Here is a 55678-nt window from a genome sequence, read left to right as displayed (position 1 = left end):
TTCCACGCCGTCACGACCTACGGGCGTGAGCAGGCCCACCTGGCCGAGGCGCTGGCGGGCGGGCACCTGCGCTCGGGCGGCCCCTTCACGCGCCGGGCCTCCGCGGTCCTGCGCGAGGAGACCGGAGCGGTCGAGGCGCTGCTGACGACGAGCTGCACCACGGCTCTCGAGCTCTCGGCGCTCCTGCTCGACCTCGGTCCCGGTGACACGGTGATCGTGCCGTCGTTCACGTTCTCCACCACCGCGCTCGCGTTCGCCCGCACTGGTGCGAAGCTGCTGTTCTGCGACATCGAGCGCGAGACGCTGGGCGTCGATCCCGCCAGCGTCGCGGCGCTGCTCGACGACACGGTGCGGGCGGTCGTGGTCGTGCACTACGCCGGGATCGCCTGCGACGTCGCCGGGCTGCGCGAGGTGCTGCGCGACCGGCCCGACGTCGCCGTGGTCGAGGACAACGCGCACGGGCTCTTCGGCCGCTGGCGCGGCGAGCCGCTCGGCAGCCTGGGCCGGATGGCGACGCTGAGCTTCCACGACACCAAGAACATCGTCTGCGGCGAGGGCGGGGCGCTGCTGCTCAACGACCCGGCGGACGTGGCGCGGGCCTGGGTGCTCTACGAGAAGGGCACCGACCGCAAGGCCTTCCTCGAGGGCCAGGTCGACAAGTACAGCTGGCGCGACACCGGCTCGTCGTTCGCGCTGAGCGACCTGCTGGCGGCCTTCCTGCTCGGTCAGCTCGAGGAGCGCGCCCGCATCCAGGCCACCCGCCGCCAGGTCTTCGAGGCGTACGCCGCGGGGCTGGCGCCGTACGCCGAGGAGCTGGGGCTGACACTCCCCACCGTGCCCGCCGACCGCGAGCCGGCGTGGCACCTGTTCCACGTGCTGCTGCCGACCGCCGGGACCCGGCCCGTCGTCGTGGAGCGGCTGCGCGAGCACGGGGTGCAGGCGACCTTCCACTACGTGCCGCTGCACGACTCCGAGGGTGGGCGCCGGTTCGCCGCCCGCGAGACGGACTGCCCGGTGACCAGCGACGTGAGCGCGCGGCTCCTGCGCCTGCCCTTCCACCAGCAGCTCACCCCCGCCGACACGACGCGTGTCGTCGACACGCTGGTCGCGGTGCTCCGGGAGGGTGCGCGGTGAGCCAGCGCACGGGTCGTCCGGTCAAGCAGCAGGGCTCCTCGTCGATCGAGCAGCCGGAGTACTGGTGGTACCGCGCCCGCACCGCCCTGCTCCACTCCGCGCTCGCCGCCCACCTCGGTGAGCCGGCCCGCGTGCTCGACGTCGGCAGCGCCGACGGCCCGAGCGTGGGCTGGCTGCGCGCGACGGCCCTGCACGTCCCGACCGACCTCGACCCGCGGGGGCTGCCGGCGGGGCGCGGGGTCTGCGCCAGCGCGCTGGCCCTGCCGTTCGCGGACGCGTCGTTCGACGTGGTCGGCGCCTTCGACGTCGTCGAGCACTGCGAGCCCGAGGGGCGCGCCCTCGGCGAGCTCGCCCGGGTGCTGGTGCCCGGCGGGCGGCTGCTGCTGTCGGTGCCGGCCTACCAGTGGGCGTGGAGCGACCACGACGTGCAGGCCGGGCACCACCGCCGCTACACGCGGCCGCGGATCGTGTCCGCCGTCGAGCGGGTCGGGCTCGAGGTGCAGCGCGCGACGTACGGCTTCGCGGGCGTCTTCCCGGCGTTCGCCGCAGAGCGTCTCGTGCGTCGGGTGCGGCCCGGCCGTCCCGGCGACGCCGCCCGGCTGCCCCAGCCCTCCCCCGTCGTCGACCGCCTGCTGACCGGGGTGAGCCGGCGCGAGGCGCGCTGGCTGGAGAAGCACGACCTACCGTTCGGGTCCTCGGTCTTCGTGGCGGCGCGGAAGCCCTGACCGCTACCCGGCGACCCGGCGGGCGGAGCGCACCGCGGTCGTGAGCAGCATCGCGGCCGCGACCGTCTCGACGACCACGAACCAGCCGACGGTGCCCGGCAGCGGCCCGGGCCGCACGGCCACCCACCAGGCGGACCCCACGGCGATCGCCCCCACCCAGAAGGCCACGAGGTGGACCGCCCGTCCGGCGGCGAGGAGGGTCGTGGTGGCGACGAGACCGGCCACCGCGAGCACGTTGCCGACGGCGACGAGCGTGGTGAGCCCGCGCGAGAGGTCGATGCCCTCGCCGAAGACGACCTCCAGGAGCGCCGGCCCGAACGTCCACGCGAACGCCGCCGCGAGCGGCAGCGTCACCGCGGTCACCCCGACCAGCTGCCAGCCGGCCCTGCGGACGAGGTCGTGGCGGCCGGCCACCAGCAAGCGGGTGAAGCGGCCGGTGAGCAGGGCGACCATGCTCGTGCCGAGGGTGTACGGCGCGCGGAAGAGCGCGAGGGCCGCGAACAGGCTCGTCACCTCGGCCGGCGAGCCGCCCGCCAGCGCCAGCAGCACCGGACCACCGGTCAGCACGCCCTGCGCGAGCAGCTGGCCGCCGGAGGCCGGGCCCAGGAAGCGCAGCAGCGGCTCGGCCGGGGGCAGCGGGCCGGTGCCCCCGCGTGCCCACAGCGCCCCGGGCCAGAACGCCAGCACGAGGTAGCCGCCGATCAGGCTCCAGCCGTAGGCCGCGGGGTCGGTCACGCCGGCGGCGAAGAGCACCGCGGCGTACACGCAGCGCAGGGCGTTCTCGCCGAACAGGCTGGCCCCCACCGTGCCGATGCGCTGCCGGCCGGTGAGCAGGCCGCGGACCAGCCCGTTGGCCACGCTGCCGAGCACCACCAGCCCCATCAGCAGCGGGAACACTCCGGAGTGGCCGGCGAAGAGCGGGTCGCGGAGCAACCACGCGACCAGCGACGAGAGCCCCGCCAGCACCACGGCCGCCACGAGGAGCCACGGCGTGGTCGCGCGGACCCGGCGCTCGTCCCCGTCCGCGGCCAGGGCACGGATGGCCCAGTGCTGCACCGGGAAGGTGAGCGCGGCGCCCGCGAACGACCACCAGGCCCACAGCACCGACACCGGCGCGGCGTCGGTGGCGCCGAGCGCGTGGGTGGTGAGGGAGAAGAAGAGGTAGGCGCCGAGGCCGCTGGCCACCGAGCCGACGGCGAGCAGGCTCGTCGAGCGCGACCTGGACCTCATCGCGGGCGATTCTGCCCCATGCCGGGTGCGGCGACGGCCCGGTGGCGGGTGTCGCCGCCGCCGGTTGTCGGTGGTCTCGTCCATGCTCGTGGACATGGAGACCCTCACGCTCGTCCTCGGCCTGGCCGCCGGCCTGGTGCTGGGCTGTCTCGTCGGCGTGCTCTGGGCGCGCTCGCGGCCCGCGGGGGCGGTGGCGGAGCCCGACGACCGCGCCGAGCTGCTCGAGGGGCTCGACCGGCTCAGCGACCAGGTCCGCCACCTCGAGGAGCAGCGGGCGACCTGGCAGGGGCGCTTCCACGAGCAGGTCGACGACCTGCGCCGCGAGACGCGCTCGCTGTCGACGGCGCTGCGCCGCCCGCAGGTGCGCGGGCGCTGGGGCGAGCTCCACCTCCGCCGGGCCGTCGAGCTGGCCGGGCTGGTCGAGCGGTGCGACTTCAGCGAGCAGGTGCGGCTCGAGGACGGGGCGCGGCGCCCCGACCTCGTCGTCCACCTCGTGGGCGGCCGCTCGGTGGTCGTCGACGCCAAGGTGCCGCTCGACGCCTACCTCGACGCCACGTCCCACGACGACGAGGCGCTGCGTCGCGACGCGCTGGTCCGCCACGCGCGCCAGGTGCGTGCGCACGTCGACGCGCTCGGCGGCAAGGCCTACTGGCGCTCGCTGCCCGAGACACCGGAGTTCGTGGTGCTCTTCGTGCCCGCCGAGTCGTGCCTGGCGGCCGCGCTCGAGGCCGACCCGGGCCTGATCGAGCACGCCGCCGACCGCCAGGTCGTGCTCGCCTCGCCCACCACCCTGATCGCGCTGCTGCGCACCGTGGCCCACGGCTGGAGCCACGAGGCGCTGGCCGACCGCGCCCGCGACATCCACCTTCTGGGGCGCGACCTCCACGACCGGCTCGGCGTGCTCACGCAGCACCTCGACGCCGTCGGGCGGTCGCTGGGCGCCGCGGTGGGCCACTACAACCAGGCCGTCGGCTCCTACGAGTCGCGGGTGCTGGTCGCGGCGCGACGGTTCACCGACCTCTCCGTGGTCTCCGACGACCTGGCCTCGCCGCGCCAGGTCGAGGCGACGACCCGCAGCGTCGGCACCGGCGAGCGGGCCCGGCTCACCAGCCTCGATCCGCCCGGACCCGCCGGGGCCGCCGAACGGCGCGCCGCCTCCGGCGAGCCGTGACGCGGCCCTACGGTGATGGCGTGACCCACGCGCGCACCCTCTGGGAGGAGGGCCGCGAGCCGGGCCGCCAGGTGGTGGCGCTCGGCGTCGCCGTCACGCTGTCGGTCGTCGTGCTCGACGTGCTCCTCGTCGGGCGGGTCAGCCTGTTCTTCGACCTCTGCTTCGTGGCGCTGTGCTTCGGGCTGGCGCTCGCGGTGCGGCCCAGCGACTTCTTCGTGGTGGGCGTCCTGCCCCCGCTGATCATGCTCGGGGTCTTCGTGCTGCTCGCCCTGACCGAGCCCGGGTCGATCGCCGACCCGGACGACTCCCCGGTGCAGGCCGTGGTCACCGGGCTCTCCCACCACAGCGCGGCCCTCGTCGCCGGCTACGTGCTGTGCCTGGGCACCCTGGCGGTGCGCCAGCGGGTCGCCCGCAGCTGAGGGCACAGGTTCGACCGGGCACGGCCGACCAGCCCGGATGAGTACGCGAGCGGATGCCGGGGCAGGCGCGCGCGGCCACCGTTGCGCTGATGGACGACCGGTTCGAGGCCTTCAGCACCAGCCACTACCTCATGCTGGCCCTGTTCGTGGCGGGCATCCCGGTGCTCATCCGGCAGGGGCGACGGGTGCGCGGCACCTCCGCAGAAGAGCGCTCGCGGCGTGTCTTCTCGATCGCGATCATCGCGACCGCGCTGCCCCTGCAGGTGCTCCAGCTCCTCCCCGGCGACTGGAGCCTCGACACGTCGTTGCCCCTGCACCTGTGCGACCTGGCCTGGGTGGTGACGGCGTACGCCCTGTGGACGCGCCGACCCTGGGCGTGCGCCCTCACCTGCTACTGGGGCCTGACGCTGACCTCCCAGGCGCTGGTCACGCCCTCGCTGTCCCAGGCGTTCCCGCACCCGCGGTTCATCGGCTACTGGACGATGCACGTGCTGGTCGTGTGGGCCGCCCTCTACCTGACCGCTGCCCTCCGCGTCCGTCCCTCGTGGCGGCTCTTCGGATCGACCATCGGACTGACCATCGGGTGGATGGTCGCGGTGATGGCGTTCAACGTCACGACGGGCACCAACTACGGCTACCTCAACGGCAAGCCCGGCAGCGGCTCGCTCCTGGACCTGCTGGGCCCCTGGCCCTGGTACGTCGTGTCGGAGGTGGTGCTGGTGAGCGCGGTCTGGGCCCTGATCACGCTGCCCTGGACTGCCGCCGGGCGCCGTGCTGCGGCCGGGGACGCAGCCCGATCGCCCGCGCTCACCTGAGACTCACTCGAAGCGGGTGGGGTCCCCCGCGCCGTACCGCAGCACCTCGGGCGCGCCCTGCGACCAGTCAACGACCGTGGTCGGCGTCGCGCTGGTCTCCCCGGCCTCGACCACGATGTCGACCACGTGGTCGAGCTCCTCCTTGATCTCCCAGCCCGACGTCCGGGCCTCCTCCTCGCCGGGGAGGATCAGGGTGCTCGACAGCAGCGGCTCGCCGAGCTCGGCGAGCAGCGCCTGGACGAACGTGTGGTCGGGGATCCGGACACCCACGGTGCGCTTCTTGGGGTGGAGCAGGCGGCGCGGCACCTCGGGGGTCGCCGGGAGGATGAACGTGTAGGGCCCCGGCGTCGCGGCGCGGATCGCCCGGAACGCCGCGTTGTCGACGTGCGCGAGCTGGCCGAGCTGGGCGAAGTCGGCGCAGACCAGCGTGAAGTGGTGCCGCTCGTCGAGGCCGCGGATGCGCAGGATCCGCTCGCGGCCCTCGCGGTTGCCCACCCGGCAGCCGAGCGCGTAGCCCGAGTCGGTCGGGTAGGCGATCAGCGCGTCGTCGCGCAGCGCGTCGACGAGCTGGGCCAGCCCGCGAGGCTGCGGGTTGTCGGGGTGGAGGTCGAGGTAGCGGGCCACGGGGTGCGTCGGCTCGGGCGGGTCAGCGACCGTCGGGGCCGGTGCCGGCGGCGGCCGCCTTGAGGTCGCGGCGCAGCTCCTTGGGGAGCGCGAAGATCAGCGACTCCTCGGCGCTGTGCACGGCCCGGGCGTCGGGGTAGCCCCGCTCGGCGAGGAACGACAGCACGCCCTGCACGAGCGCCTCGGGCACGCTCGCACCGGAGGTCACGCTCACGGTGCGGACCCCCTCGAGCCAGGCCTCGTCGATCTCGGAGGCGTCGTCCACGCGGTACGCCGCGCCGGCGCCGGCCTCGAGGGCGACCTCGACCAGGCGGACCGAGTTCGAGGAGTTCCCCGACCCGACGACGATCACGAGGTCGGCGTCGCGGGCGATCTCCTTGACCGCGAGCTGGCGGTTCTGGGTGGCGTAGCAGATGTCGTCGCTCGGGGGGTCGAGCAGCTGCGGGAAGCGTTCGCGGATCGCGGCGACCGTCTCGAGCGTCTCGTCGACCGACAGGGTGGTCTGCGAGAGCCAGGCGACCTTCGCGGGGTCGCGGACCACGATGTCCGCGACGTCCTCGGGGCCCTGCACGAGCTGGATGTGCTCGGGTGCCTCGCCGGCGGTGCCCTCGACCTCCTCGTGGCCCTCGTGGCCGATCAGCAGGATGTCGTAGTCCTCACCGGCGAACCGCTTGGCCTCGTGGTGGACCTTGGTCACCAGCGGGCAGGTCGCGTCGATGGTCTTGAGCCCGCGCTCCTCGGCCTGCGCGTGCACCGCCGGCGAGACCCCGTGGGCGGAGAACACCACGGTCTGGCCCTCCGGCACCTCGTCGAGCTCCTCGACGAAGACGGCCCCGCGGGCCTCGAGGTCGGCCACCACGTGCTTGTTGTGCACGATCTGCTTGCGCACGTAGACCGGCGCGCCGTACAGGTCGAGCGCCTGCTCCACGGTCACCACCGCCCGGTCCACCCCCGCGCAGTAGCCCCGCGGCGCGGCGAGCAGCACGGCCCGCTCCGCCTCCTCGGGCGAGAGCACCAGCGGGTTGCCCAGATCGGTCGACATGCCCGCCAGTCTAGGAGCGGAGGGGTCGTGCCTCCGAACCGGCGCGGAGCGGGCCCGGGCAGTAGTCCCCGACGAGTTGGCCCCCCTACCCGCCAGTAGGGGGGGCCAACTCGTCGGGGACTACCGGTCACACCCCGTCGGCGCGGTCCCCTAGGGTCGGCGCATGGCGATGCAGACCAGCCCCGAGGCGCCCGCGCCGGTCCGGCAGGTCGCCAACGCCATCTCGGGCTGGATCGACCGGCTGGGGGCGATCTGGGTCGAGGGCCAGGTCGCCCAGGTGAGCCGGCGGCCGGGCATGGCCACGGTGTTCCTGACCCTGCGCGACGCGGTCGCCGACATCTCGGTGCCGGTCACCTGCGCGCGCACCTACTTCGACGGGCTCAACCCGCCGCTGGTCGAGGGTGCGAGCGTCGTGGTGCACGCCAAGCCGTCCTACTACGCCAACCGCGGCACGCTGTCCCTGGCCGCGCGCGAGATCCGCATGGTCGGCCTCGGTGAGCTGCTGGCCCGCCTCGAGCGCCGCCGCCAGCTGCTGGCCGCCGAGGGGCTGTTCGCCGCCGAGCTCAAGCGACCGCTGCCGTTCCTCCCCGGCACGGTGGGGCTGGTCACCGCCCACGGCTCGGCCGCCGAGCGCGACGTCCTCGAGAACGCCCGCCGCCGCTGGCCCGCGGTGCGCTTCGAGGTGCGGTACGCCGCGATGCAGGGCACCCGGGCGGCGCTGGAGGTGATCGAGGCCGTCGAGCGCCTCGACCGCGACCCGGGCGTCGACGTCATCGTCGTGGCGCGCGGCGGCGGGTCGGTCGAGGACCTCCTCCCGTTCTCCGACGAGGGGCTGGTCCGCGCGGTGCACGCCGTGCGCACCCCGGTGGTCTCGGCGATCGGCCACGAGCCCGACACCCCGCTGCTCGACCTCGTCGCCGACGTCCGCGCCTCCACCCCGACCGACGCCGCCAAGCTCGTCGTCCCCGACGTCGCCGAGGAGCGGCAGCGCGTCTCCGCCGCCCGCGACCGCCTGCGCGCCGCTGTCGGTGGCTGGGTCGAGCGCGAGCAGCGCGCCCTCGACCAGCTCCGTTCGCGCCCGGCGCTGGCCGACCCGCGCTGGCTGGTCGACGCCCGGGCCGACGAGGTGCACGACCTGCGCCACCGCGCCCGCCGCAGCCTGCACCACCGGCTCGAGCGCGCCGCCGACGAGATCGGCCACCACCGGGCCCGCGCGCGGGCACTCTCCCCGCTCGAGACCCTGCGCCGCGGCTACGCCGTGCTGCAGGACGACGCCGGCGCCGTGCTCTCCAGCGTCGCCGACGTCCCCGCGGGCACCGACGTCCGCGTGCGCGTCGCCGACGGCCGCGTCCTGGCCACCACCACCGGCGTCGAGCGCCTCGACACCACGACCGAGACCCCCTCCCCCGACGAGGAGCCCGATGGCTGAGCAGGCACCGATCCCCTACGAGCAGGCGCGCGAGGAGCTGGTGGACGTCGTCCGCCGCCTCGAGGCCGGCGGCACCACGCTCGAGGAGTCGCTCGCGCTCTGGGAGCGCGGCGAGGAGCTCGCCGCGATCTGCCAGGGCTGGCTCGACGGCGCCCGCGAGCGGCTCGACGCCGCCATGGCGGGCGACGACGACGACGAGGAGTGACCCCGCCGCCGGCTCGTCAGTCGTTCGGCACGGGCTCGGTGGTCAGCCGCTCGACCACCGTCCGCAGGTCGTCCTCCGACGCCGAGCCGTAGACCAGCACGGTCTCGCCGTCGACCTCGGCGGCGTACGCCCGGTCGCCGCCGTCGTCGGTCCAGCCCTGCCACTCCGGCGCGATCGAGCCCTCGACCGTGATCGCCGGGGCCTCGTCGACGTGCTCCTCGTCGACGTACGTCGCGAGCAGGTCCTCGACGTCGTCCTGCTCCTGGCGGATCCCGACGAACGAGCCGGTGTCCGTGAGCATCCCGATCCCCCACGCCGGCGGTGTCTCCTGGCCGAGGGTGACGCTGGTGGCGTACCACCCCTCGGGCAGCGACGACGGGTAGACGACGTCGAGGTCGGCCTCCTGGGCGTAGCCGACCTGCTCGAGGTAGTCGATGGGGTCCGGGCCACCGTCCGGCACGTCGCGGTTGACCGCCCGGAACGCGACGAACGCGCCGATGGCCAGCAGGATCACGACCATCGCCCCGATCAGCCCGCCGAAGCTGCGCTGGTAGCGCCCCGCCTGCTCACTCACGCGCCCAGTTTTCCAGTGGGGTAGGAACGTCGCTGTGCCGACCCCGTCTCCCGCGCCGCTGGTCGCGCTCGCGCCCGCGGTCGACGGGCTGGTCCCGGCGCTCGCGCTGCTGGCCCTGCTGGTGACCGCCTACCGGCACCCGCGGGCCCGGGTCGAGGCGGCGGTCGGGCTGCTCGCGGCCGCCGTGGTGCTCGCCACGGGCGTCCTCGACACCGGCGAGGTGATCGACGTGCTGGGGGGGCTGGCACCCGTCGTCGCCTTCCTCTGCGCGATCCTCGTGGTGGCCGACGTGTGCGCCCGCGCCGGGGTCTTCACCGCGGCCGCGGACCGGGTCGTCCGCGCGAGCCGGGGCCGGCCGGTCCGCCTGCTCACCGGCGTCTTCCTGCTCGCGGCGCTGGTGACCACGGTGCTCAGCCTCGACGCGACCGTGGTGCTGCTCGCGCCGGTCGTCGTCGGGGCCGCCGTCGCCCTGGGGGTGCCCACCCGGCCCGGCGCGCAGGCCTGCGTGCGGATGGCCAACTCCGCCTCGCTGCTGCTGCCGGTCTCCAACCTGACCACGCTGCTGGCGATGCCCTACCTCGACCTGACCTTTGCCGGGTTCGCCCGGGCGATGGCGCCGGTGCTCGCCGCCGTGCTGGTCGTGGAGTACGTCGTGCTGCGCGTGCTGCACCGTGCGGACCTCGCCGTCCCGGCCAGCCGCGCACCGCGACCCACGCCCGGCCGGCTGCCCGTCGTACCCGTGACCGCGCTGGCGCTGATGCTGGTCGGCTTCGCGGCGCTCTCGCCGTTCGGCGTCGAGCCGGCATGGGTGGCCGGGGTCACCGCCGTGGTGCTGGTGCTCTGGGCGTGGCGCCGGGGGTACGGCGGGCCCCACCGGGCGCTGCACGCCGCCCACCCGGCGTTCGCGCTGTTCGTCCTGTGCCTGGGCATCGTGGTGGAGGCGGTCTCCGAGGGCGCCATGGTCGGGGAGGTGCGCGACCTGCTGCCGTCGTCCGCCACGTCGTTCGCCGCGCTGCTCGGTGTGGCGGTGCTCGCGACCGTGCTCGCCAACCTGCTGACCAACCTCTCGGCCACGCTGCTCCTCGTCCCGCTCGTCGCCCCCCTCGGCACGACAGCCGTCCTGGCCGCCCTGGTCGGGCTCAACGTCGGCGCCGGGCTCACCTACACCGGCTCGCTGGCCAACCTGCTCTGGCGCCGGTCGCTCGTGCGACAGGGGCAGGATCCCGGACTCGCCGACTTCCACCGGCTCTCGCTGGTCGCCACGCCGCTGGCGGTGGTCGCCGCGGTCGGGATGCTGGCACTGACGGCCTGACCGGACGATCGGCAGGGAACGGCTCCGTGACCGTTACCATCACCGCATGCCTCCCAGTGAGCTGAACACCCCGCCCGCCGACCGCAACCTCGCCATGGAGCTGGTCCGGGTGACCGAGGCAGCGGCCATGGCCGCGGGGCGCTGGGTCGGCCGCGGCGACAAGAACGGCGCCGACGGCGTCGCGGTCAACGCGATGCGCGTGATGATCTCCACCGTCAGCATGAACGGCACCGTGGTGATCGGCGAGGGCGAGAAGGACAACGCCCCGATGCTCTACAACGGCGAGCAGGTCGGCGACGGCACCGGCCCCGAGTGCGACGTCGCGGTCGACCCCATCGACGGCACGACGTTGACGGCCAAGGGCATGAGCAACGCGATCGCGGTGCTGGCGGTCGCCCCGCGCGGGGCGATGTTCGACCCCTCCGCGGTCTTCTACATGCGCAAGCTGGTCACGGGTCCGGAGGCGGCCAGCGTGGTCGACATCCGCTACCCGGTCGCCGAGAACATCCACCAGGTCGCCAAGGCCAAGGGCTCGCGCCCGGCGGACGTGACCGTGGTGCTGCTCGACCGGCCCCGGCACGAGCAGCTCGCCGAGGAGATCCGGGCGACCGGAGCCCGGATCAAGTTCATCACCGACGGCGACGTGGCCGGCGCGATCATGGCGGCCCGCTCCGACACCGGCATCGACCTGCTGCTCGGCACCGGCGGCACCCCCGAGGGCATCATCGCCGCCTGCGCGATGAAGTCGCTCGGCGGCACGATCCAGGGCCAGCTCGCCCCGGTCGACGACGCGGAGCGCGAGCGCGCGCTGGCGGCCGGGCACAACCTCGACCCGGACTTCGTGCTCGACACCGACGACCTGGTCTCGGGCGAGGACTGCTTCTTCGTGGCCACCGGCATCACCGACGGCGAGCTGATGCGCGGCGTGCGCTACCGCGCCGGCGGCTGCACCACCCACTCGCTGGTGATGCGGGCGCGCAGCGGCACCATCCGCTCCATCACCTCGGAGCACCAGCTGAGCAAGCTACGCGGTTTCGCTGCGATCGACTTCGACAAGTGACTGCGTGCGCTGCCGCGCCAGCGCGGTGGCGACGTGGTCGATCACGCGGGGGTCGATCGCCATCCCGACGTGCGAGGTCGTGACCTCGACCTTCTCGCCCTGGGGGTCCACGCAGGCCCGCCAGTCCACGATGCCGTCGCGCTTGCTGTAGATCGCGGTGAAGGCGACGCCCGCGGGCACCGGCTGCTGGCTCTCGTCGAAGCTCTCGCGCGCGCACACCCCGGCCACGCACTCCTCCGACATCAGGCCCGGCAGGCCGGCCCGGCTCAGTCGCACCAGCAGGTCGACGCTGCGGGTGAGTGAGACGTGGTGGGCACCCGGCGCGAGCATCGGGCTGCCCATGGTGACGATGCCCGAGATCAGGTCGGGGCGGCGTACGGCGAGCCCGCGGGCGAGCATGCCGCCGAGGCTGTGCCCCACCACCTGCACCCGGGTGCCGCGGCGCTGCGCGATCGACTCGAGCCGCATCTCGAGCTGGGCGGCGGCGTTGAGCGTGCAGCCGACGTTGGCCCGGATCAGGGAGCGGTAGGTGCGGAAGCCCTCGTCGCGCAGCGAGCGCGCCATCAGCCGCAGCGTGCCGTCGCCGGCGAGGAACCCCGGGACCAGCACCACCGGGTCGTGGTGGCGCGGGGCCACCCGCCCGGCCCAGGCCGTCTCACGGCGTTCCTTGCGCTCGTCGAGCCGCCGGACGACGTAGCGCCCCGCCTCGGGCACGAGGCTGCCCTCCCGGAGGACGGCGTGCATCCTCGGCCGTTCGAACCCGTCCGGCAACAGGAAGGAACCCAGGGTCCCGCTCATCCCCCGAAGGTACGACAGATCGGCTCGTCCCCGCCCGGCTCCCGCGCCGATCTGCCCCGAATTGATGGTGCGGTGATCTGCCGCTGATCTGCTGTGGTCCGGACCGGAGGCGCCCGGACCGGAGGTCGGGGAGCCGGCCCGGCGCCGGTCCCGGTGAGGGAGGATGGGGACATGCAGGAACCCGCCGAGCACGCCGTCGCGGCGTCCGAGGAGCTCTTCGCCCCCGTCAGCGCCGACATCGAGCTGTGCTACCAGACCTTCGGCGACCCGGGCGACGACCCGCTGCTCCTCGTGATGGGCCTCGGCGGGCCGATGACCTGGTGGGACCCCGCCTTCTGCGAACTGCTGGCCGGCCACGGGTTCTACGTCGTCCGCTACGACAACCGCGACACCGGGCGCTCCTCGCGGGGCTCGGCCCGGATCGGCCGGTCGACGCTGGTCCGGGCCTTCGCCGGCGCGCCGGTCCGCGCGGCGTACTCGATGAGCGACCTGGCCCGCGACGCCGTCGGGCTGCTCGACCACCTCGGCATCGACGCCGCGCACATCGTGGGCGTCTCCATGGGCGGGATGATCGTGCAGACCCTGGCCATCGAGCACCCCGACCGGGTCCGGTCGCTCACCAGCATCATGTCGACGACCGGGAAGCGCACGGTCGGCTGGCAGCACCCGGCGCTGCTGCCCGCACTGCTGCGGTCGCGCGGCCCGGGGCGCGACGAGTACGTCGCCGGCAGCGAGGCGGTGTGGAAGCTGATCGGCTCCCCCGGCTACCCCCAGCCCGAGGGCGCGGTCACGGCCCGGGCGGTCGAGACCTGGGAGCGCGGCGTGAGCCGCAGCGGCGTGATCCGGCAGATGGTCGCGGTGCTGACCCAGCCCGACCGTGGTGCCCGCCTGCGCGCGGTCAGGGTGCCCACGCTGGTGGTGCACGGCGCCGCGGACAAGATGGTCCACGTCTCGGGCGGGCGCGCCACCGCCCGGGCCGTCCCGGGCGCCGAGCTGCTCGTCATCGAGGGGATGGGCCACGACCTGCCACCCCAGCTCTTCGGCACTTTCGCCGACGCCATCCGGCGGACCGCCGACCGCGCGTCTGTCCACAGCCCCGGGCAGACATCACGCTGACCCGCCGTTAACTAACGGCGGGTCAGCGTGGGGGTCGCTCAGTCGCTCAGGCGCTCCCCGGTGTCGGTGTCGAACACGTGGACGTCGCGCGGATCGGTGGTCACGTACAGGGTCTCGCCCTTGTGCACGTGGTCGCGCCCGGAGACCCGGACGATGATGTTGTTGGGCGCGCCCTCGATGCCGCTGGTGCCGTAGACGAAGGCGTCGGCGCCGAGCTCCTCGACCACGGTCACGCGGACCGGCAGGCCACCCTCGGCCTCGGTGACCACGCGCCAGGCCTCGGGTCGCACCCCGACGGTGATGCGGGCGTGCTGGTCGCCGAGCTGCTTGGACGAGGTCGGGTCGACCGGCACGAGGTACTGGCCGATCTGGGCCTGGCCGTCCTTGGCGGTGGCCTCGAGCAGGTTCATCTGCGGCGAGCCGATGAAGCCGGCGACGAAGAGGTTGATCGGCTTGTCGTAGAGCTTCAGCGGGGTGTCGACCTGCTGGAGGATGCCGTCCTTCATGACCGCGACCCGGTCGCCCATCGTCATCGCCTCGATCTGGTCGTGGGTGACGTAGACCGTGGTGACGCCGAGGTCGGCCTGGAGCTTGGCGATGTCGGTGCGCGTCTGCACGCGCATCTTCGCGTCGAGGTTGGACAGCGGCTCGTCCATGCAGAAGACCTGCGGGTTGCGCACGATCGCGCGACCCATCGCCACGCGCTGGCGCTGACCACCGGACAGGGCCTTGGGCTTGCGCTCGAGGTACTCGGTCAGTCCGAGGATCTTCGCGGCCTCGGCGACGCGCTTCTTGCGCTCGTCCTCCTTGACCTTGGCCATCTTCAGCGAGAACGCCATGTTCTCGCCCACGCTCATGTGGGGGTAGAGCGCGTAGTTCTGGAAGACCATCGCGATGTCGCGGTCCTTGGGCGGGATGTGCGTGACCTCGCGGTCACCGATGAAGATCTTGCCCTCGTTGACCTCCTCCAGCCCGGCGAGCATCCGCAGGGTGGTGGACTTGCCGCAGCCGGAGGGCCCGACGAGGACCATGAACTCTCCGTCGCCGATCTCCAGGTCGATGCCGGGTACGGCGGGCTTGTCGGCCCCGGGGTACCAGCGCTGGGCCTTCTCGAACCTCACTGTTGCCATGACTGAACAGCTCCTTCACCGGCAGGTACGTGCCGGACGATCCGTCGTGAAAGGAAGGTGTGACCACGGCGTGACCGTGCTCACACCCGGGCACTCTGCCGCACTTCAGGGCCGGTTGACCAGCCCGCCGTCTCGTTACCCATTCGTGACCCCGCGCCACCTTGACGGCGCACTGACGTTTGCGTAAACGTTTGCAACACCGTGACGGCAGTCACACCGCTCGCCGTCATCAGGTAGCCACCGGGGCGGCCCCGGGTCATCTCGGGCCGCAGACACGAGAGGGAATGCGCCCATGAGATCAATTCGGACCCGACGGGGAGCCGCGGCGCTCACCGTCCTGGCGGTGGCCGGGCTCGGCCTCGCCGGCTGCGCCGACGACAGCGACGGGGGCGGCGAAGTCAGCGGCACCGCGCCGGGCGCGGGCCAGCCCGAGTGCCAGCAGCTCGAGCAGTTCGGCGACCTGACCGGCAAGGAGGTCAGCGTCTACACCTCGATCATCGCGCCCGAGGACGCCGCCCAGAAGGCCTCCTACAAGGTCTTCGAGGACTGCACCGGCGCGACGGTCAACTACGAGGGCTCCTCGGAGTTCGAGGCCCAGCTCGTCGTCCGCGTCCAGGGCGGCAACGCCCCCGACGTCGCCTACGTGCCCCAGCCCGGCCTCCTGCAGACCCTGGTCCAGGACACCGGCAAGGTCGTCGAGCCGCCGCAGGCCGTGTCGGACAACGTCGACGAGTGGTTCGGCGAGGACTGGAAGACCTACGGCACGGTCGACGACACCTTCTACGCCGCGCCGCTGGGTGCGAACGTGAAGTCGTTCGTCTGGTACTCCCCGAAGATGTTCCAGGAGAACGGCTGGGAGGTCCCGGAGACGTGGGACGACATGATCGCCCTCTCCGACAAGATCGCCCAGAGCGGCATCAAGCCGTGGTGCGCCGGCATCGAGTCCGGTGACGGCACCGGCTGGCCCACCACCGACTGGCTCGAGGACGTGATTCTCCGCAACGCCGGGCCCGACGTCTACGACCAGTGGGTCAACCACGAGATCCCGTTCAACGACCAGGTCGTCGTCGACTCGCTCGACCAGGTCGGGAACATCCTCAAGAACGAGGACTACGTGAACGGCGGCATCGGCGACGTCAAGTCGATCGCCACCACCGCATTCCAGGAGGGTGGTCTGCCGATCCTCGACGGTGACTGCGCCCTGCACCGCCAGGCCTCGTTCTACGCGGCCCAGTGGCCCGAGGGCACCGACGTCTCGGAGAACGGCGACGTCTTCGCCTTCTACCTGCCCGTCACCAGTGAGGAGTTCGGCAAGCCGGTCCTCGGCGGCGGCGAGTTCGTGGCGGCGTTCCGCGACGCTCCGGAGGTCCAGGCCTTCCAGACCTACCTGTCCAGCGACGTCTGGGCCAACGAGAAGGCCAAGGCCACGCCGAACGGCGGGTGGGTGAGCGCGAACACCGGGCTCGACATCGCCAACCTCAACAGCCCGATCGACAAGCTGTCAGCGGAGATCCTGCAGGACCCCGACGCCGTCTTCCGCTTCGACGGTTCCGACCAGATGCCGGGTGCCGTGGGCGCCGGCTCCTTCTGGACCGAGATGACCAAGTGGATCACGGGTCAGGACACGCAGACCACGCTCGACAACATCGAGAGCTCCTGGCCGAGCAACTGAGCAGCGACGACGGGGCGTCCGGAACATCTCCGGGCGCCCCGTCGTCCACCACCACCCAAGGGGTCCTCACATGATGACGACGACCGACAAGCTCATCCAGATGGTCATCGCGGTGCTGCTGTTCTTCGCCGTGGTGGCCGTCATCCTCCTGCTCACGGCGCGGCTCCGCTCGCGCAACGGGGAGCGCATCCAGGCCGTCGCCTTCGTCGGCCCCGCGATCCTCCTGATCGGGTTCGGCTTGCTCTACCCGGCCATCAAGACCGTCTACCAGTCCTTCATGGGCCCCAGTGGCTCGGGCTTCGTGGGCTTCGACAACTACCAGCAGATCTTCACCGACGAGAACCAGCTCAAGGTCCTCCGCAACACCGCGATCTGGGTCATCCTGACCCCGCTCTTCGCCACGGGTGTCGGCCTCGTGTACGCCGTGCTCGTCGACCGGGCGCGGTTCGAGAAGGTCGCCAAGGCCCTGATCTTCCTGCCGATGGCGATCTCGCTGGTGGGCGCCTCGATCATCTGGAAGTTCGTGTACGACTACAAGGGCACCGACCAGGAGCAGATCGGCATCCTCAACGCCATCCTCAAGGGCGTGGGGCTCGACACCTACCGGTTCCTGCTCACGGAGCCGTGGAACACGATCTTCCTGATCGTGATCATGATCTGGGTGCAGTCGGGCTTCGCGATGACCGTGCTCTCGGCGGCCATCAAGGCGATCCCCGACGACATCATCGAGGCCGCCCGCCTCGACGGCGTCAACGGCCTCAAGATGTTCCGGTACATCACGGTGCCGAGCATCCGGCCCTCGCTGATCGTCGTGCTCACCACGATCAGCATCACGACGCTGAAGGTCTTCGACATCGTGCGGACGGCCACCGGCGGAAACTTCGGCACCAGCGTCCTGGCCTACGAGTTCTACGTGCAGAGCTTCCGCTCGTTCAACTTCGGGCTCGGCGCTGCCCTGGCGACGCTGATCTTCGTCCTGGTGACGCCGATCGTCGTCTACAACGTCCGTCAGATGCGACGACTGGAGGCACGATGAGCAGCAGCAACACCGCGACCTGGGCTGAGGAGAAGGTCGAGGACACCAGCCGGAAGCCGCGCAAGTCGAACTCCGAGGTCGCCAAGAACGCCCTCTCCAACCGCTGGGCGTCGGTCGCCGCACTGGTGATCGCCGCGCTCTGGACGCTGCCCACCTTCGGGCTCCTCATCACGTCGTTCCGACCGGAGGAGCAGGTCAAGACGACCGGGTGGTGGACGGCGTTCGGCGACGGGCAGTGGACGCTCAACAGCTACGACCAGGTGATCAACGGGGCCGACCTCGACTTCTCGTCGTACCTGATCAACTCGATCGTGATCACCATCCCCTCGGTGCTGATCCCGATCAGCCTCGCGGTGATGGCGGCCTACGCCTTTGCCTGGATCCCGTTCCGCGGGCGCAACATCCTGTTCATCTCGGTGTTCGCCCTGCAGATCGTCCCGATCCAGATCACGATGATCCCGCTGCTGAAGTTCTACGTCTCCCCGCCGTTCAACCTGCAGCCGTTGGCGGGCAACGACGCGCCAGGTGGCGGTTTCTACACCGTGTGGCTCTCGCACACGATCTTCGCCCTGCCGCTGGCGATCTTCCTGCTCCACAACTTCATGCGGGAGATCCCCGGTGAGCTGATGGAGTCGGCGCGCGTCGACGGGGCCGGGCACGTGCAGACCTTCATGAAGATCATGCTGCCGCTGATGGCACCCGCCATCGCCGCGTTCGCGATCTTCCAGTTCCTGTGGGTCTGGAACGACCTGCTCGTGGCGCTGGTGTTCGCGGGCGGCAACCCCGAGGTGTCACCACTCACGGTGCGCCTCGCGGCCCTGGCCGGCCAGCGCGGCGAGGACTGGCACCTGCTCTCCGCCGGTGCGTTCGTCTCGCTCGTGATCCCGCTGGTCGTGTTCCTGTCCCTGCAGCGCTACTTCGTCCGCGGCCTGCTCGCGGGCAGCGTCAAGGGATGAGCAGGTGGGCGGCGCCGGCCTGTCGGGCGGGCGCCGCCCACTGCTCCCTCAGCCAGTGGTACGACGCCTTGGGCGTCCGCGTCAGGTCGGGAGAGGAGCGGTCGACGTGGACCAGGCCGAACTTCTTGGCGTAGCCCTCGGCCCACTCGAAGTTGTCGAGCAGGGTCCACACCAGGTAGCCGCGCACGTCGGCGCCGGCCGCCCGCGCGCGGTCGACGGCGACGAGGTGGTCGCGCAGGTAGTCGATGCGGTCCTGGTCGTCGACCATCCGGCCGTGCGGCCCGTCGACGACGCGCTCGTCGGCGTACGCCGCGCCGTTCTCGGTGATCAGCAGGGGGAGGCCGGTACGCCGGTGCGTGTCGACCAGCAGCTCCTCGAGGCCGCGCGCCTCGACCTCCCACCCGATGTCGGTCCGGGGCTCGCGGACCACGAGGTCGAGCCCCTCGACGCCGGGGTAGGCGCCCTGCTCGGGGTGGGGCGGTCCGTCGCCGCCGAGCCGGGGGCGGACCGGCGTGTAGTAGTTGATGCCGAGCCAGTCCGCCGAGCCGTGGATGGACGCCAGGTCGCCGTCGCGTACGACGGAGGTGTCGGCGAGCTCGGGGGCCACGGCGAGCAGGCGGTCGTCGTACGCCCCGTCGACGAGGGGGTCGAGCCAGACCCGGTTGCGGGTCGCGTCGATCCGGTCGGCGAGCTCGCGGCTGGCGTCGTCCTCGGGCCAGATCGGGGCGAGGTTGAGCACGATGCCCACGGCCTGGCCGGCGTCGCGGCCGGGCAGCGCCTCGCGCGCCCAGGCGTGGCCGAGCATCAGGTGGTGCGCGGCCTTGTGCGCCGCACCGCCCTCGCGCCGGCCCGGCGCGTGGACGCCGGCGGCGTAGCCGAGGTACGCCGCGCACCACGGCTCGTTGTGGGTCGCCCAGAGCCGCACCCGGTCGCCGAGGCGCGCGTGCACCACCCCGGCGTACTCCACGAACGCCTCGGCGGTCGCCCGCTCGGGCCAGCCGCCGGCGTCCTCGAGGGGCTGGGGCAGGTCCCAGTGGTAGAGCGTGGCCGCCGGCTCGACCCCCGCCGCGGCGAGCGCGTCGACGAGGCGGTCGTAGTAGTCGAGGCCGCGCTGCTCGACCCGGCCGCGGCCCTCGGGCAGCACCCGCGGCCAGGCGATCGAGAACCGGTAGCAGTCGGCGCCGAGCTCCCGGACGAGCCGCACGTCGTCGTCGACGCGGTGGTAGGAGTCGCAGGCGAGCGACCCGTCGTCGCCGTTCCTGACGTGGCCGGGCAGGGCGGTGAAGGTGTCCCAGACGGAGGTGCCGCGGCCGTCCTCGTCGACGGCGCCCTCGATCTGGTAAGAGGCGGTGGCCACCCCGAGGACGAGCGGCTGGTCGGTGTTGTCGCTGGCCATGGGCCCACCCTAGGCAGGCCCGGGCGAGGTGCGCGATGAACGACGTCCACGTGCCGCGTCCGCCCGTGAACATGGAGGACGTCGCCCGGCGAGCCGGGGTCTCCATCGCCACCGTGTCCCGCGCCGTACGCGGCCTGCCGGGCGTCAGCCCCGGCACCCGCGACCGGGTGCTCGGCATCGTCGAGGAGCTCGACTACGTCGTCTCGCCGGCCGCATCCGCGCTGCGCGGCGCGACCCGGCGGGTCGCCGTGGTGCTCCCCCGCCTCGACAGCTGGTTCTCCTCGACCATGCTGGCCACGGCGCAGACCACGCTCCGCGCGGCCGACCTCGACGTGCTGCTCTACCAGGTCGGCGACCGGCACGCGCGCACCCGTTTCTTCCGCGAGCTGCCGGCCCGGCGCAAGGTCGACGCGGTCTACCTCGTGGCGCTGCCGATGTCGGTCGAGGAGGAGGAGCGCCTCGACCTGATGGGCGTGGAGGTCGTGGTTGCCGGCTCCCGGCTGCGCGACTTCCCCTCGGTCGCCGTCGACGACGTGGACATCGGCCGGGTGGCGACCGAGCACCTGATCGGGCTCGGCCACACCCGGATCGGGATGATCCGCACCAGCGACACCGAGGGTGCCGGCTACGCCAGCGACCGGCACCGCCGCGAGGGCTACATCGCCGCCATGGCCGCCCACGGGCTCGGCCCCGAACCCGGCCTCATCGTCACCGGGCCGTACGGCGTGCGGGCGGGCGTCGAGGGCGTGCGCGAGCTCCTCGAGCTCGACGACCCGCCGACCGCGATCTTCTGCTACTCCGACGACATCGCGGTCAGCGCCCGCCACGCCCTGCTCGAGCGCGGGCTGCGGGTGCCCGAGGACGTCTCGCTGATCGGCGTCGACGGCCACGACCTCGGGATGCTGTTCGGCATCACCACCATCGACCAGCACGTCGTGGACCAGGCCCGCGCCGCCGGCGAGATGGTGATCGGGCTGCTCGCGGGCCAGCAGCCCGAGACCCCGCAGCTGCTGGTGGACGCCCACCTCGTCGTGCGGACCTCCACCGCCCCTCCTCCCCCGCGCCCCTGACGCCGAACCGTCTCAGTCCTCGAGGGCGAGGTCGCCGGAGGGTGGGCGGACGCGACGTCGCTGGACGGTGACGCCGGCCATCACCGCGAACCCGCGCACCCGGACCACGGGCGAGTCGGGGCGCAGGTCGGCGGCGACCTTGTCGCGGGCGTGTTCGAAGCCGCCCATGAAGCCCGACCCCTCGACGACGAGGTGCACGCCGGGGCCGACGATGACCTCGATCCCGCCCATGAAGGCGTTCGCGGTGATCACGGTCTCCGGCGCGGTCAGGCGCGCCTCGCGCAGGTCGAGGGTGATGCCGCCCATCACGGCGACCGCGGTGTGCGTCGCGCCGACCGACCACGGGCCCACGCGTTGGCTGCCGCTCATCACGGCGATCGTCCGGTCGTGCGTCGGCAGGGGCACGGGCGGGCCGGCCGGCCGCGGCACCGGCGCCTGCGCCGCGCCGGTCACCGGCAGGTCGGCGGTCAGCGGCACCAGGTCGGCGTAGGTCTTCGCGGCGTACGCCGCCTCCAGCCGCTGGTCGAGCTCGTCGAGGTCGAGGCGGCCCTCGCCGGCCGCCTCGCGCAGCACCTCGGCGACCCGGAAGCGGTCCGCGTCGGAGACGCGGATCAGGTCCGGACCGGGCTCCGGGCGGCGTTCGAGTGGCCCCTCCATGGGCTCAGGGTAGCCGCGGCACTAGCCTTCTGGCGTGGCTGACGCGAACGACGCGGGACCCGACTTCCGCTACTCCGACCTGCTCCCCCTCGGCGCCGACGACACGTCGTACCGCCTGGTCACCACCGAGGGGGTCTCGACGTTCGAGGCCGACGGGCAGACCTTCCTGCGGGTCGCGCCCGAGGCGATCCAGCGGCTCACCGCCGAGGCGATGCACGACATCGCGCACTACCTGCGGCCCGCGCACCTCGCGCAGCTGCGGCGGATCATCGACGACCCCGAGTCGTCGGGCAACGACCGCTTCGTCGCGCTCGACCTGCTGAAGAACGTCAACATCTCCGCCGGCGGCGTGCTGCCGATGTGCCAGGACACCGGCACCGCGATCGTGATGGGCAAGAAGTCCGAGGGCGTGCTCACCGGCGCCGACGACGCCGAGGCCGTCAGCCGCGGCGTGTACGACGCGTACACGAAGCTCAACCTGCGCTACAGCCAGCTCGCGCCGCTGACGACCTACGAGGAGAAGAACACCGGCACCAACCTGCCGGCCCAGGTCGAGATCTACTCGACCCCGCAGACCTCCGGGAAGCCGGAGTACAAGTTCCTCTTCATGGCCAAGGGTGGCGGCTCGGCCAACAAGTCGTTCCTCTACCAGGAGACCAAGGCCGTCCTGAACCCCCAGCGGATGCTGACCTTCCTCGACGAGAAGATCCGCTCGCTCGGCACCGCCGCCTGCCCGCCGTACCACCTCGCCGTGGTCATCGGCGGCACCTCGGCGGAGTACGCGCTCAAGACGGCCAAGCTCGCCTCGGCGCACTACCTCGACCACCTGCCGACCGCGGGGTCGATGGACGCGCACGGCTTCCGCGACCTCGAGCTCGAGCAGCAGGTCTTCGAGCTGACCCAGGGCTTCGGGATCGGCGCGCAGTTCGGCGGGAAGTACTTCTGCCACGACGTGCGCGTGGTGCGGCTGCCGCGGCACGGCGCGTCGTGCCCGGTCGCGATCGCCGTCTCGTGCTCGGCCGACCGGCAGGCGCTCGGCAAGATCACTGCCGACGGCGTCTTCCTCGAGCAGCTCGAGACCGACCCGGCCCACTACCTGCCCGACACCGAGACGCAGCACCTCGCGGAGTCGGGTGACGTGGTGCGGATCGACCTGACCCGGCCGATGGAGGAGATCCTGGCCGAGCTCACGCGACACCCGGTGAAGACGCGGTTGTCGCTGACCGGCCCGCTCGTGGTCGCGCGCGACATCGCGCACGCCAAGATCAAGGAGCGGCTCGACGCGGGTGAGCCGATGCCGTCGTACCTCCGGGACCACCCGGTCTACTACGCCGGGCCGGCGAAGACCCCCGAGGGCATGGCGTCGGGCTCCTTCGGGCCGACCACCGCCGGACGCATGGACTCCTACGTCGAGCAGTTCCAGGCCGCGGGCGGCTCGATGGTGATGCTGGCCAAGGGCAACCGCAGCAAGCAGGTGACCGAGGCGTGCGCCGCGCACGGCGGCTTCTACCTCGGCTCCATCGGCGGCCCGGCTGCGCGGCTCGCGCAGGACTGCATCCGATCGGTCGAGGTGCTCGAGTACCCCGAGCTCGGCATGGAGGCGGTGTGGAAGATCGAGGTCGAGGACTTCCCGGCCTTCATCGTGGTCGACGACAAGGGCAACGACTTCTTCACCGACCCGTCGGGCGCGGTCACGGTGCCGCTGAGCGGGATCCGGGTGCGCTCGGCCGAGTAGCCGGGTACCCCCGGCCGGGGGGTGCCGGGCGGGCGCCGCCCCCGTCGACCGCCCGCCCGGCACCCGGTTCGACCCCCGTCAGCCCGTCCCGTGCCCGTTGCGTCGGGACCCATGCATGCCCGCCCGCGGGTCGGGCGTGTCGACCGCACTTCTGGCGGCGCCCGCCCCTGACCGGCAGCCCCGGCGCGGCGCCGTCAGGGCGTGGCGTGCAGGCTCGCGACCAGCTCGCGTGCGGCGGTGGCCAGGTGGTGCCCGAGCGGGTGGGCGAGGTCGGCGACTGCGTCCTGGTGCCGACCACCGGCGTGGAGCGGCAGACCGGGGTACGCCGCGGCCAGCGCGGCGAGGGCCTCCCGCGTGGCCGGCGCGTCCTCGGCCATCGGCACCCCCAGCACGACCGCGGCGACGGACGGGCCGGGGACCGTGACGACCCAGCTCTCCGGCGGCAGGTCGCCGGCGAGATAGATCGCGTCGACGCCCCGCCGGCGCAGCAGGGCGGCGAAGCTGAGCACGCCCAGCTCGTGACGACAACCGCCGGCCAGGCCCACGACCACCCGCGGCGCGCCCGGGGGCACCTGCGCCGTCTCCAGCACGCCGGAGACGCGGCGCTGCACCGCGGCGCTGACGAAGTGCTCGCCCCCCACCGGCACCCGGCCGGCGGCCCACGCCTCGCCCAGCCGTTCGAGCTCGGGCATCAGCCAGTCGTCGACGACCTCCTCGAAGGGCGCCGCGAAGGCCGCGTCGAGGACCGAGCCGAGCGCCGCGACGTCGACACCGGTCGCCAGGCCCGCCAGCTCGCCACCGGGGCCCCGCGCGCCGGCTGCCCGGGCCCCGTCGGCACTGTCGGTCACCGGGCCGACGGTGGTGCCCGACGACACCCGCTGGGCGGCCTCGCGCGGCGGGCACCCGGCCTCGACCAGCGCCCGCATCGCGGCCAGGCGGCGCACTGCCGCGTCGTCGTACACCCGGTAGCCGCTGGCGCTGCGACCGGGCGTCACCACTCCGTAGCGCCGCTCCCAGGCCCGCAGCGTGTCGGGCGGGATGCCCGTGAGCGCCGCGACCTGCCGGACCGAGTGGCCGACCGTCGCCCCCGAGGTGGAAGCCGCCATGCCGTCAGCCTAGAGCGGTCGGGCGGCCCGGCCGTCAGGACGAGGGGAACAGGATCCGGGTCAGCTCGGGCACGGCGTCCGTGATCCGGTGCCCGAGCGCGCTCCCCAGGTCGGCGAGCTGGTCCTGGCGACCTCCGCCGACGCAGAGACGCAGGCGGGGGTACGCCGCGCCGAGCGCTGCCAGCGTCTCGCGGGCGGCCGGCTCGTCCTCCGGCGTCGGGACGCCCAGCACCACGGCCGCGACCGGACCGCCGGAGACAAGCACCACCCAGCTCTCGGGAGGCACGTCGGCACCGAGGTAGACGACGCCCACCCCGGCCCGTCGCAGGGCGGCGGCGAAGACGAGCACGCCGATCTCGTGCCGCGACCCGCGCGCCAGGCCCACGAGCACCCGCGGCGCACCTGGGAGCACGACCGCGGCCTCGTAGGCGGCCGCGACCCGCCGCTGCACGGCCGCGCTGACGAAGTGCTCGCCGCCGACCGACACCTCCCCGGCCCGCCAGGCCGTGCCGAGGAGCGCCAGCTGCGGCATCAGCCAGTCGTCGACGACCTCCTCGAAGGGCCCGGCTGCGAAGGCCTGGTCGAGCACGGCGTCGAGCGCGGCGGCGTCGAGGGCGCGGGCCGCCTGGGTCAGGGCCCCCGGGGCGGGGGCGGCCGGCACGTCGCCCGCGGCCGGGTCGGGAGACCCCGCGGCGGGCACGGGCCCGAGCGTGGTGCCCGAGGTGACGCGGGCGGCGGCCTCGCGGGGCGGGCACCCGCCGTCGACGAGGGCCCGCATCGCGGTGAGGCGCTGCACCGCTGCCTCGTCGTACACCCGGTAGCCGCTCGCGCTCCGGCTCGGGCTGACGACGGCATAGCGGCGCTCCCACATCCGCACGGTGTCGGGGCTCAGACCGGTGAGCGCCGCGACGTGCTTGACCGTGTAGCCCGGGGCGGCCGGCTCGCTCGACATGGGACCCATCCTAGGACATTCCTTGGACAAACATGCGACAAAGTATGGACAACATGTCGCTGTTGCGGCAGACTCGGCAACGTCGGACAAACGTTGGACATCCCGATGCAGGAGGACCCCATGCCACACCTCGCCCGACCCGCCCTCGCCCTCGCCGGTCTCTCGACCCTGGCCGCGACCGCGCTGATCGCCCCGGCTGCCCCCGCCTCGGCGGCGCCCGACACGAGCTGCATGCGCGCCGGCATCGCCGTGCTCAAGGACGCCGGCCTGCTCCCGACCGTGGCCAAGAGCGGTCTGCCGCTCAGCCTTGCCACCTCCCCCGAGGTGGGCGTGACCGTGCGACCCGGCGCCGACATCTCCGGCGTCCCGGACCCGGTTCCGCTGAGCGTGCTGCTCGCCGACCACCGGGCCGGTGACAACAGCCTGTTCGTCTACCCCTGGTGCTGAGCACCTGAGGACCCTCGAGGCACGACCCCCCTCGAGACCGGCCGTCGGCGGATCCCCCCCACCACCGACAGCCGCCCGCGCCGGGCGCGGGCGCGTCAGCCCCGAAGTCGCTCGACGCGTCCGCGCCCGGTCTGTCGGCGCCGAACGGCGGACGTGTTTGTCTCCACCGGCGCCGACCGGGTACCAAGACCCCATGGAGTACGTCGAGGTGGCGCGGGCCGAGACCGAGCGCGGCGAGCTGGTGCTGCGCGAGCGCCGCGAGGACGGCGCCCCCGGCGCGCTGGAGCTGCGGGCCAACGGCGTGTTCGTCATGGACACCGTCGAGACCAGCACCGAGCTGGCGCTCGCCGACGCCGCACTGGCGGTGGTCGAGCAGCCGCGCGAGGTGCTCGTCGGCGGACTGGGGCTGGGCTTCACGATGCACCAGGTGCTGGCCGACTCCCGCGTCGAGCGCTGCTCGGTGATCGAGATCGAGCCGGTCCTGGCCGAGTGGATGCGTGACGGCACGATCCCCCACGGCCCCGCGCTGCTCGCCGACGAGCGCGCCCGCCTGGTGGTCGCGGACGTCGCCGACGCCGTCGCCGAGGCCCCCGACGCGTCGTACGACCTCGTGCTGCTCGACGTCGACAACGGCCCCGAGCAGCTCGTCCACGCGACCAACGAGGCGCTCTACCGCGCGCCGTTCCTGCGCGAGGTGCAACGGTCGCTGCGGCCCGGCGGCGTCCTCGTCGTGTGGTCGGCCGAGGCATCGCGGGACCTCGAGCGGGCCCTGACCGAGGTGTTCGGCGGCTCCGAGACGGTGGCCCACGACGTGCGCCTCCAGGAGCGCGACGAGCAGTACTGGCTGCACCTGGCCCGGGTAGCCTCGGCCGGATGAGCGAGGAGCCGCAGGAGACCCGCACCGAGCACGACTCCCTCGGGGAGGTGCAGGTGCCCGCCGCCGCGCTGTGGCGGGCGCAGACCCAGCGGGCCTTCGAGAACTTCCCGATCAGCGGCACCACGCTCGAGCCCGCCCACGTGAGGGCGCTGGCGCTCGTGAAGGCCGCGGCGGCCGAGGTGAACGGCGAGCTCGGCGTCCTCGACCCCCAGCAGGCCGCCGCGATCGCGGCGGCCGCCCGCGAGGTGGCCGACGGGCGGCACCGCGACCAATTCCCGGTCGACGTCTTCCAGACCGGCTCGGGCACCAGCTCCAACATGAACATGAACGAGGTGCTCGCCTCGCTGGCCACGGCCGCGGGCACCGAGGTGCACCCCAACGACCACGTCAACGCCAGCCAGTCGAGCAACGACACCTTCCCGACGTCGATCCACGTGGCGGCCGCCCTGGCCGTCACCGACGACCTGCTCCCGGCGCTGGGCACCCTCGAGCGCAGCCTGGCGGCCAAGGCCGAGGAGTTCTCCGGCCTGGTGAAGTCCGGGCGCACCCACCTCATGGACGCCACGCCCGTGACTCTCGGCCAGGAGCTCGGCGGGTACGCCGCGACCCTGCGGCTGGCGCGCGAGCGGCTCGAGTCGGTGCTCCCGCGGGTGCGTGAGCTGCCACTGGGGGGCACCGCCGTCGGCACCGGCATCAACACCCCGGAGGGCTTCGCCGCCCGTGTGATCGCCCGGCTGGCGGAGCTCACGGGTCAGCCCTTCACCGAGGCCCGCGACCACTTCGAGGCCCAGGGCACCCGCGACTCGCTGGTCGAGCTGAGCGGCGTGCTGCGCACGGTCGCGGTCGGCCTGACCAAGATCTGCAACGACCTGCGCTGGATGGCCAGCGGCCCCACGACCGGCCTCGCCGAGATCCACCTCCCCGACCTCCAGCCGGGCTCGAGCATCATGCCCGGCAAGGTCAACCCGGTGCTCCCGGAGGCGACGCTCATGGTGTGCGCGCAGGTCGTGGGCAACGACGCCACGGTCGCCTGGGCGGGGGCCGCCGGCAACTTCGAGCTCAACGTGATGATGCCGGTGATGGCCCGCAACCTGCTCGAGTCGGTGCGGCTGCTGTCGACGTCGACCACCGTGCTCGCCGAGCGCTGCGTCGACGGCATCACCGGCGACGCCGAGCGGATGCGCGCCTACGCCGCGTCCTCCCCGTCGGTGGTCACGCCGCTCAACCGCCACCTCGGCTACGAGGCCGCGGCGAGGATCGCCAAGCAGGCGCTCGCCGACGGCGCGACCATCCGCGACACCGTCGTCGCGCTCGGCTACGTCGAGCGCGGGGAGATCACCGAGGCGGAGCTCGACGCGGCCCTCGACCTGGAGGGCATGACCCACCCCTAGCCAGCCGCTCCTACAGCGTCAGGAGGCGGCAGCGCTGCTCCTCCCCGACCTCGTCGGTGAGTCCGCAGAGCAGGTAGGTCCCTGCGTCCGCGACGTCGGGCACCGTGTAGGACGCGGCGGTGGCCCGCGAACCCTCCACGAGGAGGAGCGCGACATCGTCCTCGCCGGTCACGTCCTGCCAGGGCGGGCCGTCGCCTCCCGGCATCAGGACGTAGACCCGGCACCCGGCATCCGCGTCGCCGTAGAGCCAGAGCGGGCCGGGATGCACGGCGAGGTCATCGGTGCGTCCCACGGTCAAGGGGCCTCCGGGCTCGGGGTGCTCCGGTGCGACGTGGAGGCCATCGGTGCTCGTCCGGTCGCGGACGTCGTCGAACGAGGGGCACTCCTCGGTGGTCCGCAGCGCGTCGTCCACACCGCACGCGACCAGCGCCGGAGCGAGGACCACGAGGGCCGCCCACGGGACCCGGGGGCGGCGGCGCGGCGTCGTCACCGGCGCAGCATGGCACGCACGACACCGGCTGGTGGGTGAACCCGGCGGGAGCTCTCAGTACCAGCCGTTGCTCTGCTTGAACGCCCAGGCGCTGCACGGCGAGCCGTAGCTGTCCTGGATGTAGCCGAGGCCCCAGCGGATCTGGGTGACCGGGTTGGTCGCCCAGTCGGCACCGGCCGAGGCCATCTTCTCGCCGGGTAGGGCCTGCGGGATGCCGTACGCCGAGGAGGTCGGGTTGTCGGCGTCCACGCGCCAGCCGCTCTCGCTCATGTAGAGCGCGTCGAGGCAGCCGAACTCGGACTCGGCGAAGCCGAACTCCGGCAGCAGCGCGCGCCCGATGTCGCGCGGGTCGGCCGAGGAGAGGTCCTCGGTGCGGGTGACCGCCCGGCTCTCGGACGGCGCGAGCGCCTCCTCCTTGGCCGGGTCGGTCGCCTCGCGCTGGTCGGAGCGCGAGACGCCCGAGGCGCGCTCGACGCGGTCGGCCAGCTCGGCGTCGGAGACCGCACCCTCGACACCGGTCACCTGGCCGGTGAGGCCCTGGGCGGTCTCCTCGGCGGCGTTGCTGATCGACATCGGGCTGGCGGCCACGCCGGTGGAGACCACGCCGGCCGTGGCCGCGACGGCCACGGAGGAGAAGAGCACCGTGGAGCGCAACACCTTCTTCGGGGCGCTCCGGGCGACGTGGGCGGCCGACGGGCCGCGGTGCTTGGGGACGTACTTGTTCGCAGAAGGTGGCATACGGGGGTTCTCGGGGGTCGGGGACGGACAGCACGGGGGTCTCCCGGGATGTCGTACTCGGTCCTGCGGGGCTCCTGACGGGTCCGGAGGGATCTGCTCGGGGGTCCTGCTCTGGATCTCGCACGGGCGACCGGTCCGGCCTGCCTGCGTCGACCTCCGTGACCCGGCCCGTGGGCGCTGGTCACGAAACGATCACGAGCCACCATGCAGGACCCGACGACCTCGTGCAAACCGAACCCCACGATCTGGTACGCGATCCGGGTCACAGGTCGTCAGGGCCTGGCCCCTGCGGGCCAGTCGGCCTGGTGCTCCCGGACTCCCCCTGCGCCCGCGTCGCGGCGTCCGGCACGGTCGCTCCTACCCCGTCAGGGGCGGGCCAAACGTGCCGGACGCACGGTCCGGCGGGTGGGTCGTCGAGGGCTCAGAGGGTGACGTCCTCGAGCATCTCGGTGACCAGCGCGGCGATCGGCGAGCGCTCGGAGCGGGTCAGCGTGACGTGGGCGAACAGCGGGTGGCCCTTGAGCTTCTCGACCACCGCGACCACGCCGTCGTGCCGGCCGACCCGCAGGTTGTCGCGCTGGGCGACGTCGTGGGTCAGCACGACCTTGGAGTTGGCCCCGATCCGGGAGAGGACCGTCAGCAGCACGTTGCGCTCGAGCGACTGGGCCTCGTCGACGATCACGAAGGCGTCGTGCAGCGAGCGGCCACGGATGTGCGTCAGCGGCAGCACCTCGAGCATCCCGCGGTCGAGGACCTCCTCGATCACGTCGCGCGAGGTGAGCGCCCCGAGGGTGTCGAAGACCGCCTGGGCCCAGGGCGACATCTTCTCGGACTCCGAGCCGGGCAGGTAGCCGAGCTCCTGGCCGCCGACGGCGAAGAGCGGGCGGAACACGACGACCTTCTGGTGCTGGCGCCGCTCGAGCGTCGCCTCGAGGCCGGCGCACAGCGCCATCGCGGACTTGCCGGTGCCGGCGCGGCCGCCGAGCGAGACGATCCCGACCTCGGGGTCGAGCAGCATCTCCAGCGCGATCCGCTGCTCGGCCGAGCGGCCGTGGATGCCGAAGGCGTCGCGGTCGCCGCGCACGAGGTGGACCTGCTTGTCCGCGCCCACCCGGCCCAGCGCCGTACCCCGGTCGGAGAGCAGCACCAGCCCGGTGTGGCAGGGCAGGTCGCGGGCCGCGTCGAGGTCGATGCGGCCGTCGTCGTAGAGCTCGTCGAGGTCGGCGGAGGTGACGTCGAGCTCGGCCATGCCGGTGTACCCGGTCTCGGAGTCGCTGATGGCCTCGGCGCGGTACTCCTCGGCGTCGAGCCCGACGGCCGAGGCCTTGATCCGCAGCGGGAGGTCCTTGGAGACCAGGGTGACGGCGTGCCCCTCGTTGGCCAGGTTGCGCGCCACGGCGAGGATCCGGGTGTCGTTGTCGCCGAGGCGGAAGCCCGAGGGCAGGGACGCCGGGTCGGTGTGGTTGAGCTCGACCCGCACCGAGCCGCCCTCGTCGCCCACCGGGACCGGCTCGTCGAGGCGGCCGTGCCGGATTCGCAGCTCGTCGAGCATCCGCAGCGCGGTGCGCGCGAAGAACCCGAGCTCCGGGTGGTGCCGCTTGCCCTCGAGCTCGGTGATCACGACGACCGGCAGCACCACCTCGTGCTCCCGGAACCGCTTGAGCGCCCCCGGGTCGGCGAGCAGGACGCTGGTGTCGAGCACGAAGGTCCGCGCCGCAGGTGCGGCGGAGCCCCGGGCGCGGGTGGTGGAGGCGGAGCGCTGCGACTTCTTGGCCGTGGTGGTCGGCACGGGTCACCCCTCACGGGACCGTGCGCGCACTCCACGCCCGGCCCTTCTAGCTCGCGTGGTCGGACCGGGGACACGCTGGAGGGCAGGAGTGCCGCCCCCTGGGGGCGCGGCCTGCCGACCGTGCTCCCTCGTCGTGAGTTCTCACGAGCTTCAGCCTCCCGATGGCGACGGGCTTCCCCACCCGTCGTTACCGGGAAAGTACGCCGGGGGCGGGGCAAGTCCGGGCCGACACGCCCGAACGGGGGGTGACGGTCGGGTGACGCCGTGGGGGCGCCCCGGGCACGGCCGGGGGGCGGCGGTGCCCGGGCTCAGCCGCCGTAGCGGCGCTCGCGCTGGGCGTAGGCCCGGATCGCGCGCAGGAAGTCGACCCGGCGGAAGTCGGGCCAGTAGGCCTCGCAGAAGTAGAACTCGCTCTGGGCGCTCTGCCAGAGGAGGAAGCCGCCGAGGCGCTGCTCGCCCGAGGTGCGGATCACCAGGTCGGGGTCGGGCTGGCCCTTCGTGTAGAGGTGCTCGGCGATGTGCTCCACGTCGATCACCTCGGCCAGCTCCTCGAGCGTGGTGCCCTGCTCGGCCTGCTCGACGAGCAGCGAGCGCACGGCGTCGGCGATCTCGCGCCGGCCGCCGTACCCGACGGCGATGTTGACCAGCATGCCGTCGACGTCGCGGGTGGCGTCCTCGGCGTCCTTGAGGTGCTGGGCGGTCGAGGCGGGCAGCAGGTCGAGGGCGCCGACCGGGTGGAGCCGCCAGCGGCGCTCCTCGGCCAGCGTCGCGACCGCCCCCTCGATGATGCCGAGCAGCCCGGTGAGCTGCTCGGAGGGACGGTTGAGGTTGTCGGTGGAGAGCAGCCACAGCGTGACCACCTCGACGCCGACCTCCTCGCACCAGCCGAGCAGCGGCTCGATGTTGGCGGCGCCGGCGCGGTAGCCGTGGGCGGTGTCCGCGCCGACCGCACGGGCCCAGCGGCGGTTGCCGTCGAGCATCACGCCGACGTGCTTCGGGATCCGGTCGGACGGCAGGGCCTTGACCATCCGGGACTCGTACGCGGGGTAGAGCAGCCGCCGCACTCCCTGCTTCCAGTCCCTCACCTGATCTAGGCTAGCGCCGCCGCTCCCCCGGTGTGGGGACGGTCACGGCGTCCGTTCTTCGTTCAGGACTTCGAACGGCGGGTACTGTCGTGGAATGACCGACACCGTGCGCCACTCCCTCGACCACCTGGTCGAGAACGTGCGTGAGTCGGTCGCCGAGACCGTCGCCGACGTGAAGCCCAAGCTGCGCGGCTGGCTCCATCTCGGGACCGTGCCGCTGGCGCTCGCGGCCGGCATCGTGCTCATCGTGCTGTCGCCGACGACCACCACCCGGGTGGGGTCGACGGTGTTCGTGGTCTCCGCGCTGGTGCTCTTCGGCGTGTCGGCGCTCTACCACCGCGGGAGCTGGTCGCCGCGCACGTGGTCGGTGCTGCGCCGCATGGACCACTCGAACATCTTCCTGCTCATCGCCGGCTCCTACACGCCGTTCGCACTGATCTTCCTCCACGGCACGCCGCGGGTGGTGCTGCTCTCGGTCGTGTGGAGCGGTGCCGTGCTCGGTGTGCTGTTCCGCGTCTTCTGGACCGACGCGCCGCGCTGGCTCTACACCCCGATCTACATCGCGCTGGGCTGGGCGGCGGTCTTCTTCATCCCGCAGTTCGCCGCCGGCGTGTCGTACACCGGTGTCGGCATCGGCATCGCCGCGCTCGTGCTGGTCGCGGTCGGGGGTCTGCTCTACACGATGGGCGGGGTCGTCTACGGCTTCAAGCGCCCCGACCCCTGGCCCCGCCACTTCGGCTTCCACGAGGTCTTCCACACCTTCACCGTGCTGGCCTTCGCCACGCACTACGTCGGCGTCTCACTGGCCACCTACTCGTTGCGGTAGGGGCCGGCCCTCCGGGCCGGGCGTCAGCCGGTCGGCGGGGGGTCGAAGACGATCAGCTGCCGCGGGCCGTTGACCGACGCGGCCCCACCGTTGGTCACCACGAAGGCCGGTCGGCCGAGGTAGTCCATCGTCTCGACGCTCGAACCGGAGCCGGTCGTCGCCCGAGGGAGGCCGACGTAGTCGGTGAACGTGCGTCCGTCGCCGCTGTTCATCATCAGGATGTCGGGCATGTTGGACGCGGTGTTGCTCTTGCTCTGCACGACGTAGAGGTCGTCGTCCCCGTCGGCGTCCACGTCGGCGAGCGAGGCCGCCCGACCCGCCACCACGGTGCGCGCGAGGCCGAGCGAGAAGCCACCTGCGCCGTCGGAGTAGAAGATGCGCAGGGTCTTCACCGAGGTCTGCACGAGGTCGAGGTCGCCGTCACGATCGATGTCCACCCAGTCGGCGTCGCGGCTCGGCTGCTCGGGGCTCAGCCCGAGCGCCTTGCCGAGGTCGGTCCAGCCGCCGTCGGCGTTCTGCCGGTAGAGGTGGTTCGGCGTCCCGCACGCGAAGAAGTCCATGTCGCCGTCCTCGTCGTAGTCGGCGGGTGCGGCACACAGGCCGCGTGACTTGTTGATGACGCTGCTGACGACCTCGACGAACCTCGTGCCCGTGTTGAGGTAGAGCCGGTTGGGGCTCGGGTAGACGTTCTTGACCGCGTTGCCCACGAAGAGGTCGGTCAGTCCGTCCTCGTTGGCGTCGAAGGCCGACACCACACGTCCGCGCCCGGTGGGGTCGACCGCTCCCCAGGCGCCGTCCACCAGGGCGAAGGGCGCCCCCGTCGACTGAGGGTCCTGGAGCCACAGCTCGTTGGCCTTCGTGGCGCTGGTGCCGTCGTCGGCCCCCAGCGCGCAGTAGATGTCGGCGTACCCGTCGCCGTCGAAGTCACCGGCGCCGCAGCCGTGCCGGTCGGCCACCGGCAGCGTCTGGACCAGCGCGAACGAGCCGTCGGCGCTGCCGTGGAAGAGCTGGGCACCGGCCACCTGGTGGCGGCTGAGCAGCAGGTCGCTGACGCCGTCGTTGTCGTAGTCGAGCACCAGCGGGCTGCCGTACAGGTCGTTGACGTTGGCGGCGATCCCGGCCGTCGACGCGACGTCCCTGGCGGTCGGCTGGACTGCCGCACCGGCCGAGCCGACGCACGCCAGCGCTGCCACGGTCACCCCGAGGACGAGCGAGCCGCGACGCAGCATGGTGCCTCCCCGGCCCCGGTACCGGGCCTCAGTAGTTCTGGACGACGTCGCGCCAGGCCGCCTGGCTGTTCGCGTCGAGCAGGCGGTAGTCGGTCCCCTTGGGGCCGACCACGTCGAAGTAGATGCCGAAGAGCGCGTTGACCGCAGGGTTGGCCGCGTGCTTGTTGACCAGCCACGCCCCGACCGAGCGCAGCCAGGCGGCCCGCAACGACCCGTCGGGGTCGCTGGTGGCCTTGACGCTGCCGACCTCCGAGATGCCCCAGGGGATGGTGGGGTGGGCGGCGGACCAGTTGACGATCGGCTTGAAGATGTTGTCAGGACTGCCGTAGGCGTTGCGCTTGCCCGCGTGGTTGTAGCAGTCGAAGGCGATCATCGACTGCGCCGTCGAGACGTAGTAGTTGAGCCAGTTGCGGCCCGACGCCGGGTTCATCGTGTAGCACATCAGGATCAAGGTGCTGTGCAGGTTGGTGGCGTCCGGAGCGGCCTGGGCGGCGATGTCCGAGATGCGCTGCCAGGCGGCGCGGTAGTCGGACGCGGTGAACTCGCCGCGCGCGATGTTGTCCTCCGGCTCGTGGCTGTAGGACCAGTAGACGTCGTAGGACGGCGCGGTCGCGAACCAGGTACGCAGCGCCGCGTCGTAGCGGCCCGCGAGCACGTCCAGCGGCTTGTAGCGGAACGAGACGACGACCGGGCGGCCGCTCATGCCGGCGAACCCGGGCCACGCCTGCGGCGCACCGCTGTAGAAGACCCGGCTGATCGGCATGGGCGTGGGCGTGCCGTAGGCGGCGTCCTGGCGCGCGATCGCCTGCGCGAAGGTCTCACCGGAGCGGATCTGCACGAGCGCGCCGAACGGGACGCCGGACGCACCGGCCGAGCTGGGCGGCGCGTCGACGACGGCCAGAGCCCCGCCGAGCAGCAGGGTGGTGATGATGGCGATCAAGCGTCCACGCATGGTCATGCCCCCTTGACGACCGGCGAACTGGTGCCGCCGTGCCGCTGTCTGGGACAGTAGTCACGCCCCTCGGCAAGTCAACGAATGCGACGCGACTCGGGGTCATCCCGAACCAGATTGAGGGTTCGCAGTCGCCGAATTGTGGTGCCGGGCGGGCTCCGGTGACGCGGGGTTGCCGAACGACCGTCGGTGGCGTCGGAGAATGGTGGTCCGGCGGTTGCCTACCGGCTACAGCTCGGCACGCCTGGTCGCGACCAGCGCCGCGACGAGCTCCGCCGGCAGCGGGTGGTCAGGCGTGAACCTGATCGCGCCCCTCGAGGTGTGCCACGCGGCGAGGTCGGCGGCGTGCGCGGTGATCACCGCGGGGCTGAACGGCAGGTAGCTGAGGTGGGCCTTCGCCGCCGAGAAACCGGCGAGAGGTCGGCCACCGAGGAGGTACGCCGGCGCGCCGTAGCTGGTGCCCCGCTCGGCGTCGGGGGCCGCCGCCGCGATCGCCCTGGCCAGGTCCTCCAGGGCGGCGCGCTGCTCGGCGGGCAGGGCGGCGAGGTATGCGTCGTACGCCGCGGGGTCGGTCATGGCGTCATCGTGGCACCCACGACCACCCTTTCTCCCACCTGGCCTCGCCATTTCTCCCACCTGGCGTCGCCCTTTCTCCCACCTCGGCGGTCAGGAGGAGAGGGCGGTCTCGAGGTCGGGGAGGGTGGTGACGGGGCGCTCGCAGACCTGGTGGCGGCAGACGTACGCCGCGGGGCGGCCGTCGACGGGGGTGCGGCCGGTGAGCAGGGGGACGGCGTCGGACGGGGTGTCGGCGACGAGGACGACGGCACCGGGGGTGCGGCGGGCGCGGTCGGCGAGGGCGTCACGGTCGGGTCCGGGCGCACCGACGACGGCGACCTCGAGCGGACCGTCGATCATCGCCTGGGCCGCCGCGAGCGACCAGCCGGCGAAGCGGGGCGCCTGGCGGGCCAGCGAGGCCACCGTGGCCAGTGCCTGCTCGGCCGCCTCGCGGTGCCGCCCCGAGCCGGTGAGGGCGGCGTGCTCGGCCAGCGCGTGCACGGTGGCGGAGAGGCCCGAGGGGCTCGCGTTGTCGGAGGGGTCGCGGGGCCGCGCGACCAGGGTCTCGGCGTCGTCGGCGGTGTCGAAGAAGCCGCCGTCGTCGGCGCGGAAGCGTGACAGCGCGTCGTCGAGCAGGGCCTCGGCACGAGTCAGCCACGCCGGGTCGCCGGTGGCCTGCAGCAGCGCGAGGTAGCCCGACGCGACGCAGCCGAGGTCCTCCAGCACGGCGGCGTGGCGCCCGACCTCGCCCGCCCTCGAGACCCGGCGCAGTCGGCCGTCGACCGTGTGCAGCGTGGCCAGCAGCTCGCCCGCGGCGACGGCAGCCTCGACGTACCGCGGCTCGTGCAGCAGCGTGCCGGCGGCACACAGGCCGCTGACCGCCAGACCGTTCCACGCCGCGACGACCTTGTCGTCACGCACCGGGCGGACCCGCTGCTCGCGGGCGGCCAGCAGCGCCGCGCGCACCCGTTCGAGGCGGGCGCCGCCGGGACCCTCGGGGTCGAGGCGACGCTGCAGCGTGGAGGCCCCGTGCTCGAACGTCCCGGCCGCGGTCACCTCGAAGACCTGCGCGGCCCAGGCGCCGTCCTCGGGGCCGAGCACCTCGACCAGCTGCTCGGGGGTCCAGGCGTAGAACTTGCCCTCCACGCCCTCGCTGTCGGCGTCGAGCGCCGAGGCGAAGCCGCCCTCGGCGGTGCGCAGCTCTCGGAGCAGGAAGTCGGCGGTCTCGCGCGCCACCCGCTCCCCCAGCGGCCCGCCGCGACGGGCGTAGACGCCGAGGAGCAGTCCGTTGTCGTAGAGCATCTTCTCGAAGTGCGGCACCACCCAGCCGGCGTCGACGCTGTAGCGCGCGAAGCCGCCGCCGAGCTGGTCGTACATGCCGCCGCGCGCCATCGCCTCGAGCGTCCCGTCGAGCATCGCGGTGGCGCGCTCGCCGCCGTGGCGGTGGAGGAGCTCGAGCACCATCGACGGCGGGAACTTCGGGGCACCGCCGAACCCACCGTGCACGCCGTCGTAGTCGCGGGCGAGCTGGGCGACCGCGTCGTCGATCTCCCCGGCGCCGATGGGCGCGGGCGCGGTCGCGAGCGGTCGCGCGAGGTGGTCGCGGAGCGTCGCCGCCACCCGTCGTACGTCGTCGGGCCGGGCGGTCCACGCCTCCACCAGCGCCTCCAGCACCTGCCGGAACGCCGGCTGCCCGTGCCGGGGGCGGTCGGGGAAGTAGGTGCCGGCGAAGAAGGGATTGCCGTCGTGGTCGAGCACCACCGTCATCGGCCAGCCCCCGTGGCCGGTCATCGACGTGGTGGCCTGCATGTAGACGGCGTCGACGTCGGGACGCTCCTCCCGGTCGACCTTGACGCTCACGAAGTGCTCGTTGAGGTACGCCGCGGTCGCGTCGTCCTCGAACGACTCGTACGCCATCACGTGGCACCAGTGGCAGGCGGCGTACCCGACGGACAGCAGAACTGGTGCATCACGGCGCTTCGCCTCGGCGAACGCTTCAGGGCCCCACTCCCACCAATCCACCGGATTCTCAGCGTGTTGTAGCAGATACGGGCTCGTTGCCGAGGCGAGGCGGTTGGCCATTCCTGTGACTCCTGACGAGTGGCACGTGCATCACTTTGCCCCTGGGTGATGCACGAGAGTGATGCACGAAAACAGCGTACGATGGTTCTTCCAGCGTAGGAGGTCTCGTGGCGACGCGTTCTCAGCCGAAGCTGCTCGCGCAGGGCAAGCCGCGCACCCTCGGCGGCAGCACGCGGCCGTGGCGGGTGCGTCTCTACGCACCCGCACCGGGCAGCAACAAGTACCAGGTGTACTTCAAGGCGCCCGCCGGCGAGGGCGAGCCGTGGAAGCGGGTGTTGCGCCGCGCCGCCTCCGAGGAGGAGGCACGCAAGATCTTCGCGCAAGCGGAGGCCGCGCTCGACACCGAGTCGGAGACGCCGGCGGGCGCCGACATCCGGGCCTCCAGGACGATCCGGATGCTCGGTGAGGAGTACATCGCCGACAGCATCGAGCGAGGAAAGCAACACCGGACGATGGAGGGACGCGAGTCCCGGCTCAACGCCCACATCCTCCCCACCATCGGCGACGTGCCCGTGACGAAGTGGCGGGTCGAGCACAGTCGCAAGGTGATGGAGAAGGGGAGCAAGACGCTCTTCTCCCAGCGCGGCCGCGAGGATCTGCGCGGCCAGCTCGCCGCGATGCGCAAGCTCGCGTGGCGCTTGGGCTGGCTCGACCGCAGCATCGACCCGCTGGACGGCTTGGAGATCGGGCGAGCCAACGTGTTGCACGGAGCGACGGCGCAGTACGTCGACCCCCGCCTGCGCCCGGAGACCCGTCAGGTGCGTGCGATGGCCGCAGCCGCCGACAAGCTCTGTGGCCCCGAGGGCACTGACCCGTTGATGACCCGCCTCCCGCTGTTTGGGACGAAAATCCGCGTCGCCGGTTTCGGCGGCCTGCGCCTCGGCGAGCAGAACGCACTGCGTGCGATCGACGGGTTCTTCGAGCACGGCTACGTCCACGTCAACGGCTCCTGGATCACCCCACGCAAGCAGCCCGGCTTCCGTGGCCCGGTGAAGAATCACACGATCCACGAGGTGCCGCTGCCAAGGTCCCTCATGCACAACGAGCTCCTCCCTCGCGTCAAGGAACTGCTCGACCTACCGGCGAATGCCTCGCTCCAGCAGGTCATCAACGCCCAAGAGGCTGAGCGCCAGCGGCGAGCAGCCCTGGCCGCGCGTACGAAGGACAAGAACCTCACCTGGTGGAACTACCCCGTCCCTCCCGAGGACGAGCTATGGCTCTTCGTCGACACCGTCACCGGCCTGCCCGTGAAGCCCGAGATGCACAACGAGCGCTGGCACCGCGTCCGCACGTGGGTCGAGGTGAACGACCCCGACAACGCGTGGCCGCGCACGATCGTCTACCGCAACCTCCGCCACCACGCCGCGACGAAGTGGTTCCACGAGGAGCTCGGCGAGCCCTGGGAGGTCGTCGCCCAGTACCTCGGTGACAAGCTCACCACCGTCCTCAACCACTACGTCCGCGCCGGCGAAGACGCCCTCCGCGACTCCGTGAGCAGACTGGCGTCGATGTAGCCGACGCCTCCGCCAGAGTGCGCTAGTTGGCATCCGGCGCCAGGAACAAGCCAGTGCCCTCGGCGAACTCATTGACCAACAGGAAAGCGTCGCCGAGCTGGTTCAACTTGAGTTCCAGGCGCCAACTGTCAACTTCCCCCGCGCTGTTGGCGTACGGCCGCAGGCCTTCCACCCCACGTTCGCCTCGCCACTCGTCGTAGTCCTCAGTGACGATCCGGTCGCCCTCGTTGTCGTAGTAGACACACTCGGCCTCCCACGCGTCGTACTCCGCTTCGTCGTAGGTCTCCTCATGGATTACCACGTCGGCCCACGGCACCAGTGACGGCAACACGGTGTCGTAAGACCACCCCGGCGCCATGATCATCCAGGTTCCGAGCAGTTCGCGATCCTCGTTGGCTCCATCGACTGAAGCGATCGTAATCTCACCACGGCCCGATGACTTGTTGACCCACTCGTCAGCCTCAATGAGGATTCGTCGGCCAGCTCTGAGCAGCTCCATCCACGGGAGCGCGAGCTGCAGCCGTCGGAGACGAACGCTGTACGGATCACCCTCAGCGAACTCACGTAGGGGCACGACGGAAGCGGCGTCCAACTCCTGGGATCTGGGCACGAAGATCTTGAAGTTGTTCGGGGTCGCGTCGAGCGTCGCCCTGGTGACCCGCTGCCAATACGCCTTGCCGTCGATCTCGTCGTAGAGCACGACGACGACGGGCAGTGAGTGCTTGAGCCAGTACTCGGCGTGCTTGCTATCGACGTAGTGCGTCCAGCCGTTGCCCTTCTCACTGGCGAAGTACTTCGCTCGACCCGACTTGATCTGCAAGGCGATGAGCTTGCCGGTGGCGGTGCCGCCCGGCTCGAAGACCTCCGCCTGAGCATCGATGCCGTAGTCGTCTGTGGGCTGCTCGCGGAAGACCCATCCGAAGCCATTCACGATCCCGCCCACCGCGAACACACCGGCGCGCTCAGTCACTGCACTCGGCGGTCGGGACATCGGCATGCCGGAAGTCTAGGGAGAGCGAGGCGCCGGCTTTCGTGTTCGCCAAGATGGTGTCGTGCACTTCGACTTCATCGAGCACCAGCGACCGCCTGGCCCCGCGTACCTGTGGCGGCCGTTCGGCGACGGGCGCAGGTCAGATCCGAACTTCAACGCCCGTTGGTGGTCTGAGCGGAACTTCCTCGACACATCCCGCCTGCTCAGCGTCGAGGTCAACGGTGTGGAACTCGCCCGTATCGAGATAGATCGCGTACCCCACCTGGCTTCGAGCCAGGGAGCGTCCCACCTCGGCCTCGTCCGCGAGATCCACTACCTCGAGGTGAGCCGCGCCCACGTTGGGCAAGGGCTCGGCACGGAGATCGTGGGCTGGCTTGAAGCCGAGTTCAGTGACGCTCGCCTGATTGCCTCCACCGACAGCGCCGTCGGCTTCTGGGCCTCGCTCGGAGGCTGGGAGCTTGTCGACCATGCAGACGGAATCCGCGGCGACTGGGCTCTGTACGTGAGCCGGCCCGTGGCCTAATCCCGCACGATCCGCAGCTCCGGCCGAGAGTCGACCTCACCCAGCACCTCGCTGAGGTGTGCTGTCGTCCAGCACAGCTCCTCGGCCAAGGCCGCCCGCGTGAGCCCATGCTGCTCGGCAAGCGCGAGTCCTTCTCGAAGTAACGAGGGCATCTCGCCGGGGTACATCGCCACCGGATCATCTCGGCGAAACTCCGCAAGGTTGTTGAGTCGCTGGTACGCCCGCCGCATCGAGATTTCCGACACCACGCGGAGCTCAGCCATGCGTCGGACGAGCGACTCTATGGACACGCCCCACGACCGGCTGAGCTTCTCCAGCGAGGCCAGACGCATCGTGCGTGGCAGCAAAGGTTCGATCTCCGCCTTGGGAGTGAGCAGTTCGGCCGCGAACTCATCGGCCTCGCGCTCCTGCTGGCGATCCCCCGGCAAGGGATTCGGATGGAGCAGCAAATGCCCGATCTCGTGCGCGCAGGTGAAGCGGTATCGCGACACCGACGCGGCGCGCTCCGGCGTCACGATGATCAGCGGGCGGCCGAGGGCATCCGTCGAGTATGCGCTGACACGTGTGACCGCCTCGTTGGTCATCGGGATCAAGGTGATCACGATGCCGTGCGCTTCGATCGTGGCGGCGAGATGCGGGAACGGCCCCGGACCGATGTTCCACGCCTGACGCAAGATGCCTGCCGCTTCGGAGGGAGAGGTGTCATCAGGCATGCTCGGGAGTCGCACTCCGGGCAGGCGCACGCGCTTCTCCAGGGCATACGTCAGCTCCCAGACTTGCTCAGCGTGTGTCGCCGCCTTGGCGCGATCTTTGGCCCTGGTGGAGCGCAGGCTTCGGAAGTGAGCGTTCGCCGCATCCAGTCGGCCGAGCGGTCGCCCGGCCGCAAAGAACTCGACGGGCACCTTCAGCTTGGCAGCCAGGATCGGCAGCAGCTCAGCACGCGGTGTCGAAGCACCGGCTTCGTACTGCCCGACAGCCGCCGGCGACACGTGAATCTCCTCGGCCAATTCCGCCTTCGTCCACTCCCGGAGCACCCGCGCCTGGGTCAGACGGGCAGGCTCGAAAGCCCTCGCGACATCGACGTTACGGCGACCAGACGTCGACGAGAAGAGTTCGAACTGACCTTGCTTCTCGTCAGCCATCGCTGGAGTCGTCGGAGGTGATCTCGTCGTCCTCGTCACCCGGAAGACCGATGTTCTTCTCGGGCAGATCGCCGCTCGTGAATGTCCAGTCGCCGTCAGGAACGGCGTACGGCTTCGGTGCAGCGGCCGCCTTCAGGTTAAGGAGGCTCTCGCTGAAGCCGAATGTCAGACACCCGTCGCCCGTAAGGGAAACATCGCCCCAGCGGACCTCGTGGAGGCCACTCGGAGAGCTGGAGATCGCGACGACCACGAGCTTGCCGCTAGTGACGATCTCGGACTCGCGGGCCTTCTCGACCAGGTTGACGAGCTCTTGCTCCTCGTCGGTCAGCTCTGGACGACGGACGCCAAGGTCGAACTCGCCCTGCAGTTCAAGCCCGCCCAGATCGAACATGGCCTCCCGCGCCGGGGAGGTAGTGAACGGCGTGCTTGCCAGCTCACGGTCACGACTCCTGCCATACCTCCAGGGGAACATCGCGACCCCGTTGATCACGGGGATGTTGTACGGCGCCTCTCCCGGGCGGAACAGCGTGGCTCCGGGCAGCTTGCCGAAGGCCTCGAACCGCTCGAGGATGCCGCGCCAGAACTCGCCATAGACACCGAGACTGCGGTGCCCCGAGGCCTCCTGAGCATCTGCGGACGCGATGTGCTCCGCACGAACCTCGAGCGACACCCGCTCGCGGACGTAGACGCCGTTCGCCCCGAACGTCTCAATGGCCCAGCGACGACCCTCGTCCATCTGGCACTCCCTTCAGGCGGAATGCGAGAACCGTACCATCTCGCTTCAGCAAATCCCCAATACGGCACTGTGTTGCTTCATCGGCGTGTTCCGGCCCGGGCTGCGGACCGCTCCGGAGGGTCTTGCCGAAACCGGCACGCGACATTCCGGCAGGCCGTACGCTCCAACGGCACTACCGAGACGGAGAAAACGTGATGATCGAGCAGCGGATGATCGGCCAACCGGGAACGTCCGGAGCCCCAGTTCGGAACGTGGACGCGATCGTGGACCTCGTTCGCGCTGGCGCTCTCGAGTTCGACGCGGCAGTCGCGTACGTCACGGACAGCGGCGTGGACGCGCTGCTTTCCACCATCGCCTCGAGCGGCGTTGCCAGCGAGTGGGCTGCCGTCAAGAAGAGGTTCTTGGTCAGCATCGACTGGTACCGCTCGGATCCCACCGCACTCGAGCGCCTTGCGGCACTGCCATCCGAGGTCCGAGTTCACGACGGCAGTCGAGTCGTCGATCGACCGGGCTGCGTCCCCTTCGTGCCCTGGCACCCGAAGTGGTTCTCAATGCGCGGATCGTCAGCGAGAGGCCATCTCGTCGGGTCAGGAAACCTGTCGAGAAACGGCCTCGTGTCTGGGAACGAAGCCGGCACGCTACAGATCGTTCGCAAGCCGTCCAACAAAACCGAGAACGCGGTCGACTCAGCGATTCGCGACGGCGAGGCTTGGTTCGAGACCGCCTGGCCTGCCGCCACCCCCCTGTCCGGCATCCTCGGCCGGTACCAGCGCGGATTCGCTGCCCTGCCCAAGACTGAACTTGCACGAAACGACGATGTCGCAGATGCCTCCGGTCGGGTTGGCGCTCGACGCGGGCTCACAGCCGAGCAGCTCGCTGCGCTAACGTCCGCGACCAACTTTTGGATCGAGGGCAAGGGAGGGATAAGTCTGAACCGTGGGCCATCTCGTCCCGGCAATCAGCTCAACATGTCTGCACTGATGCGGGTCTTCTTCGGCGGATCCGCCGAACACGTTGCAAGAAACTCGCCGATCGTGACCGTCACCATCGAGCACCCGCAGGACCAGACAACGTCGACTACCGCTCCGATCCGGTTCAGCCATAACTCAATGGATGTCATCAGCCTGCCGGTCCCCGCATCACCGTGGCCGACGTCCTACAACGATCGGGTGCTGCTCTTCACGAAGGCCGCTCGTGGCGATGCCCTCCATTTCGTTCTCACTGCTCGTTCCGATGCGGGCGCTCGAGCTTGGCGCAACGCTTCAAAGAAGCAGGGCACGAGCTTCTCCATGAGTAGCGGTAGGCGCTGGGGGGTCTTCGGCTAGGCGTCAGAGGAGCCCCTTCGTCTCCCGCACGTAGGCCTCGAAGAGCACGCTCTGACGTTCTTGCTCCGTTGCAAGCACGCGCCTTCCACTCCACACTCGATCCACCAGTCTGTCGAGTTCAACGTGTGCTTCAACAAGATCACCAGTGAAGTTCTCGGGCAGGTACTGCTGGGCAAGCGTCAGGCCCGGCCTAGATTCGCGCACTTGTTGAACAGCGCGCCCCGCGTCTGCGATCTGACGCCGCAGGTCCGGGTTCACAGGAGGAAGTGGCAGGTTGTTCCACACAATCGTGTTGGAGAAACGAAGATCTGATTTCAGGCGTCCGCCAACCGCCCGCTGCCATGCGACGAAAATCGCAGAGCTGATGATTCCGAACAAGAAGCCGTCTGGGTCAGAAGCCGTGAACGTCGCATCGCTCGCAATCACATCCGGTGTCACATGCATCGCCGCGAAGTACGGGCGCCGATCGCTGGAAACGCGCGGTATAACGACGTACGGCTGGGAGTGAAGCCCGGGGCGCTGCCCAAATAGGTGCGCAGTCTCAGCCATCTGCCGCGTGCTGGCGGCCGTGCTCTTCTTGCGGAACTCCCGAACAGCTTCAACTCGCCTTGAGAGAACATCGCTACGGGGGATGTCCTCTTCTGCCCCAACTAGCCACAGACACCATCTCTCGCGACCGTTGAGCAACTCGTCCGCCCCGATGAACGGGCGCAAATACTTCGAAGCGATTGGGTCGGACCGCACGTCAGCAAGCTCGTCAGCCGTCACGATGAGATTCCCATCGTCGCGCGGCATGTTGCCGAAGGTGGTCTCAGGGAGTCCGACGCCCAACGGCGTCATTCGCTTCACAATGAACGCGTTGGGCGCATCGGCGAGATACGCGTTGATCGACTTCACCGCGCGGACGCCCCCGCCCGCACTCGGCTCATCGAACAAGACCGGGTTCTTCACATCGCGTCCGAATCCGACGATGACGCAATGCACGGCCGCCTTCCCCGCTGCGTCAGAGGTCCACGGAAAGGTTCGATGCGCGAACTTGATTCGCCAGCCAGCATCAAAGATTGGTCCAAAGAGGAGCGGCACGGGATCACCCTGAGTGATCGAGTTGGTAGTCACAAATGCCCATTCACCGTTGCGGTTCTCGAAGTAGCGAAGGGCTTTCGCGTGCCAGCCCGTGACGTAGTCGAGTCGACTGATGTCATCTCGACCCCAGGCGGCTCGCAGTTCCTCAGCCTGAACCTCGGATCGGGTCGCATGTCCCAGGAAAGGGGGATTACCAGCGACGATCACTCGCTCCGCAGCCGGACAAACCTCTGCCCAGTCCAACTTCATCGCGTTGCCAACGATGATCCGCGCCGCACGTTGAATCGGCAGCCGTTCGGGAGCAACGCCAAACCGCTCCTTCATCTTCAGGTCCGACTGCCGGTCGATCAGGAACATCGCGGTCTCCGCGATGCGCGCCGGCCACTCGTCGATCTCGATGCCGTAGAAGTGATCGAGCGTCACCCGGAGACTGAGTGTGGGATCAAACGCAAGTTGGGCGTAACCACTCAGGTCCTGAAGCGCCTCCATGATCCGCAGTTCCAGATCGCGCAGCTCGCGGTAGGCCACGATGATGAAGTTGCCGCAGCCACACGCGGGGTCCATGTAGCGGATGTTGCCAAGCTTCGCCCACAGGGCGTTGAGAGCGTTCTCCTTCTTCTTGTCAGTGTCCCGCGCAAGCGCGGCGTCGAACTCGGCCCGCAGATCGTCGAGGAACAGCGGATTTAGTGTCTTGAGGATGTTCTCCTCAGACGTGTAGTGCTCACCGAGCTCACGTCGCGTCTGCGCGTCACGAACGGACTGGAACATTGAGCCGAAGATTGCCGGGCTGATGGTCGACCAGTCGACCGCGCAGGCATCAAGGATGGCCTTGCGGAAGTCGTTGTCGAGGTCGGGCAGGTTGATCTTCTCGTCGAAGATGCCGCCGTTGACGTACGGGAAAGCCGCCAACTCTGGCGCGAGACCCTTGCGTTGATTGGGCGCTGTGTCGAGGGCACGGAAGAGTGCGTTGAGTCGGGCGGCGATGTCGGAACCGTCACGCTCGGTGTGGTCCTTGATGAAATCCTGGAAGAGGTCAGGCATGGGCTCGCCCGACGAGTCCTTCCACATCTCGGTGTCATCACCGAAGAGCAAGAAGAGGACTCGGGCCATGGTCGCCGAGATCTCGTGATCGCGCTTCTTCGGGTCGACGGCCGGCGCGTAGCCCTTCTCGACGGCGGCGTACATCTGAGCCATGAGCTTCGATGCGCGCTTGGACTCGTTCTTAGTCTCGACGTCGAAAGCGCCCCGGACGCGGGACAGCAACTCGTTGACGTCGATCTGGACGTCGGTGGGGAGCCGGATGGCATCAAGCTTCGCAACGAACTTGGGGTCGTTGCTGCCCGCCTTGTGGACGTGACGGGCGGGTCGCGAGATGACGCCGGAACCTCTGGTTGTGCGCGAGGGCCAGCGCCAGACCTGCTTGTCTCCGTCGTGGAAGATCACGAGTCGGTTAGTCGAGGTCTTCGAGATGGCCTGGTCGATTTTGGCCTCCCCGGCGGACCCGGGGAGCGCCGGGACCTCCCAGACGCGGACGCCTTGGTAGGAGGAGATGTTGGTCGCGGTGAGCTTCAACCCGTCTCCCAGGTCGACCTCGATGGGCGGGTGGTTCGGCGCCCCCCAGAACAGGTCGAGGCGGAACAGGTCGCCGTACTTGCCTTCCTCTGCCCTCCCGATGAGCCTGTTGGTCATCGCGGAGTCACCCCGATCGAGCACACGATCTTGATCTCATCCTTCTCCGTGGTTCCGATGACGAGGCGCTCCTCGTCATGCAACTGCTTGACCAGATCGGCGAGGTCCTGGTCTGTGTACTTGGCTCGGCGGGCCTGGCGGAGCCGGATGTTCGCGTACTCCGTGAGAGGCCGATCGTTCATGGCAGCGAGTGCATCGCTGGCGTCAGCCCCGAAAATCGTTCCGCCAAGGCGTTCGACGGCCCACTTGCGCGCGCCCTTGAGGTTGCCGGCCGTGACGATCTCGGCGGTCAGCTTCTCCTTGACTAGCTTCACCTCGCGAGCGAAGTGATCCTCGCGCAGCGGCGCGGTTGGCGTCGACTCCTGGGCTCGGAAGATGCGCAGGGCCTCCAGCGGAGTGAGCAGCCGCTCGGCGGGGGCGCCATCGCCGTCGTCGAACGATGCAGCGAACGCGTCGATGCCGGAGGTGGTGCTGGCGAAAGTGGCGATGCCGGACTTGGTCTCGTGGTCGTACGGGTCACGGGTGCTGTGGAGCATGTCCTGCATTTTGAGCACCCGGCCAGCGAGGCCGGGCTTGTGCTCCTTGACGCTCGACCAGACGAGCCATGCCTCGCTCACCGCGTCGGCCTCGCCTTCATCCTGTTCGAGCTCTTCCTCGCCCGGTACGACGCCCTTGTAGAGGTCGTCGAGGAGATTGACTTCCTTGTCGTCGCCGAAGAATCGCTCGTCAGAGCCGAAGGCTGCCGCGTTGTCGCCAAGGCGGCGCCGGATCCGCTGGCGCAGCTGGATCGCGTCCTCCACCTTCTTGTGCGAGATCAGGTAGATGTTGACGGTGTCGGACTTCTGGCCGACGCGGTCGACGCGGCCGGCTCGCTGGATGATCCGGATGATCGCCCACGGCAGGTCGTAGTTGACCACGACGTGTGAGTCCTGGAGGTTCTGGCCCTCGGACAGAACGTCGGTGGCGATGAGGACGTCGATGGGATCGTCGACCGGCGTTACGTCCTCCTCGTCGCCGGGGAGCTTGTTGCTCTCGGGCGAGAACCGACGAGCGAGCGCCGACGGGTCTTCGGAGTCACCGGAGGCCAGCCCGACGTTGGCGATACCGGCGGTTCTCAGTGCGTCGGCGACGTAGACAGCGGTGTCGGCGTACTCGGTGAAGACCAGGACCTTGTCGCCCTTGTGCTTGCCGCGGAGCAGGTCGACGAGGGCGTCGATCTTGGAGTCCTTGGCCGGGTCCCAGGTGCCGAAGCTGTCGAGCAGGTCGCTGATGATCCGGTTGTCTCTTTCGAGGTCCTTGCGCAGCGTCTTCTTGAAGACTTGGGTTCCCAGCCACTTCGTCGATGCAGGTAGACGGCGCTTGAGCTCCTTGTACTGCGACTCCAGACTCCCGAAACCGTCCTGGTCCTCTTCCACGTCCTCGTCGGTGACCATGAACTGGTGATCGCTGAAGCTGCCGAGTGGCACGTCGAGACCGTTGTCGATCGCATGGATGAAGAGCTCGTTGCGGGCCCGCTGGCGCTGGAGGCTCAGGATGAAGGAGTGCCCTGACGATGACAGGCGCTTGAAGAGGCCGATCCGGACGAATCCGCTGACGTTGCCGCGACCGGACCGGATGTCGGCGAGGATCTTGGTGTCGGAGTCGCTGTGCGGCGCCTTCGGGTCGTCATAGTCGGCGAGGCGGTAGCGCGGCAGCGTGAGGTCTCGTATCGCGTCGAGAGTGGTCTCGTCCTCCATGAGACGGGCGGGGTCGTCGTCGGCGAACTCATGCCACAGAGGGCTGGGCACACGCGTCGGGAAGTGGAACCGTGTGCCGTTCGCGAACTCCAGGTACTCACGCTCGATGACCTTGCCGTTCGGGAGTGTGACCGGCTCCTTCTTCGCAGTGCGCTTGATGAACGAGCGGGTGCGTCGGACCAGGTGGTCGCTCATCAGGCGCTTCCAGTCCTCTGGTTCCTCCGAGCGACGGAAGGCGGCAAGGGTCGTGATCTTGCCGTCAACCTTGTCGATCAGCGTCGGGTCCTTCGCCATCGCGGCCGTGGGCTGGATGCCGAGGTCGTCGTCGTCTTCGATGTAGAGGCCGATCTGGTTGGCGACGTCGGCGAAGGCGAGGTTGTAGGGAGTCGCGGTGAGCAGCAGGACCTTGGAGCCGTTGCGGCGGATGTAGTCCTTGATCGCCTCGGACGCCTTGGTGGTGTTGTTCCGCAGGTTGTGCGACTCGTCGCAGATCACGAGGTGGAAGCGCTTGAGCTCCGGGAGGTTCTTGTCTGCCATCGAGTAGGGAATGACGCGTGCGCCCACGAGGCCGTACCTCTCCAGGTGCTCCTCCCACATGTGCTGCAGGTTCTTGGGGCACAGCACGAGGGTCGTGTAGTCCTCCGCGGCTTCGAGCATCAGGGCGGTGGCGATCGCGGTGAGGGTCTTGCCGAGACCGACCACGTCGCCGAGCATCGTGCCGCCCCGGCGGACGATCCGGCGGGCGAGGGTGCGGACTGCTGTGGTCTGGTAGTCAAGGAGGAGATTCTCGATCGACGGCGGCAGGACGTAGCCCATCCCCTCACGCGCGTCCTCAGAGAGCGCGTGGCAGACCTTGAGGTAGACCTCGTAAGGAGTTGGCTGGGCCTCCGATGCCCAGGACTCCTCGATGAGCTCGATGATCTCCTTGGTGATCTGGAGGGAGAAGACGTCGTCCCAGCGGTCCGTGAACCAGTTGGAGAGCTTCTCGGTAGCGTCGTTGTCAGTGACGTCGATGTTGAGTTCGAGGTTCCTGTAGAAGCCTGCGTTCGTCATGTTCGACGACCCGACGTACGCACGCCGTTGCGCGAAGGCGTTGCCTGGTGCGTGGAAGATGTAGGTCTTTCCGTGCAGCGGCGCGGTGGTGAAGACCTTCATCTCGACGGCGCCCGACGTGAGGTGCGCCTTGAGCTGCTGGAGGGTCTTCTGCTCAGCCTCCGAGGGCAGCCCGCGCATGAGCTGTGTGCGCAGGTGCTTGACCAGCGACTCCTTGGCCGCCTGCGCCTTGGGCATGTCGTTGATGTCGGAGCCGTAAGGCGGGGGCTGAACGACGTCTTGCAGCGCCGAGAGCATTGCGGCCGAGTCAGCCGGCATGACCATGCCGACCAAGACGCGAACGATTGCCGGGTCGCCGTCCTGCCGAGCTCCACTCTTGGCATCGACGATGTCGGCGAAGGTGCTCCACCCGCGCAGATCGAGATACCCGGTCGCGACGTCGCAAGTGTCGAAGGCGGTCAATGCAGACTTGAGTGCGGGACCGATCGCAGACTCAGTCTTCAGATTGTCGAAGATGTCCGGCATCAGTCTCCTCCGCAATGGCGTCGCTTCATCGCCCTGAACCTATCGAGGTCTACCGACGGTTTGGCGTCGAACTGGCGAGCGCGGCCCGCAGGATGCGCCACTGGGCCGGATCGCTCGTCATAAAGCAGATGGACGTCGCGCCGATCGTGTAGAGACGCCGAGCGTCCCCGCTCTCAGGCCAAGCGCTCCGCATTCCGATCTCCCCGGCTCTCACGGCCCCCCAAACATTGACCCTTGAAGCTCCGCCGCCGTCGACACCCCGCCATCGCCGCCACCGACAATCGTTAACGGCTTCGATATCCGCCCTACTCGCCACCCTCTTCAACCCGTCAACCAGCGGCACGCATGCTACGAAGTTCCGTAGTGGGCGGGCGCCGATGTGGCCGCTGACCTGCGGTTTCACGGTTGTTGATGGCTGATGACGGAGGTGATTTCGATGCATGGCGGCATGAAGATCTACCGCGGTGCACCAGCCGCCGCTCGACACTACGTGGAGGCCGATCGGGCCCGGGCGGACGACTACTACCTCGCCGAGGGCGGCGGGATCGCGATGCACTTCGCTGCGGGTCTCGACAAGCTCGACCAACGGGTCCGGGTCGAGCGATGGGCTGACATGGACGGCGAGACATACGAGCGGTGGGTGGCCGGATACGAGGTCGACACCGGCCTCGCGAAGGGGCGGTTACGGAAGGACGAGAAGGGCGTCCGGTTCGTCGAGGTCACCGTGAACGGGCCGAAGACCTGGTCGCTCGCGGCCGCCCTGCACCCCGAGATCGCCGAGGCGTACGACGCGGCGCAGATGGCTGCGGCCGAGGAGATCATCGGGTGGCTCGCCACCCACACGACGACGCGCGTCGGGCCGCGCGATCGGCAGGTGCAGGTTCCTGTCGAGGAGGTCGAGGCGGCCGTCGTACGCCATTTCACCTCCCGGGCCGGCGACCCTCATCGACACCTGCACCTCCAGGTCAACTCCCGAGTTATCGCTGCCGGCGCCTGGCGAGGACTCCACACGGTCGGCGTACGCGACAGCCTGGAGGCGGTCAACGGGATCGGGCACGGGGCGGTGATGACCAACCAGAGGTTCCGAGAGGCGCTCGCGAGGCACGGATTCACACTTGACGCCGAGACGGGCGAGGTCGTCGAGCTAGCGGCGTACTCAGGAGCGTTCAGCGCCCGCGCCAAGCAGATCGAGGCGAACATCGACACCTACGAGGCCGAGTGGCGGGCCGACCATCCGGGCGAGGAACCCGGACCGGCGTTGCGGCAGGCGTGGGACCGGCGAGCATGGGCCGACGCCCGACCCGAAAAGGTCGTACCGACCAGCGGCGATGATCTGCGTCACCGGTGGATCGAGGAGCTGAACGAGCTCGGCTACGTCGCCCCGGCCCGGGGCGCTCCCCTTGGCACCTTGCGGGCCGGCGCTGTCGACCGCGACGGCGTCGTCGAGCTGGCTCTCGTCCGGCTGGGCTCACGTCGCTCGGCGTGGAACGCGGCCGACGCCCGGGGTGAGGTCGAGCGAATCATCGCCTCCGGCGGAGGCGTGGTTGACGGGGCCGTGCGCCGTGAGTTGGCAGAGGATCTGACCGCTCGCGTCATCGCCGCCTCACGCCCGCTACTCCCCCGATCGGACGTGCCCGAGCACGTGCGTTCGTTCACGTCGGTCGACGTGCTGGCCGTCGAACACGAGATCGTCGACCGACTTGCGACTCGTGCCGAGGCCAAGACGATCACCGTGATCGAGGGCGCGGCCGGGGCTGGCAAGACCGCCCGTCTCGCGGCAACCCGCGAGCGCGCGATCGCCGCCGGGCGTCGGATGGTCGTGGTGACACCGACTCTCAAGGCGGCCCAGGTCGCAGAGGGCTCGATCGGCTCGGCGTCGTACTCCGCAGCCTGGCTGCTCCACCAGCACGGCTTCCGCTGGGACGAGGACGGTCGGTGGAGTCGCGTCGACTCCGTGCCCGACGTCAGCGCCCGACTACGTCGAGGCGACCTGCTCGTCGTCGACGAGGCGGGCATGGTCGGCCAGGACACTGCCCGTGCGCTACTCCGCCTGGCCGACGAGACCCAGGCACTCGTGATGCTGGTCGGCGACCGCCATCAGCTCCCCGCCGTCGGCCGTGGCGGGGTCCTGGACCTCGCGATCAGGTACGCACCCGATCGGGTGCAACAGCTCGACGGCGTACGCCGCTTCAAGGACCCCCACTATGCCGAGCTGTCGGTGCGGATGCGGACGGGCACCGCGCCTGGCGAGGTATTTGATGCGCTCCTCGCCCGCGGCGACATCGTCATCCACGGAAGCGACGTCGAGCGGACCCGACGCCTTGCCGCTGAAGCCAGCGTCGGCAAGCTCGTCATCGCCGACACCCGCGAGCAGGTGGGCCAGATCAACACCTTCGCGCACCGGATCCGCAAGGCGACCCGTGAGGTCGACGAGCAGGTGCTGACCTCGGCGGGTGAGCGGATCGGCGTCGGCGACACCATCGCGACCCGGCGCAACGACCGCGATGCCGATGTCGCGAACCGCGAGTTGTGGACCGTCGTCTCGTGCGATCGCGGCGCGCTCACCGTCAGGGGCGAGGCGGGGACTCGTGTGTTGCCGCCTGACTACGTACGCCGCGATGTCGAGCTCGCCTACGCCACGACCGCCTACGGCGCGCAAGGCGCCACTGTCACCGAGAGCCATGTGCTGGTCGGCGAGCACAGCGGAGCCGCGTCGGCGTACGTCGGGATGACACGCGGCCGCGAGCGAAACGTCGCTCATCTCGTCGCTGAGTCCCTCGAGGATGCGCGCAAGCAGTGGTGCGATGTGTTCGCGCGCGATCGTGCCGACCTGGGGCCGGCGCACGCACGGGAGGCGGCGGCCGAGGCGATCGAGCGCTACGGACCGAAGGCTCGCAAGCAACGGCCGATTCCGAGCCGTCCGCCGGAATTCGACCACCGACGCCCCGCGCCGTCGTCATCAGGCTCGGGCATCGGATTCTGAAGCGCCATCAGCGCACAGCAGCTGCTGGAGTACCCGTAGCCGGAGGAAGTCGTTCGAGCTCAGCCCGACCGCCAGAGCGTGATCAGCTGGTGACCGACGTCGAGCCGGTCGTCATAGGGCTCGACCGTGACGCCGACGACGCACCCGGGTCCGCTCGGTGCAAGCACAACGGTGTGGCCGTTGCCCAAGTCCGCCCACCTCCGCGCGAACGCGACTCCAGCGTTCCACGTTGCCGGTGCGGAGGGGTGCCGCGACGTCGCCAACTGAGTGGCGAGGCGTTCGGCGATCTTGGCGACGGTCGCTGCCGGCTTGATCCCGTCGCTGTCAGCCGTCGGCTCTGGCGGCCGCGGGTCGAAGCGCGTACGGATGAACCGCACCCGCGGCTCCTCCGGAGCCGGCGCCCTCCTTGGCACTGCTTCGTGTCCGCGGACCCACGCTTCAGCCGTGAACGAATCGTCCCCTCGGCCCAGGACCCGCGCGGTGTCCGGGTGGGTCGGTCCCCGCGCGATCACAATCGGCCACTTCCACGCCTCGCGGACCGCGTCCGGGAGTTCGAGCTCCTCCCACACGTCGACCAGGAGGGGGCCGTCGATCCAGCGAATCATCTCCTCGGGCGAGCCACCTTGGAGCAGCTGCTCGTAGACGCTCTTGCGCTGTGCGCGGTCGTGCATGTCCCATTCGCGCATCGGGCCGTCGCCGACGAGGTCAGGGAACGCCAGGATGGCGAAGCAGTCGGGCGTCTCGACGTGCCAGAGAGTGCTCGGCACCCAGAAGTGCCCGACTCCGGGCGCTTCGTGCTCGACCCAGTCGATGAGCCGGCGCAGGTTGAGGTCGTACCCCGCGGCCTCGAGGATCCGCGCGGCGACCTTGAGCGTCGGCGACTTCAGGCCTCGTTCGTACGCCGACATTGTCGCCTGCGACGTACCGGATCTGGCGGCGAGCTCGGCCTGAGTCAGGCCGCTGGCTCGTCGTGCGACTTCGAGCAGGTACGCCCGATCCATTTCTCGACGATATCCGATCGGACGTATTCGGTGCTCTGCGCGGCACGGCCCTCACACCTACCTGTCGCCCACGAACCTCGCGGGTCAACGCCTGACAGGAGGAACCATGAACAGCAACACCCACGACGTCCCGTTCCACGCCCGCCACGACGACGAGCTCCTCACGCTCGACGACGTCGCCGAGATCCTGCGGACCCCGGTGAACACTGTGCGCTGGTGGCGCCAGGAGGGCACCGGCCCGGAGTTCTTCAAGATCGGCCGGCGCCTCTACACCACGGTTGGCGACCTGCGGACGTTCATCCGGATGCAGCGCCTCGCCTCCCAGCCCGTCCTCGGCAAGCCGAAGGCGGTGTGACCATGCACTGGCCGCCGGATGCCTCGGACGACACCGACCCGCGGCACGTCTTCCTCGACGCGCACGACGTGATGGCTCGCTACGGCTGGGGCAAGACGAAGGGCTACCAGAACCTCAAGGACCGCTCGCTCGTGCCGCCGCCGGTGATGACGCACCCGGACCGGTGGCGGCTCGATCAGCTCCTGGCTTGGGAGGAGAAGCGAATGGAGCTGGCCGAGGCCGCGATGGAGGCGCTCGTCGTGCCGGACCGGGAGGAGGCGACCATCAGCAAGCTGCTGCCCCAGCCAAAGCAACGAAGGCAGGCGGGGTGACAGTTGTCGCCGTCGCATGCGAAATCGTGTCGGTGCCTGCATCTAGGGTTCTTTGCTATCGCGGCCCGACACCCAGCAGCCGTAGGCGGCAAATGGCCTCTCGCACGTTAGGAATCCCGGATGACCTACTTCAGCGCAGCAGAGTTGCGGCAATCCGCTGGCGGAATCACGGCGAGCGCGGCACAACATGAGCTTTCACGAGTCGCGAAGTCGGTTGGCGTGAAGTTCGACGTCTTCCTGAGCCACAGCTTCCGCGACGCTTTGGTCATCCTGGGGTTGAAGCGAATGCTCGAGTCCGACGGGCTCAGCGTCTACGTCGACTGGATCGAGGACGCCGGCCTCGACAGGAGTCAGGTGACCGCTGCCACAGCAGCCCAGTTGCGTCAGCGGATGCGATCTTGCTCGAGCCTGGTGTATGCGACATCCCAGAACGCCTCAACATCGCGCTGGATGCCGTGGGAACTCGGATTCTTCGATGGGACCCACGGCCCCGACAGAGTCGCGATATGTCCGGTCTCGACCGGCACGGGCAGCTACACCGGCGAGGAGTATCTGGGCCTCTACAAGACCTTGGAGAAGGTCCGAGATGGCAGCGGACTCCGCCCCTACGTCATCCGACCGAGTCGAAGCCAAGCTGAACGACTTCAATCGTTCGCCGCTGGCAGAGGAGCCTTCGTGGGCCTGACGTAGGTGCAGTAGCGCGGCGCATTGATCAACAGAGGCTGCTGTGCGCTACCGGCAGTGCGCCCAGATCGCAATAGAGACGCCGACGACGAGAAGGGGACCATAGATGGGCGCAACCGCCCAGGACCGAATGTCTTCCCAGTCCGGCCAGTAGTTGATCTTGGAGCCGGCGGGACCAGCAAGGGCTGGATTTAACGAGAAG

The 55678-nt window shown here is 70.5% G+C and carries 51 protein-coding genes (2 of these 51 running past the window's edge); 26 read left to right on the top strand and 25 right to left on the bottom strand.

From position 1 onward, the window contains the following. Nucleotides 1-1134, top strand: partial view of a dTDP-4-amino-4,6-dideoxygalactose transaminase gene (rffA, locus tag ACFPGP_RS11875; protein ID WP_378590341.1) — the 3' portion only. The gene continues 54 nt to the left of window position 1, outside the view; only the last 1134 of its 1188 coding nucleotides appear in the window; its start codon lies beyond the left edge, outside the window; its stop codon occupies nt 1132-1134. Beyond that, on the top strand, nt 1131-1859 hold the full coding sequence (locus ACFPGP_RS11870; RefSeq protein ID WP_378590339.1) for a class I SAM-dependent methyltransferase: 729 nt from the start codon (nt 1131-1133) through the stop codon (nt 1857-1859). The genes rffA and ACFPGP_RS11870 overlap by 4 nt, the downstream gene beginning before the upstream one ends. A gap of 3 nt (nt 1860-1862) precedes the next feature. Here the strand turns inward: ACFPGP_RS11870 and ACFPGP_RS11865 are convergent, their stop codons facing one another. After that, a complete protein-coding gene (locus ACFPGP_RS11865) occupies nt 1863-3089 on the bottom strand; it encodes a lipopolysaccharide biosynthesis protein (protein WP_378590337.1) in 1227 nt (408 codons plus the stop codon). 94 nt (nt 3090-3183) lie between these two features. Between ACFPGP_RS11865 and ACFPGP_RS11860 the strand changes: the two genes are divergently transcribed. The 3 genes from ACFPGP_RS11860 to ACFPGP_RS11850 all read left to right on the top strand — a co-directional run bounded on the left by ACFPGP_RS11860 (nt 3184) and on the right by ACFPGP_RS11850 (nt 5494). Then, a complete protein-coding gene (locus ACFPGP_RS11860) occupies nt 3184-4260 on the top strand; it encodes a DNA recombination protein RmuC (protein WP_378590335.1) in 1077 nt (358 codons plus the stop codon). A gap of 20 nt (nt 4261-4280) precedes the next feature. Next, nucleotides 4281-4679, top strand: coding sequence for a DUF6542 domain-containing protein (locus tag ACFPGP_RS11855; protein ID WP_378590333.1), 399 nt, complete (start codon nt 4281-4283; stop codon nt 4677-4679). Nucleotides 4680-4768: 89 nt separating this feature from the next. Continuing rightward, a complete protein-coding gene (locus tag ACFPGP_RS11850) occupies nt 4769-5494 on the top strand; it encodes a YwaF family protein (protein WP_378590332.1) in 726 nt (241 codons plus the stop codon). Nucleotides 5495-5497: 3 nt separating this feature from the next. Here ACFPGP_RS11850 and ACFPGP_RS11845 read toward each other — a convergent pair whose 3' ends face one another. Next, nucleotides 5498-6118, bottom strand: coding sequence for an L-threonylcarbamoyladenylate synthase (locus ACFPGP_RS11845; RefSeq protein WP_378590329.1), 621 nt, complete (start codon nt 6116-6118; stop codon nt 5498-5500). Nucleotides 6119-6140: 22 nt separating this feature from the next. After that, nucleotides 6141-7160 (bottom strand): 4-hydroxy-3-methylbut-2-enyl diphosphate reductase, encoded by a 1020-nt coding sequence (locus tag ACFPGP_RS11840; protein ID WP_378590327.1) that lies wholly within the window; start codon nt 7158-7160, stop codon nt 6141-6143. A 163-nt stretch (nt 7161-7323) separates the two neighbouring features. Here ACFPGP_RS11840 and xseA point away from each other — a divergent pair, with 163 nt between their 5' ends. Then, a complete protein-coding gene (gene xseA, locus ACFPGP_RS11835; protein ID WP_378590325.1) occupies nt 7324-8589 on the top strand; it encodes an exodeoxyribonuclease VII large subunit in 1266 nt (421 codons plus the stop codon). Continuing rightward, nucleotides 8582-8794 (top strand): exodeoxyribonuclease VII small subunit, encoded by a 213-nt coding sequence (locus tag ACFPGP_RS11830; RefSeq protein ID WP_378590323.1) that lies wholly within the window; start codon nt 8582-8584, stop codon nt 8792-8794. Before xseA ends, ACFPGP_RS11830 begins: the two co-directional genes overlap by 8 nt. Before the next feature lie 16 nt (nt 8795-8810). Here ACFPGP_RS11830 and ACFPGP_RS11825 read toward each other — a convergent pair whose 3' ends face one another. Then, a complete protein-coding gene (locus tag ACFPGP_RS11825; protein ID WP_378590321.1) occupies nt 8811-9368 on the bottom strand; it encodes a DUF4245 domain-containing protein in 558 nt (185 codons plus the stop codon). A gap of 34 nt (nt 9369-9402) precedes the next feature. Between ACFPGP_RS11825 and ACFPGP_RS11820 the strand changes: the two genes are divergently transcribed. Both ACFPGP_RS11820 and glpX read left to right on the top strand, forming a co-directional pair. Then, on the top strand, nt 9403-10680 hold the full coding sequence (locus ACFPGP_RS11820; RefSeq protein WP_378590319.1) for an SLC13 family permease: 1278 nt from the start codon (nt 9403-9405) through the stop codon (nt 10678-10680). A gap of 46 nt (nt 10681-10726) precedes the next feature. After that, nucleotides 10727-11740 (top strand): class II fructose-bisphosphatase, encoded by a 1014-nt coding sequence (gene glpX / locus ACFPGP_RS11815; RefSeq protein WP_378590316.1) that lies wholly within the window; start codon nt 10727-10729, stop codon nt 11738-11740. On the opposite strand, the gene ACFPGP_RS11810 is transcribed toward glpX, so the two are convergent. Then, nucleotides 11705-12538 carry an esterase/lipase family protein gene (locus tag ACFPGP_RS11810; RefSeq protein WP_378590314.1) on the bottom strand — a complete coding sequence of 278 codons (834 nt, stop codon included), beginning with the start codon at nt 12536-12538 and terminating at the stop codon, nt 11705-11707. The genes glpX and ACFPGP_RS11810 overlap by 36 nt on opposite strands. Nucleotides 12539-12709: 171 nt before the next feature. On the opposite strand from ACFPGP_RS11810, the gene ACFPGP_RS11805 reads away from it, so the two are divergent. Next, nucleotides 12710-13654: an alpha/beta fold hydrolase gene (locus tag ACFPGP_RS11805; protein ID WP_378590312.1), complete on the top strand. Its 945-nt coding sequence runs from the start codon at nt 12710-12712 to the stop codon at nt 13652-13654. 38 nt (nt 13655-13692) lie between these two features. Here ACFPGP_RS11805 and ACFPGP_RS11800 read toward each other — a convergent pair whose 3' ends face one another. After that, on the bottom strand, nt 13693-14784 hold the full coding sequence (locus ACFPGP_RS11800; protein ID WP_378590310.1) for an ABC transporter ATP-binding protein: 1092 nt from the start codon (nt 14782-14784) through the stop codon (nt 13693-13695). Between the two features lie 292 nt (nt 14785-15076). Here ACFPGP_RS11800 and ACFPGP_RS11795 point away from each other — a divergent pair, with 292 nt between their 5' ends. From ACFPGP_RS11795 to ACFPGP_RS11785, 3 genes are all read left to right on the top strand, one after another. Beyond that, nucleotides 15077-16456: an ABC transporter substrate-binding protein gene (locus tag ACFPGP_RS11795; protein WP_378590308.1), complete on the top strand. Its 1380-nt coding sequence runs from the start codon at nt 15077-15079 to the stop codon at nt 16454-16456. 70 nt (nt 16457-16526) lie between these two features. Continuing rightward, a complete protein-coding gene (locus ACFPGP_RS11790; protein ID WP_378590306.1) occupies nt 16527-17492 on the top strand; it encodes a carbohydrate ABC transporter permease in 966 nt (321 codons plus the stop codon). Further along, nucleotides 17489-18448 carry a carbohydrate ABC transporter permease gene (locus tag ACFPGP_RS11785; protein WP_378590304.1) on the top strand — a complete coding sequence of 320 codons (960 nt, stop codon included), beginning with the start codon at nt 17489-17491 and terminating at the stop codon, nt 18446-18448. The genes ACFPGP_RS11790 and ACFPGP_RS11785 overlap by 4 nt, the downstream gene beginning before the upstream one ends. On the opposite strand, the gene ACFPGP_RS11780 is transcribed toward ACFPGP_RS11785, so the two are convergent. Then, nucleotides 18438-19844, bottom strand: a complete 1407-nt coding sequence (locus tag ACFPGP_RS11780) for a GH1 family beta-glucosidase (protein ID WP_378590302.1) — start codon at nt 19842-19844, stop codon at nt 18438-18440. The two genes, ACFPGP_RS11785 and ACFPGP_RS11780, sit on opposite strands and share 11 nt — an antisense overlap. A gap of 35 nt (nt 19845-19879) precedes the next feature. Here ACFPGP_RS11780 and ACFPGP_RS11775 point away from each other — a divergent pair, with 35 nt between their 5' ends. After that, complete coding sequence (locus ACFPGP_RS11775; protein WP_378590301.1) at nt 19880-20914, top strand: LacI family DNA-binding transcriptional regulator; 1035 nt, start codon at nt 19880-19882, stop codon at nt 20912-20914. Between the two features lie 12 nt (nt 20915-20926). Here the strand turns inward: ACFPGP_RS11775 and ACFPGP_RS11770 are convergent, their stop codons facing one another. Then, the gene (locus ACFPGP_RS11770; protein WP_378590298.1) at nt 20927-21571 is read right to left on the bottom strand and encodes a DUF1707 SHOCT-like domain-containing protein; all 645 of its coding nucleotides are present in this window, start codon (nt 21569-21571) and stop codon (nt 20927-20929) included. Nucleotides 21572-21605: 34 nt separating this feature from the next. Between ACFPGP_RS11770 and ACFPGP_RS11765 the strand changes: the two genes are divergently transcribed. After that, nucleotides 21606-23306 carry a fumarate hydratase gene (locus tag ACFPGP_RS11765; RefSeq protein WP_378590296.1) on the top strand — a complete coding sequence of 567 codons (1701 nt, stop codon included), beginning with the start codon at nt 21606-21608 and terminating at the stop codon, nt 23304-23306. 194 nt (nt 23307-23500) lie between these two features. Here the strand turns inward: ACFPGP_RS11765 and ACFPGP_RS11760 are convergent, their stop codons facing one another. Beyond that, nucleotides 23501-24412, bottom strand: coding sequence for a MerR family transcriptional regulator (locus ACFPGP_RS11760; RefSeq protein ID WP_378590294.1), 912 nt, complete (start codon nt 24410-24412; stop codon nt 23501-23503). Nucleotides 24413-24446: 34 nt separating this feature from the next. Next, nucleotides 24447-25364 (bottom strand): MerR family transcriptional regulator, encoded by a 918-nt coding sequence (locus ACFPGP_RS11755; RefSeq protein WP_378590292.1) that lies wholly within the window; start codon nt 25362-25364, stop codon nt 24447-24449. Between the two features lie 120 nt (nt 25365-25484). Between ACFPGP_RS11755 and ACFPGP_RS11750 the strand changes: the two genes are divergently transcribed. From ACFPGP_RS11750 to ACFPGP_RS11740, 3 genes are all read left to right on the top strand, one after another. Beyond that, nucleotides 25485-25811, top strand: a complete 327-nt coding sequence (locus ACFPGP_RS11750) for a hypothetical protein (protein ID WP_378590290.1) — start codon at nt 25485-25487, stop codon at nt 25809-25811. A gap of 193 nt (nt 25812-26004) precedes the next feature. Next, on the top strand, nt 26005-26688 hold the full coding sequence (locus ACFPGP_RS11745) for a spermine/spermidine synthase domain-containing protein (protein WP_378590288.1): 684 nt from the start codon (nt 26005-26007) through the stop codon (nt 26686-26688). Continuing rightward, nucleotides 26685-28079, top strand: coding sequence for a class II fumarate hydratase (locus tag ACFPGP_RS11740; protein WP_378590286.1), 1395 nt, complete (start codon nt 26685-26687; stop codon nt 28077-28079). The genes ACFPGP_RS11745 and ACFPGP_RS11740 overlap by 4 nt, the downstream gene beginning before the upstream one ends. A 10-nt stretch (nt 28080-28089) precedes the next feature. Here the strand turns inward: ACFPGP_RS11740 and ACFPGP_RS11735 are convergent, their stop codons facing one another. The 4 genes from ACFPGP_RS11735 to ACFPGP_RS11720 form a co-directional block, all read right to left on the bottom strand. Next, nucleotides 28090-28569: a hypothetical protein gene (locus ACFPGP_RS11735; RefSeq protein WP_378590284.1), complete on the bottom strand. Its 480-nt coding sequence runs from the start codon at nt 28567-28569 to the stop codon at nt 28090-28092. A gap of 54 nt (nt 28570-28623) precedes the next feature. Beyond that, nucleotides 28624-29307 (bottom strand): aggregation-promoting factor C-terminal-like domain-containing protein, encoded by a 684-nt coding sequence (locus tag ACFPGP_RS11730; protein WP_378590282.1) that lies wholly within the window; start codon nt 29305-29307, stop codon nt 28624-28626. A gap of 421 nt (nt 29308-29728) precedes the next feature. After that, complete coding sequence (locus tag ACFPGP_RS11725; RefSeq protein WP_378590564.1) at nt 29729-31009, bottom strand: PhoH family protein; 1281 nt, start codon at nt 31007-31009, stop codon at nt 29729-29731. 395 nt (nt 31010-31404) lie between these two features. Further along, nucleotides 31405-32181: an isoprenyl transferase gene (locus ACFPGP_RS11720; protein ID WP_378590280.1), complete on the bottom strand. Its 777-nt coding sequence runs from the start codon at nt 32179-32181 to the stop codon at nt 31405-31407. A gap of 94 nt (nt 32182-32275) precedes the next feature. On the opposite strand from ACFPGP_RS11720, the gene trhA reads away from it, so the two are divergent. Next, nucleotides 32276-33007 carry a PAQR family membrane homeostasis protein TrhA gene (gene trhA / locus ACFPGP_RS11715; protein WP_378590277.1) on the top strand — a complete coding sequence of 244 codons (732 nt, stop codon included), beginning with the start codon at nt 32276-32278 and terminating at the stop codon, nt 33005-33007. 23 nt (nt 33008-33030) lie between these two features. Here trhA and ACFPGP_RS11710 read toward each other — a convergent pair whose 3' ends face one another. From ACFPGP_RS11710 to ACFPGP_RS11695, 4 genes are all read right to left on the bottom strand, one after another. Next, complete coding sequence (locus ACFPGP_RS11710) at nt 33031-34236, bottom strand: FG-GAP repeat domain-containing protein (RefSeq protein WP_378590275.1); 1206 nt, start codon at nt 34234-34236, stop codon at nt 33031-33033. 28 nt (nt 34237-34264) lie between these two features. Next, a complete protein-coding gene (locus tag ACFPGP_RS11705) occupies nt 34265-35188 on the bottom strand; it encodes a hypothetical protein (protein ID WP_378590273.1) in 924 nt (307 codons plus the stop codon). A 228-nt stretch (nt 35189-35416) separates the two neighbouring features. Beyond that, on the bottom strand, nt 35417-35764 hold the full coding sequence (locus ACFPGP_RS11700; protein ID WP_378590271.1) for an iron chaperone: 348 nt from the start codon (nt 35762-35764) through the stop codon (nt 35417-35419). A 90-nt stretch (nt 35765-35854) separates the two neighbouring features. Continuing rightward, a complete protein-coding gene (locus ACFPGP_RS11695) occupies nt 35855-37825 on the bottom strand; it encodes a thioredoxin domain-containing protein (RefSeq protein WP_378590269.1) in 1971 nt (656 codons plus the stop codon). 107 nt (nt 37826-37932) lie between these two features. Between ACFPGP_RS11695 and ACFPGP_RS11690 the strand changes: the two genes are divergently transcribed. Further along, nucleotides 37933-39339 (top strand): hypothetical protein, encoded by a 1407-nt coding sequence (locus ACFPGP_RS11690; protein ID WP_378590267.1) that lies wholly within the window; start codon nt 37933-37935, stop codon nt 39337-39339. 22 nt (nt 39340-39361) lie between these two features. Here ACFPGP_RS11690 and ACFPGP_RS11685 read toward each other — a convergent pair whose 3' ends face one another. Then, nucleotides 39362-40336, bottom strand: a complete 975-nt coding sequence (locus ACFPGP_RS11685) for a DUF4365 domain-containing protein (protein ID WP_378590265.1) — start codon at nt 40334-40336, stop codon at nt 39362-39364. A 55-nt stretch (nt 40337-40391) separates the two neighbouring features. Between ACFPGP_RS11685 and ACFPGP_RS11680 the strand changes: the two genes are divergently transcribed. Further along, nucleotides 40392-40853 (top strand): GNAT family N-acetyltransferase, encoded by a 462-nt coding sequence (locus ACFPGP_RS11680; RefSeq protein ID WP_378590264.1) that lies wholly within the window; start codon nt 40392-40394, stop codon nt 40851-40853. Here ACFPGP_RS11680 and ACFPGP_RS11675 read toward each other — a convergent pair. Together ACFPGP_RS11675 and ACFPGP_RS11670 are read right to left on the bottom strand one after the other, a co-directional pair. Further along, complete coding sequence (locus tag ACFPGP_RS11675; RefSeq protein ID WP_378590263.1) at nt 40850-41995, bottom strand: ImmA/IrrE family metallo-endopeptidase; 1146 nt, start codon at nt 41993-41995, stop codon at nt 40850-40852. The two genes, ACFPGP_RS11680 and ACFPGP_RS11675, sit on opposite strands and share 4 nt — an antisense overlap. Next, nucleotides 41988-42731, bottom strand: coding sequence for a hypothetical protein (locus ACFPGP_RS11670; protein ID WP_378590262.1), 744 nt, complete (start codon nt 42729-42731; stop codon nt 41988-41990). Before ACFPGP_RS11670 ends, ACFPGP_RS11675 begins: the two co-directional genes overlap by 8 nt. 194 nt (nt 42732-42925) lie before the next feature. Here ACFPGP_RS11670 and ACFPGP_RS11665 point away from each other — a divergent pair, with 194 nt between their 5' ends. Continuing rightward, nucleotides 42926-44056, top strand: coding sequence for a hypothetical protein (locus ACFPGP_RS11665; protein ID WP_378590260.1), 1131 nt, complete (start codon nt 42926-42928; stop codon nt 44054-44056). A gap of 3 nt (nt 44057-44059) precedes the next feature. Here the strand turns inward: ACFPGP_RS11665 and ACFPGP_RS11660 are convergent, their stop codons facing one another. Beyond that, complete coding sequence (locus ACFPGP_RS11660) at nt 44060-46828, bottom strand: class I SAM-dependent DNA methyltransferase (RefSeq protein WP_378590257.1); 2769 nt, start codon at nt 46826-46828, stop codon at nt 44060-44062. Beyond that, nucleotides 46825-50142 (bottom strand): helicase-related protein, encoded by a 3318-nt coding sequence (locus ACFPGP_RS11655; protein ID WP_378590255.1) that lies wholly within the window; start codon nt 50140-50142, stop codon nt 46825-46827. Before ACFPGP_RS11655 ends, ACFPGP_RS11660 begins: the two co-directional genes overlap by 4 nt. A 418-nt stretch (nt 50143-50560) precedes the next feature. Here ACFPGP_RS11655 and mobF point away from each other — a divergent pair, with 418 nt between their 5' ends. Continuing rightward, nucleotides 50561-53125 carry a MobF family relaxase gene (mobF, locus tag ACFPGP_RS11650; protein ID WP_378590253.1) on the top strand — a complete coding sequence of 855 codons (2565 nt, stop codon included), beginning with the start codon at nt 50561-50563 and terminating at the stop codon, nt 53123-53125. A 59-nt stretch (nt 53126-53184) separates the two neighbouring features. Here mobF and ACFPGP_RS11645 read toward each other — a convergent pair whose 3' ends face one another. After that, entirely contained in the window at nt 53185-54126 is a 942-nt protein-coding gene (locus ACFPGP_RS11645) for a helix-turn-helix domain-containing protein (RefSeq protein WP_378590252.1), read from the bottom strand. Between the two features lie 106 nt (nt 54127-54232). On the opposite strand from ACFPGP_RS11645, the gene ACFPGP_RS11640 reads away from it, so the two are divergent. The 3 genes from ACFPGP_RS11640 to ACFPGP_RS11630 all read left to right on the top strand — a co-directional run bounded on the left by ACFPGP_RS11640 (nt 54233) and on the right by ACFPGP_RS11630 (nt 55482). Further along, on the top strand, nt 54233-54481 hold the full coding sequence (locus tag ACFPGP_RS11640; protein ID WP_378590251.1) for a helix-turn-helix domain-containing protein: 249 nt from the start codon (nt 54233-54235) through the stop codon (nt 54479-54481). Nucleotides 54482-54483: 2 nt separating this feature from the next. Beyond that, a complete protein-coding gene (locus ACFPGP_RS11635) occupies nt 54484-54792 on the top strand; it encodes a hypothetical protein (protein WP_378590250.1) in 309 nt (102 codons plus the stop codon). Nucleotides 54793-54912: 120 nt separating this feature from the next. Beyond that, nucleotides 54913-55482 (top strand): hypothetical protein, encoded by a 570-nt coding sequence (locus ACFPGP_RS11630; protein WP_378590248.1) that lies wholly within the window; start codon nt 54913-54915, stop codon nt 55480-55482. Between the two features lie 42 nt (nt 55483-55524). Here ACFPGP_RS11630 and ACFPGP_RS11625 read toward each other — a convergent pair whose 3' ends face one another. Then, nucleotides 55525-55678, bottom strand: partial view of an HIT family protein gene (locus ACFPGP_RS11625; protein WP_378590246.1) — the 3' portion only. The gene runs 707 nt beyond the window's last position; only the last 154 of its 861 coding nucleotides appear in the window; its start codon lies beyond the right edge, outside the window; the stop codon is at nt 55525-55527.

Source organism: Nocardioides taihuensis, from assembly GCF_042657275.1.
In the GTDB taxonomy this organism is placed as follows: Bacteria; Actinomycetota; Actinomycetes; order Propionibacteriales; family Nocardioidaceae; genus Nocardioides; species Nocardioides taihuensis.
Note: the sequence above shows the minus strand (reverse complement) of the source record. Positions and strands in the feature narration are given on the sequence as shown.

Bases quoted from the DNA above. Each gene is read 5' to 3' on its own strand.
- ACFPGP_RS11865 (WP_378590337.1), bottom strand. From the start codon at position 3,089: ATGAGGTCCAGGTCGCGCTCGACGAGCCTGCTCGCCGTCGGCTCGGTG.
- ACFPGP_RS11860 (WP_378590335.1), top strand. From the start codon at position 3,184: ATGGAGACCCTCACGCTCGTCCTCGGCCTGGCCGCCGGCCTGGTGCTG.
- ACFPGP_RS11850 (WP_378590332.1), top strand. From the start codon at position 4,769: ATGGACGACCGGTTCGAGGCCTTCAGCACCAGCCACTACCTCATGCTG.
- ACFPGP_RS11840 (WP_378590327.1), bottom strand. From the start codon at position 7,160: ATGTCGACCGATCTGGGCAACCCGCTGGTGCTCTCGCCCGAGGAGGCG.
- xseA (WP_378590325.1), top strand. From the start codon at position 7,324: ATGGCGATGCAGACCAGCCCCGAGGCGCCCGCGCCGGTCCGGCAGGTC.
- ACFPGP_RS11830 (WP_378590323.1), top strand. From the start codon at position 8,582: ATGGCTGAGCAGGCACCGATCCCCTACGAGCAGGCGCGCGAGGAGCTG.
- glpX (WP_378590316.1), top strand. From the start codon at position 10,727: ATGCCTCCCAGTGAGCTGAACACCCCGCCCGCCGACCGCAACCTCGCC.
- ACFPGP_RS11810 (WP_378590314.1), bottom strand. From the start codon at position 12,538: ATGAGCGGGACCCTGGGTTCCTTCCTGTTGCCGGACGGGTTCGAACGG.
- ACFPGP_RS11805 (WP_378590312.1), top strand. From the start codon at position 12,710: ATGCAGGAACCCGCCGAGCACGCCGTCGCGGCGTCCGAGGAGCTCTTC.
- ACFPGP_RS11800 (WP_378590310.1), bottom strand. From the start codon at position 14,784: ATGGCAACAGTGAGGTTCGAGAAGGCCCAGCGCTGGTACCCCGGGGCC.
- ACFPGP_RS11795 (WP_378590308.1), top strand. From the start codon at position 15,077: ATGAGATCAATTCGGACCCGACGGGGAGCCGCGGCGCTCACCGTCCTG.
- ACFPGP_RS11790 (WP_378590306.1), top strand. From the start codon at position 16,527: ATGATGACGACGACCGACAAGCTCATCCAGATGGTCATCGCGGTGCTG.
- ACFPGP_RS11785 (WP_378590304.1), top strand. From the start codon at position 17,489: ATGAGCAGCAGCAACACCGCGACCTGGGCTGAGGAGAAGGTCGAGGAC.
- ACFPGP_RS11780 (WP_378590302.1), bottom strand. From the start codon at position 19,844: ATGGCCAGCGACAACACCGACCAGCCGCTCGTCCTCGGGGTGGCCACC.
- ACFPGP_RS11775 (WP_378590301.1), top strand. From the start codon at position 19,880: ATGAACGACGTCCACGTGCCGCGTCCGCCCGTGAACATGGAGGACGTC.
- ACFPGP_RS11770 (WP_378590298.1), bottom strand. From the start codon at position 21,571: ATGGAGGGGCCACTCGAACGCCGCCCGGAGCCCGGTCCGGACCTGATC.
- ACFPGP_RS11760 (WP_378590294.1), bottom strand. From the start codon at position 24,412: ATGGCGGCTTCCACCTCGGGGGCGACGGTCGGCCACTCGGTCCGGCAG.
- ACFPGP_RS11755 (WP_378590292.1), bottom strand. From the start codon at position 25,364: ATGTCGAGCGAGCCGGCCGCCCCGGGCTACACGGTCAAGCACGTCGCG.
- ACFPGP_RS11750 (WP_378590290.1), top strand. From the start codon at position 25,485: ATGCCACACCTCGCCCGACCCGCCCTCGCCCTCGCCGGTCTCTCGACC.
- ACFPGP_RS11745 (WP_378590288.1), top strand. From the start codon at position 26,005: ATGGAGTACGTCGAGGTGGCGCGGGCCGAGACCGAGCGCGGCGAGCTG.
- ACFPGP_RS11740 (WP_378590286.1), top strand. From the start codon at position 26,685: ATGAGCGAGGAGCCGCAGGAGACCCGCACCGAGCACGACTCCCTCGGG.
- ACFPGP_RS11730 (WP_378590282.1), bottom strand. From the start codon at position 29,307: ATGCCACCTTCTGCGAACAAGTACGTCCCCAAGCACCGCGGCCCGTCG.
- trhA (WP_378590277.1), top strand. From the start codon at position 32,276: ATGACCGACACCGTGCGCCACTCCCTCGACCACCTGGTCGAGAACGTG.
- ACFPGP_RS11710 (WP_378590275.1), bottom strand. From the start codon at position 34,236: ATGCTGCGTCGCGGCTCGCTCGTCCTCGGGGTGACCGTGGCAGCGCTG.
- ACFPGP_RS11705 (WP_378590273.1), bottom strand. From the start codon at position 35,188: ATGCGTGGACGCTTGATCGCCATCATCACCACCCTGCTGCTCGGCGGG.
- ACFPGP_RS11700 (WP_378590271.1), bottom strand. From the start codon at position 35,764: ATGACCGACCCCGCGGCGTACGACGCATACCTCGCCGCCCTGCCCGCC.
- ACFPGP_RS11695 (WP_378590269.1), bottom strand. From the start codon at position 37,825: ATGGCCAACCGCCTCGCCTCGGCAACGAGCCCGTATCTGCTACAACAC.
- ACFPGP_RS11685 (WP_378590265.1), bottom strand. From the start codon at position 40,336: ATGCCGATGTCCCGACCGCCGAGTGCAGTGACTGAGCGCGCCGGTGTG.
- ACFPGP_RS11675 (WP_378590263.1), bottom strand. From the start codon at position 41,995: ATGGCTGACGAGAAGCAAGGTCAGTTCGAACTCTTCTCGTCGACGTCT.
- ACFPGP_RS11670 (WP_378590262.1), bottom strand. From the start codon at position 42,731: ATGGACGAGGGTCGTCGCTGGGCCATTGAGACGTTCGGGGCGAACGGC.
- ACFPGP_RS11665 (WP_378590260.1), top strand. From the start codon at position 42,926: ATGATCGAGCAGCGGATGATCGGCCAACCGGGAACGTCCGGAGCCCCA.
- ACFPGP_RS11660 (WP_378590257.1), bottom strand. From the start codon at position 46,828: ATGACCAACAGGCTCATCGGGAGGGCAGAGGAAGGCAAGTACGGCGAC.
- ACFPGP_RS11655 (WP_378590255.1), bottom strand. From the start codon at position 50,142: ATGCCGGACATCTTCGACAATCTGAAGACTGAGTCTGCGATCGGTCCC.
- mobF (WP_378590253.1), top strand. From the start codon at position 50,561: ATGACGGAGGTGATTTCGATGCATGGCGGCATGAAGATCTACCGCGGT.
- ACFPGP_RS11645 (WP_378590252.1), bottom strand. From the start codon at position 54,126: ATGGATCGGGCGTACCTGCTCGAAGTCGCACGACGAGCCAGCGGCCTG.
- ACFPGP_RS11640 (WP_378590251.1), top strand. From the start codon at position 54,233: ATGAACAGCAACACCCACGACGTCCCGTTCCACGCCCGCCACGACGAC.
- ACFPGP_RS11635 (WP_378590250.1), top strand. From the start codon at position 54,484: ATGCACTGGCCGCCGGATGCCTCGGACGACACCGACCCGCGGCACGTC.
- ACFPGP_RS11630 (WP_378590248.1), top strand. From the start codon at position 54,913: ATGACCTACTTCAGCGCAGCAGAGTTGCGGCAATCCGCTGGCGGAATC.